This window comes from Limnovirga soli, from assembly GCF_013106755.1.
Lineage (GTDB): Bacteria > Bacteroidota > Bacteroidia > Chitinophagales > Chitinophagaceae > Limnovirga > Limnovirga soli.
In genome coordinates, this window is the sequence record NZ_WHPF01000009.1 from 57,672 (window position 1) to 115,342 (window position 57,671).

The 57,671-nt window shown below is 38.9% G+C and carries 47 protein-coding genes (2 of these 47 cut by a window edge); 24 read left to right on the forward strand and 23 right to left on the reverse strand.

Annotation, left to right across the window (positions count from 1 at the left end):
• Positions 1-397: the 3' portion of a UMP kinase gene (pyrH, locus tag GD597_RS13500; RefSeq protein WP_216368586.1), read on the forward strand. Its footprint begins 320 nt before the window's first position; 397 of the gene's 717 nt are visible here — the last part of the coding sequence; the start codon falls outside the window, past its left edge; it ends in the stop codon at positions 395-397.
• 422 nt (positions 398-819) lie between these two features.
• Positions 820-1,461 carry a pyridoxamine 5'-phosphate oxidase gene (pdxH, locus tag GD597_RS13505; RefSeq protein WP_171608404.1) on the forward strand — a complete coding sequence of 214 codons (642 nt, stop codon included), beginning with the start codon at positions 820-822 and terminating at the stop codon, positions 1,459-1,461.
• A gap of 69 nt (positions 1,462-1,530) precedes the next feature.
• Here pdxH and GD597_RS22205 read toward each other — a convergent pair whose 3' ends face one another.
• From GD597_RS22205 to GD597_RS13525, 4 genes are all read right to left on the reverse strand, one after another.
• Positions 1,531-1,644: a 30S ribosomal protein THX gene (locus GD597_RS22205; protein WP_171608405.1), complete on the reverse strand. Its 114-nt coding sequence runs from the start codon at positions 1,642-1,644 to the stop codon at positions 1,531-1,533.
• Positions 1,645-1,767: 123 nt separating this feature from the next.
• Entirely contained in the window at positions 1,768-2,037 is a 270-nt protein-coding gene (locus GD597_RS13515) for an HU family DNA-binding protein (protein ID WP_171608406.1), read from the reverse strand.
• A 294-nt stretch (positions 2,038-2,331) separates the two neighbouring features.
• Positions 2,332-2,637 (reverse strand): DUF4286 family protein, encoded by a 306-nt coding sequence (locus GD597_RS13520; RefSeq protein WP_171608407.1) that lies wholly within the window; start codon positions 2,635-2,637, stop codon positions 2,332-2,334.
• A gap of 40 nt (positions 2,638-2,677) precedes the next feature.
• A complete protein-coding gene (locus GD597_RS13525) occupies positions 2,678-3,448 on the reverse strand; it encodes an exodeoxyribonuclease III (RefSeq protein WP_171608408.1) in 771 nt (256 codons plus the stop codon).
• Between the two features lie 79 nt (positions 3,449-3,527).
• On the opposite strand from GD597_RS13525, the gene GD597_RS13530 reads away from it, so the two are divergent.
• Positions 3,528-4,262, forward strand: coding sequence for an LOG family protein (locus GD597_RS13530; protein ID WP_171608409.1), 735 nt, complete (start codon positions 3,528-3,530; stop codon positions 4,260-4,262).
• Positions 4,263-4,553: 291 nt separating this feature from the next.
• Here the strand turns inward: GD597_RS13530 and GD597_RS13535 are convergent, their stop codons facing one another.
• The gene (locus GD597_RS13535; protein WP_171608410.1) at positions 4,554-5,012 is read right to left on the reverse strand and encodes a hypothetical protein; all 459 of its coding nucleotides are present in this window, start codon (positions 5,010-5,012) and stop codon (positions 4,554-4,556) included.
• A gap of 284 nt (positions 5,013-5,296) precedes the next feature.
• Here GD597_RS13535 and GD597_RS13540 point away from each other — a divergent pair, with 284 nt between their 5' ends.
• The 4 genes from GD597_RS13540 to GD597_RS13555 all read left to right on the forward strand — a co-directional run bounded on the left by GD597_RS13540 (position 5,297) and on the right by GD597_RS13555 (position 8,445).
• On the forward strand, positions 5,297-5,950 hold the full coding sequence (locus GD597_RS13540) for a LysE family translocator (protein ID WP_171608411.1): 654 nt from the start codon (positions 5,297-5,299) through the stop codon (positions 5,948-5,950).
• 66 nt (positions 5,951-6,016) lie between these two features.
• Positions 6,017-6,718, forward strand: a complete 702-nt coding sequence (gene mtgA / locus GD597_RS13545; RefSeq protein ID WP_171608412.1) for a monofunctional biosynthetic peptidoglycan transglycosylase — start codon at positions 6,017-6,019, stop codon at positions 6,716-6,718.
• A gap of 284 nt (positions 6,719-7,002) precedes the next feature.
• On the forward strand, positions 7,003-7,581 hold the full coding sequence (gene gmk / locus GD597_RS13550; RefSeq protein ID WP_171608413.1) for a guanylate kinase: 579 nt from the start codon (positions 7,003-7,005) through the stop codon (positions 7,579-7,581).
• Between the two features lie 45 nt (positions 7,582-7,626).
• Positions 7,627-8,445, forward strand: coding sequence for an SDR family oxidoreductase (locus GD597_RS13555; protein WP_171608414.1), 819 nt, complete (start codon positions 7,627-7,629; stop codon positions 8,443-8,445).
• A gap of 209 nt (positions 8,446-8,654) precedes the next feature.
• Here the strand turns inward: GD597_RS13555 and GD597_RS13560 are convergent, their stop codons facing one another.
• On the reverse strand, positions 8,655-11,000 hold the full coding sequence (locus tag GD597_RS13560; protein WP_171608415.1) for an ATP-dependent helicase: 2,346 nt from the start codon (positions 10,998-11,000) through the stop codon (positions 8,655-8,657).
• Positions 11,001-11,274: 274 nt separating this feature from the next.
• Complete coding sequence (locus GD597_RS13565) at positions 11,275-12,828, reverse strand: C1 domain-containing protein (RefSeq protein WP_235954297.1); 1,554 nt, start codon at positions 12,826-12,828, stop codon at positions 11,275-11,277.
• Between the two features lie 635 nt (positions 12,829-13,463).
• Between GD597_RS13565 and GD597_RS13570 the strand changes: the two genes are divergently transcribed.
• The 3 genes from GD597_RS13570 to GD597_RS13580 all read left to right on the forward strand — a co-directional run bounded on the left by GD597_RS13570 (position 13,464) and on the right by GD597_RS13580 (position 17,042).
• Complete coding sequence (locus tag GD597_RS13570) at positions 13,464-14,603, forward strand: FIST signal transduction protein (RefSeq protein ID WP_171608416.1); 1,140 nt, start codon at positions 13,464-13,466, stop codon at positions 14,601-14,603.
• A 2-nt stretch (positions 14,604-14,605) separates the two neighbouring features.
• A complete protein-coding gene (locus GD597_RS13575) occupies positions 14,606-16,111 on the forward strand; it encodes a response regulator (RefSeq protein ID WP_171608417.1) in 1,506 nt (501 codons plus the stop codon).
• Between the two features lie 169 nt (positions 16,112-16,280).
• On the forward strand, positions 16,281-17,042 hold the full coding sequence (locus tag GD597_RS13580; RefSeq protein WP_171608418.1) for a Bax inhibitor-1/YccA family protein: 762 nt from the start codon (positions 16,281-16,283) through the stop codon (positions 17,040-17,042).
• 198 nt (positions 17,043-17,240) lie between these two features.
• Here GD597_RS13580 and GD597_RS13585 read toward each other — a convergent pair whose 3' ends face one another.
• From GD597_RS13585 to GD597_RS13600, 4 genes are all read right to left on the reverse strand, one after another.
• Entirely contained in the window at positions 17,241-17,651 is a 411-nt protein-coding gene (locus GD597_RS13585) for an arsenate reductase ArsC (protein WP_171608419.1), read from the reverse strand.
• Between the two features lie 170 nt (positions 17,652-17,821).
• Positions 17,822-18,667, reverse strand: coding sequence for an arsenite methyltransferase (locus GD597_RS13590; protein WP_171608420.1), 846 nt, complete (start codon positions 18,665-18,667; stop codon positions 17,822-17,824).
• Between the two features lie 38 nt (positions 18,668-18,705).
• Positions 18,706-19,041 (reverse strand): ArsR/SmtB family transcription factor, encoded by a 336-nt coding sequence (locus GD597_RS13595; protein WP_171608421.1) that lies wholly within the window; start codon positions 19,039-19,041, stop codon positions 18,706-18,708.
• 107 nt (positions 19,042-19,148) lie between these two features.
• On the reverse strand, positions 19,149-21,539 hold the full coding sequence (locus tag GD597_RS13600; protein WP_171608422.1) for a family 78 glycoside hydrolase catalytic domain: 2,391 nt from the start codon (positions 21,537-21,539) through the stop codon (positions 19,149-19,151).
• A gap of 547 nt (positions 21,540-22,086) precedes the next feature.
• Between GD597_RS13600 and GD597_RS13605 the strand changes: the two genes are divergently transcribed.
• Together GD597_RS13605 and GD597_RS13610 are read left to right on the forward strand one after the other, a co-directional pair.
• Positions 22,087-23,097: a glutamine synthetase beta-grasp domain-containing protein gene (locus GD597_RS13605; RefSeq protein WP_171608423.1), complete on the forward strand. Its 1,011-nt coding sequence runs from the start codon at positions 22,087-22,089 to the stop codon at positions 23,095-23,097.
• A gap of 439 nt (positions 23,098-23,536) precedes the next feature.
• Positions 23,537-25,732, forward strand: a complete 2,196-nt coding sequence (locus GD597_RS13610; protein ID WP_171608424.1) for a glutamine synthetase III family protein — start codon at positions 23,537-23,539, stop codon at positions 25,730-25,732.
• Positions 25,733-26,011: 279 nt separating this feature from the next.
• Here the strand turns inward: GD597_RS13610 and GD597_RS13615 are convergent, their stop codons facing one another.
• From GD597_RS13615 to GD597_RS13625, 3 genes are all read right to left on the reverse strand, one after another.
• The gene (locus tag GD597_RS13615) at positions 26,012-26,689 is read right to left on the reverse strand and encodes an OmpA family protein (RefSeq protein WP_171608425.1); all 678 of its coding nucleotides are present in this window, start codon (positions 26,687-26,689) and stop codon (positions 26,012-26,014) included.
• A 75-nt stretch (positions 26,690-26,764) separates the two neighbouring features.
• Positions 26,765-27,469 (reverse strand): peptidoglycan DD-metalloendopeptidase family protein, encoded by a 705-nt coding sequence (locus GD597_RS13620; RefSeq protein ID WP_171608426.1) that lies wholly within the window; start codon positions 27,467-27,469, stop codon positions 26,765-26,767.
• Positions 27,470-27,573: 104 nt separating this feature from the next.
• Complete coding sequence (locus GD597_RS13625) at positions 27,574-28,038, reverse strand: TspO/MBR family protein (protein WP_171608427.1); 465 nt, start codon at positions 28,036-28,038, stop codon at positions 27,574-27,576.
• Between the two features lie 123 nt (positions 28,039-28,161).
• On the opposite strand from GD597_RS13625, the gene GD597_RS13630 reads away from it, so the two are divergent.
• Both GD597_RS13630 and GD597_RS13635 read left to right on the forward strand, forming a co-directional pair.
• Positions 28,162-28,599 (forward strand): acyl-CoA thioesterase, encoded by a 438-nt coding sequence (locus tag GD597_RS13630; protein ID WP_171608428.1) that lies wholly within the window; start codon positions 28,162-28,164, stop codon positions 28,597-28,599.
• Positions 28,600-28,630: 31 nt separating this feature from the next.
• Positions 28,631-29,890, forward strand: a complete 1,260-nt coding sequence (locus GD597_RS13635; protein WP_171608429.1) for an Nramp family divalent metal transporter — start codon at positions 28,631-28,633, stop codon at positions 29,888-29,890.
• A 239-nt stretch (positions 29,891-30,129) separates the two neighbouring features.
• Here GD597_RS13635 and GD597_RS13640 read toward each other — a convergent pair whose 3' ends face one another.
• Positions 30,130-32,553, reverse strand: a complete 2,424-nt coding sequence (locus GD597_RS13640; RefSeq protein WP_171608430.1) for a TonB-dependent receptor plug domain-containing protein — start codon at positions 32,551-32,553, stop codon at positions 30,130-30,132.
• Positions 32,554-32,830: 277 nt separating this feature from the next.
• Positions 32,831-34,030, reverse strand: coding sequence for a DUF4407 domain-containing protein (locus tag GD597_RS13645; protein ID WP_171608431.1), 1,200 nt, complete (start codon positions 34,028-34,030; stop codon positions 32,831-32,833).
• A 337-nt stretch (positions 34,031-34,367) separates the two neighbouring features.
• Here GD597_RS13645 and yidC point away from each other — a divergent pair, with 337 nt between their 5' ends.
• The gene (gene yidC / locus GD597_RS13650; RefSeq protein WP_171608432.1) at positions 34,368-36,227 is read left to right on the forward strand and encodes a membrane protein insertase YidC; all 1,860 of its coding nucleotides are present in this window, start codon (positions 34,368-34,370) and stop codon (positions 36,225-36,227) included.
• 172 nt (positions 36,228-36,399) lie between these two features.
• Here the strand turns inward: yidC and GD597_RS13655 are convergent, their stop codons facing one another.
• From GD597_RS13655 to GD597_RS13680, 6 genes are all read right to left on the reverse strand, one after another.
• Entirely contained in the window at positions 36,400-37,446 is a 1,047-nt protein-coding gene (locus GD597_RS13655) for a glycosyltransferase family protein (protein ID WP_171608433.1), read from the reverse strand.
• Between the two features lie 6 nt (positions 37,447-37,452).
• Positions 37,453-38,313, reverse strand: coding sequence for a UDP-2,3-diacylglucosamine diphosphatase (locus tag GD597_RS13660; protein ID WP_171608434.1), 861 nt, complete (start codon positions 38,311-38,313; stop codon positions 37,453-37,455).
• Between the two features lie 200 nt (positions 38,314-38,513).
• Positions 38,514-39,713 carry an AGE family epimerase/isomerase gene (locus GD597_RS13665; protein WP_171608435.1) on the reverse strand — a complete coding sequence of 400 codons (1,200 nt, stop codon included), beginning with the start codon at positions 39,711-39,713 and terminating at the stop codon, positions 38,514-38,516.
• A gap of 14 nt (positions 39,714-39,727) precedes the next feature.
• Positions 39,728-40,915, reverse strand: coding sequence for a glycoside hydrolase family 130 protein (locus GD597_RS13670; RefSeq protein ID WP_171608436.1), 1,188 nt, complete (start codon positions 40,913-40,915; stop codon positions 39,728-39,730).
• A gap of 135 nt (positions 40,916-41,050) precedes the next feature.
• Positions 41,051-42,877 (reverse strand): sodium:solute symporter family protein, encoded by a 1,827-nt coding sequence (locus tag GD597_RS13675; RefSeq protein WP_171608437.1) that lies wholly within the window; start codon positions 42,875-42,877, stop codon positions 41,051-41,053.
• 192 nt (positions 42,878-43,069) lie between these two features.
• Positions 43,070-44,164, reverse strand: a complete 1,095-nt coding sequence (locus tag GD597_RS13680) for a glycoside hydrolase family 26 protein (RefSeq protein ID WP_235954298.1) — start codon at positions 44,162-44,164, stop codon at positions 43,070-43,072.
• A 271-nt stretch (positions 44,165-44,435) separates the two neighbouring features.
• Here GD597_RS13680 and GD597_RS13685 point away from each other — a divergent pair, with 271 nt between their 5' ends.
• The 9 genes from GD597_RS13685 (at position 44,436) to GD597_RS13725 (ending at position 57,403) form a co-directional block, all read left to right on the forward strand.
• On the forward strand, positions 44,436-45,320 hold the full coding sequence (locus GD597_RS13685; RefSeq protein ID WP_171608439.1) for a helix-turn-helix transcriptional regulator: 885 nt from the start codon (positions 44,436-44,438) through the stop codon (positions 45,318-45,320).
• Between the two features lie 63 nt (positions 45,321-45,383).
• Positions 45,384-46,796: a sialate O-acetylesterase gene (locus GD597_RS13690; RefSeq protein ID WP_171608440.1), complete on the forward strand. Its 1,413-nt coding sequence runs from the start codon at positions 45,384-45,386 to the stop codon at positions 46,794-46,796.
• Between the two features lie 247 nt (positions 46,797-47,043).
• The gene (locus tag GD597_RS13695; protein ID WP_171608441.1) at positions 47,044-48,483 is read left to right on the forward strand and encodes a RapZ C-terminal domain-containing protein; all 1,440 of its coding nucleotides are present in this window, start codon (positions 47,044-47,046) and stop codon (positions 48,481-48,483) included.
• Positions 48,484-48,596: 113 nt separating this feature from the next.
• Positions 48,597-49,313 carry a nucleotidyltransferase family protein gene (locus GD597_RS13700; RefSeq protein WP_171608442.1) on the forward strand — a complete coding sequence of 239 codons (717 nt, stop codon included), beginning with the start codon at positions 48,597-48,599 and terminating at the stop codon, positions 49,311-49,313.
• A gap of 76 nt (positions 49,314-49,389) precedes the next feature.
• Positions 49,390-49,905 carry an LSm family protein gene (locus tag GD597_RS13705; protein ID WP_235954299.1) on the forward strand — a complete coding sequence of 172 codons (516 nt, stop codon included), beginning with the start codon at positions 49,390-49,392 and terminating at the stop codon, positions 49,903-49,905.
• Between the two features lie 38 nt (positions 49,906-49,943).
• Positions 49,944-51,191, forward strand: coding sequence for a transcription termination factor NusA (gene nusA / locus GD597_RS13710; RefSeq protein WP_171608443.1), 1,248 nt, complete (start codon positions 49,944-49,946; stop codon positions 51,189-51,191).
• Between the two features lie 197 nt (positions 51,192-51,388).
• The gene (infB, locus tag GD597_RS13715; RefSeq protein WP_171608444.1) at positions 51,389-54,412 is read left to right on the forward strand and encodes a translation initiation factor IF-2; all 3,024 of its coding nucleotides are present in this window, start codon (positions 51,389-51,391) and stop codon (positions 54,410-54,412) included.
• A 197-nt stretch (positions 54,413-54,609) separates the two neighbouring features.
• The gene (locus tag GD597_RS13720; RefSeq protein ID WP_171608445.1) at positions 54,610-55,986 is read left to right on the forward strand and encodes a peptidylprolyl isomerase; all 1,377 of its coding nucleotides are present in this window, start codon (positions 54,610-54,612) and stop codon (positions 55,984-55,986) included.
• Between the two features lie 277 nt (positions 55,987-56,263).
• The gene (locus GD597_RS13725; RefSeq protein WP_171608446.1) at positions 56,264-57,403 is read left to right on the forward strand and encodes a tetratricopeptide repeat protein; all 1,140 of its coding nucleotides are present in this window, start codon (positions 56,264-56,266) and stop codon (positions 57,401-57,403) included.
• 71 nt (positions 57,404-57,474) lie between these two features.
• Here GD597_RS13725 and GD597_RS13730 read toward each other — a convergent pair whose 3' ends face one another.
• Positions 57,475-57,671 carry the final stretch of an NADP-dependent isocitrate dehydrogenase gene (locus GD597_RS13730; RefSeq protein WP_171608447.1) on the reverse strand. 1,258 nt of this gene lie beyond the right edge of the window, so the window shows 197 of its 1,455 coding nt (coding positions 1,259-1,455); its start codon lies off the right edge, out of view; it ends in the stop codon at positions 57,475-57,477.

Here is a 57,671-nt window from a genome sequence, read left to right on the forward strand (position 1 = left end):
AATGGAAGCCGTTGCCGAACCTTATATTCGCCGTAAAGCCATGCGGCACCTGGAAAAGGGCCGGGTAGTAATTTTTGGAGCAGGAACCGGTAACCCTTATTTTACCACAGATACAGCGGGCTCACTCCGTGCCATTGAAATTAAGGCCGATGTAATTTTAAAAGGAACCAGGGTAGATGGTATTTATACTGCCGACCCCGAAAAAGATCCCACTGCTACCAAATATGATAAGGTTAGTTACCAGGAATGTTTAACCAATAACCTTAAAATTATGGACATGACTGCTTTTACCCTTTGTATGGAAAATAAAATGCCCATAATTGTGTTTGATATGAATAAAGTGGGCAATTTAATAAGTGTGGTAGAAGGTAAAAATGTGGGCACACTGGTGTCTTAAGTTAAAGCAATATGTTAATACCGGCTACAGGTAAAATGGCATCGTTCCTTGCGTCGCAATCACTTCATCGGTATCACATTGAGCAGCAATAAAAATAGTATCACACGTGAAACAGTTATAGTATTTACAAAGCGGATGGCTTAAAAAGTCATCCGCTTTGTATTTTAATCCATAGCAGCAATCATATGCAGTATTGGCAACATTATGCCTAAAGTTGGTGTTGCATTTTTGTGTATACAATACAACAGTTTTGTAAATTATATGCAACATCATATTTTTTCATGGCAGGCTGTAGTAATTTTAGGTTTTAAAAGCCTTGCTGCAATATTTGATACAGTACAAGAGTGCGACGCAAGCGGTGTTGAGGATGGCAATATTTGCGGGGCTTATAATTTCTTTTAGTTTAAATTAAATGGTGTACAATGAAAAAGGAAATAGCAGATATAAGAAAAGATTATCAACTGGAATCTTTAACCGAGCAAGACGTTGCAACCAATGCTATTGCACAGTTTACTCGTTGGTGGGATGAAGCAGTGAAAAGTGAAATTGACGAAGTAAATGCGATGACGTTAGCAACGGTTTCTGATAAGGGTATACCAGCTGCCAGGATTGTACTACTGAAGGATTACGATGAAAATGGGTTTGTGTTTTTTACCAATTATAATAGCGACAAAGGCATGCAATTGGCAGCAAATCCACATGCAACCTTACTGTTTTTTTGGAAGGAGCTGGAAAGACAAATAAGAATTGAAGGCGTAGCCGAAAAAGTGAGTGCGGCAGAAAGCGATGATTATTTTTACTCAAGACCGGTGGGCAGCCGTATTGGTGCATGGTCATCGCCACAAAGCAGGGTTATTGCCAATAGAGAAATATTGGAACAAAATGTAGCTACTTATGCCAACGAATTTGGAGAAAATGTGCCCAGACCTGAACATTGGGGCGGATACCGCATAAAACCTGCTGTAATTGAGTTTTGGCAGGGCCGTAGCAGTCGCTTGCACGATAGGATAAGATATACACTAACAGCAGAAAATAATTGGGTTATAGAGCGCCTGGCACCCTGATGGTTGAAAAGTTGATAAGTGGCAATAATGTATTAACCATTGTACCTATCAACTTAACAACAAAAGGGATTAAGCTTCTTTTTTTGCAGCTACAGCAGCTTTTGCAGGGCGTGCAGGACGGCTTTTGCCGAAAGAACCTTTGAAAATTTTACCTTTTTTGCTTTTTTTATCACCTCTACCCATTGTTGAACGTTTTTATTTTTTTGATAATAAGGATGCAAAAATGCAAAAAACATTTGAAAGTGCCGATAATAAAAAAGCAGAAGGTTAAAACTTCTGCTTTTTTTAATACGGCAAGCTATGAATTTAGATTTTTGCGCTAAGTTCTTTACCTGCTTTAAAGCGTGCAACTTTTTTAGCTTTAATTTTAATTGCAGCACCGGTTTGTGGGTTACGGCCTGTACGTGCAGCACGTTTTGATACTGAGAAAGTACCAAATCCTACCAACGTAACTTTTCCACCACCTTTTAAAGTTTTGGTAACAGCTTCTACAAAAGAATCAAGTGTGGCATTTGCCTGTGTTTTGGTGATGCCTGCATCTTCAGCAAGTTTGGCAACCAATTCAGCTTTGTTCATAATGGTTATTTTTTATTGTTTGATAACGATAACAAATTTATTCGCTTTTGTTATTCAACAAAATTATTTTTCGTTTTTAATAAATTTTGTGATTCCATACAATCCGCATGGGTAAAGGATTTCAGCAGATTGCAGTTATTGTTGTTGAAGCAAAATAAATATGCCATTCCGCTGTAACCCTTACTGGCAAAGCGTTTCAGTATTGAATGGCTGAAATCCTTTGCTGTAGCGGCTTTTAAACCAATATAACAATCTTTTTAACAATACAGTGCAGGTTTTAAAACATTTCCACACTTAATGCACAACCTGCATTAGTGTACGGAATGCCACACATTGCTCACCCCATTTTTGCTGGGTAATTGCCCTTAAACCAGGTGCATGAATTTCTATGTACTTGTTATAATCTGCCTTACTGTTAGCATAAAATTGTACCGCATAAGTGGGGCCATCAGTTTCATCTATTTCCAGTATGCGCAGCAGCTGGTTTTTATAAAAACAACCGGTGCCCATTATTTGTGGAATATGTTCCTCTAATTGCCATTGCAACCATTTTTCGTGAATATCCCAGTTTGCCATTACCGTAATATTATATAAAAACATATGTGTGTGTTGTTTGTGTTAAAAATAATTGCACGGTAACTTACAATGCCATTGATACATAAATAGGGCAGTGGTCGCTATGTTTTACATCCGGGTAAATGGCAGCAGCTTCAATGCTATCTTTTAGATTGTCTGTAATGCAGATATAATCTATGCGCCAACCCTTATTTTGAAGGCGTACACTGGGAAAGCGTTGGCTCCACCAGGTATATTGATGTGGTTCTTCAGGATGCTTATGTCTGAAAGTATCTATAAAATTATCAGCCAGGAAACTATCCATCCAGGCTCTTTCTTCGGGTAAAAATCCTGATGAGTTTTTATTGCCTTTAGGATCGTGTATATCAATTGCCGTATGGGCAATATTATAATCGCCGCAAATCACCAGTTTATTTCTGGTGGCCCGCAGGGTTTTTAGGTAGGCATGAAATTCTGCCAGCCATTGGTATTTATAGGTTTGGCGTTCATCGCCACTGGTGCCCGATGGATAATAAGCACTGATAATACTAATATCTCCAATATCTGCACGTATTACACGGCCCTCAAAATCGCTTTGTTCTATGCCTGTGCCATATTCAATATGATCAATTGGTATTTTGGATAAAATGGCCACACCACTATATCCTTTTTTTTGTGCTGAATAATGATAAATGCTATAACCCAATTCTTCCATGGCGGCAACTGGTATATTATCCCCATCGGCTTTTATTTCCTGCAAACAAATAATATCTGCCGGGTTAGTAGAAAGCCATTCTGCAAAACCTTTTTTCATTGCGGCCCTGATGCCATTTACATTGTATGAGATAATACGCATTAGCAAAAATTTATTGCAATATAATTACATTACTCAACCCCCATTCACGATCTTTATAAATAGTCTTAAATATACTTGAATGGAACAAAGAATTATACCGGCAAAAAAACTGGTTTACCTGGATGGGCCAAGAAGCAGATCCTATGAATTGAAATTTTTATTAAAGGTTTTTTTTCAATTTTTCAGGGGCATCCGAAAAATGCATTTTGCAGGCCCTTGTATAACCGTGTTTGGCTCTGCACGTTTTAAAGAAGATCATCCTTATTATGTAGCGGCCAGAGAATTTGGAAAACAAATTGCGCAACTGGGTTTTTGTACTGTAACCGGCGGCGGGCCCGGCATTATGGAAGCAGCTAATCGGGGTGCTTTTGAAAATGGGGGTAAATCCATTGGTTGCAATATTGTGCTGCCGCACGAGCAACACGAAAATCCATACGTTCAAACCTCGGTAACCTTCGATTATTTTTTTGTTCGCAAAACCATACTTACCAAATATTCCTACTCTTTTATTATACTACCAGGCGGCTTTGGAACAATGGATGAATTTTATGAAGTACTAACGCTAATCCAAACCAAAACAGTAGAAAGATTTCCTATTGTGTTGTATGGTAAAAGCTATTTTAAATTGCTGATGGATCAAATAAATTTTATGGCCGAGCAGGGAACCATTTCCCGTGAAGATATGGATCTTGTAATGCTTACAGATGATATACCGCAGGCCATGGATCATGTGCGAAAATATATTACAGCCAATTACAAGGCAAGGCCCACTTTTAAAATTCCTGTATGGTGGTTGTTCGAAAAAAGATATTAATAAATATGGTGTTTTTGTTTACCAGCTGCAGATTTATATAGCAGCTTTACTTGCGTCGCATTACGTTCATCGGTTGGTTATTAATGAGGCAATGTTATGTGTTATGCTACAAATTAATAATGGCTGTAAGGCTTATCAGGCAATACTTACAGCTTTTTGCTGAATAGTATTACCATTAGTACAAGTGTGCGTCGCAAGTAAGGCTGATGCTTGTGCAATTGCCCGGCTCAACAAAAAAAGAACCGTGTTTTAACATGGTTCAATATTAAAGATGATATATAGAAAAAGCATTTAATTAAAAATGCCAGAAGTACTTTTCTTTTTAAAAGTATGTTGCAATAATTCTGCACTTTTTTTATAGAAGTACAGGTAAGGTTTTAATAAAGTAGTTATAAAACTTTGATCGGGTTTTACCTGCGTGCTGTTTACAAAATAGGCTGCGTTTTTTATATTAAATTGCACTTTTCCTTCGGCCATATTTTCAAATAGGGCAATGCCATGTAATTGTAAACTTTCTGACATACCTTTTTTGTAAAAATGCAATTCTGCAGCAAAAACATTCCACGACTTTTCTGTTACCGGAAAATAATTGGTGCTTAACTGAATGGTATTGTCATCAATAAAATTAAAGGCTTCAATTCTGCCAACAGGTATACGTTCGCTGGCATCGTTAAAACAATAAAACATGGCTTGTTGCAGGGCATTGGCCATAGCAATATAAGGCGGTGGTGTGTGTTGGTGTTGTTCCATAGCAGAAACATTTATTGTTTTGTAGACAAGCAAATACATAATCGCGTTGCTTGGCTGTAAACTAATTGACAAATTATGCTTTATAAAGTTTATTCCACATTAATCTTATGCACATAAACAAGTACGTTTTTTTAATTAATTAGGTTTTTGTTAAGAAATCTATCTGTCGGGGAAAGCAGATAAATGGTAACAAAATGATGGTTTATAAATACCTTACACCTATCTTATTCAGATAAAGCACTTATTTTCGTATTTATTAATTTTCTTACTTCAATTACAGCTACATGATTGCTGCACTGGCAAAGGGATTTGCGCTGGGTTTATTACTAAGTATTTCTGTGGGCCCAGTAATCTTTTCTGTTATCAAGCAAAGCCTTAATAACGGGCATAAAGGTGGTTTTTCCTTTATTGCAGGTGTTTCTGCCAGTGATATTACCGTGGTATTAATTTGTAACCTGTTCACTTCTCTATTTCAATCCGCCATGTCGCATGAACTGGTAATTGGCAGCATAGGCAGCGCTTTTTTAATTTTAATGGGTTTGTACACCATATTTTTAAAAAAGGTAGCTACTACCGATGATGGGCGCCTTCCCTCGGCCACCATGCGCAAGAGAGATATGCTGGGTATTTTTCTCGCGGGTTATTTTATGAATTTATTAAACCCCGGGGTATTATTATTTTGGATAGGTGCTTCCACCGCAGTTATTTCTGGTTCTGAAAAGAATATACACCCCGACGAATATATTTTTATTGCATTTGCTGTATGCCTGCTTATTAATTTGATTGCCGATATCAGCAAAGTGATGCTTGCCGGTAAAATCAGGGAAAAGTTAAACCCACATAATATTCATATTATTAACAGGGTGGCGGGGCTTATTTATCTTGTATTTGGGGTTGTGCTTATTTATGGCATTTATACCAATAAATTGCCTCACTAAAAAATTGCCTTTCAATTTCTTTTTCTAACTGCATCTTCGTAGTATCTTCCGCAGGCAATTATTTTTATGGTTAAAAAAATATGGCATTATACCAAACGCATTTTACTGTACGCTTTTATAAGCTCGTTTATTTATTTATTGATTTGCAAATGGGTAATGCCACCCATTACTTTTACCCAAATAGGCAGTTTAATGGATGGCTATGGGTTAAAACGCGATTATGTTAGCTGGGACGAAATTTCGCCCAATGTAAAGCTGGCAGCCATGGCCAGCGAAGACCAACTGTTCCCAGATCATAGCGGGTTTGATTGGGCTTCAATCCAAAAAAGTCTGCAAACCAATCCAAAAAAGAAAAATAAGGTGGCTGGCGCCGGTGCCAGTACCATTAGCCAGCAAACCAGTAAAAATGTTTTTTTATGGCAGGGCGAAAGCACCACCATGCGGTATATACGTAAAGTGCCCGAAGCATATTTTACCCAGCTTACCGAGTGGATTTGGGGCAAAAAGCGCATACTGGAAGTGTACTTAAATGTAATTGAAATGGGTAAGGGCATTTATGGTATTGAAGCAGCTTCGCAGGCCTATTTTCATAAACCGGCAAAAAATTTATCGCGGATGGAAGCGGCGCAAATTATTGCTTGCTTACCCAATCCTAAAATATATACTGTAAAACCTCAAAGCCGTTTTGTAGCACGTAAAACCGGCTGGATTTTACGACAAATGAATAATATAGCCAGCGACCCCGATGTGCAGGCATTAATAAAATAGTAATTGCTCTTAATGGCTGGTAGTAAGGTTTATTGGATTATCTGCTGCAGTGATGATACTTTATAAGGTTAACTTGTTTTTGTATTTACTGCTGCCACGCATATCAACAGCACAAGAGTGCGACGCAACGGCTGCCGCTATCTTTTACTTATGCCTGGTCCATAAACCGAAAATAATTTAAGCGTTTAAATTGTGTACAATAGCACTGAATTGTTTTGCACAATAGCCAACATAAAACCTGGTTCTAAGTAGCATCATTAACCAATAATACAGTTATTTGCACCATGGAACATGCAATACCTAAAATTATTATTATTACGGCGCCCAGTGGTGCCGGTAAAACTTCTATTACCCGCTATCTGTTGCAGAAATACCCGCAATTATCTTTTTCTATTTCGGCCACCACACGTGCCCCACGTGGTGAGGAACAGGATGGGGTAGATTACTATTTTATTAGTGCCGATGCCTTTAAACAAAAAATACAGGAAGAAGCTTTTATAGAATGGGAAATGGTGTACGAAGGCAAATATTATGGTACCCTTAAAACAGAAATTAACCGTATTTGGCAGGCTGGTAAAGTACCCATGCTGGATATTGATGTGAAAGGTGCCTTGCATGTGCAAAGCCAAAACCCGGGCAATACCTTATCAGTTTTTATCGAGCCTCCATCGGTGGAGGAGCTGCACACCCGGTTATTGGCCCGTGGTACCGAAACACCCGAAAGCCTGGAAACCCGGTTAAGCAAAGCGGCTTACGAAATTTCGTTTAGTCACCAGTTTAACCACATAATTGTAAATAAAGAACTGCCGCTGGCCTGCGAACAAACCGAAGCCGCCATAAAAGCTTTTTTGGGTTGGCAATAAGGCCATTAAAATAAGTAACTTACAAAACACTATAAAACCTGCCATATGCCATTTACCAATAAAACAGTATTTATAACCGGTGCCAGCAGGGGAATTGGCAAAGCTATTGCCCTTAAATTAGCCACAGCCGGAGCCAATATTGTTATTGCAGCGAAAAGCACCGAAGAAAACCCCAAACTGGGCGGTACCATTTTTTCTGCCGCGGCCGAGGTAGAAGCTGCCGGCGGCAAGGCATTGGCGGTACAGGTAGATATACGCCAGGAGGACCAAATAATAGCTGCCGTTGAAAAAACAGTTCAAACTTTTGGCGGTATAGATATCCTTATCAACAATGCATCGGCCATACAACTTACGGGTACCGAGCAAACCGAAACCAAACGGTTCGATCTGATGCATAGCGTTAACGTACGGGGAACTTTTTTGGTAACCAAACACTGTATACCGCTGCTTAAAAAAAGCAGCAATGCGCATATACTTACCTTATCGCCACCCATAAATATAGAACCCCGCTGGCTGGGCCCGCATGTGGCATATACCATTAGCAAATACAATATGAGCATGATGGCCATTGGCTGGGCGCAGGAGTTACAGCCCTTTCGCATAGCATCTAATGCGCTATGGCCCAAAACTACTATCGATACGGCAGCCGTACGTAATATACTGGGTGGAGAAATGCTGGCAAAAATGAGCCGCACCCCGCAAATACTGGCCGATGCGGCTTTTTATATACTAAGTAAATCCGCCGCTACCTGCACTGGTAATACGTTTATTGACGAAGCGGTTTTTGCCGCCGAAGGCATTACCGATCTTTCGGCCTATTCCGTAGTACCCGGCGCCAATCTTTACCCCGATTTGTTTATTTAAATTATTGTGTACCCGGCTACAAAACAAGCAGCAGCATTACTTGCGTCGCACTCTTGTACGGTTGGATACGTTACGCAGCTTTTATGAAAACAAAAAAACTATTAGGTATTAGCTGTTGGCTATTAGCTGCTAGCTTATTGTAATTGATAATTGGCTGTTTGGCTAATGGCTAACAGCTAGTGGCTAATGGCCAAATGCAAGGCCTTTATCTACTCAACAATTCGCAGCCGGGCATAGTTGAGCATTATTTTTTTCTCGCCATTTAATTCAAATTGTACGGTGGCAATGGGGTTGTGTTTGGCGCCTTCCATTTTTATTACCAGTCCAAAGCCAAATTTTTGGTGTTCAACTTTTTGGCCGGCCTGCAGGTTGCTGGTATCGCTGGGTACAAAATCGGCGCTGGGTTTGTGTTCTACCACTTTGTTAGATGGTGGCACCACCGGCATATACGATGGCCTGGCATCGGGCTTTTTGGTGGGTGGTGCGCCGTATTTTTTTTCTATGTTTTGCGCATCGTTTGCATTGCCACGGTTCATTCTTTCGAAAGCCGTACCCATATTGTTAAAGCCCTGGTTACGGGCACCGCCGCCGGCATAGGTTTTATCAATAAAAGCTTCGGGCATTTCTTCTAAAAAGCGGCTGGGCTCGTTTTGTACCAGTTGCCCAAAGCGGTAACGAGAGTTGGCATAGGTTAACCACAGCCTTTGTTTGGCACGGGTTACGGCAACATAAAACAGGCGGCGTTCTTCTTCCAGCTCTTCACGGGTATTAATACTCATGGCATTGGGGAAAAGTGTTTCCTCAATACCCCCTACAAATACACATTCAAATTCAAGGCCTTTGGCGGCATGTATGGTCATCATTTTAACCGTGTCGCTATCGGCTTTATCATCATCGGCATCGGTAAGCAGGGTTATTTGCTGCAGGTAACTGCCCAGGCTTTTATCACCTACTTCTCCATCATCGTTCGATGGGCTTTCTGTCCATTCTTTTATGGAATTCAACAGTTCCTGTATATTCTCGTACCGGGCCAGGCCTTCGGTGGTTTTATCGTTAAATAATTCTTTAACCAGATTGGTATGTTTGCCTACATGAACGGCTACATCGTAGGCATTTTTATCGGTAAGCAAACTTTGAAAATAGCGTATCATGGTTACAAAATTCTGCAAGGCTTCCAGTGTGCCTGCTTTAAAACCAAACTCGCCTGCACGGCTAATTACATCGTACATGCTAATGTTTTGCTCGTTGGCATAAATTACGCATTTTTCAATAGTGGTTTTGCCAATACCGCGTACCGGATAATTAATGATGCGTTTTAATGCTTCCTCGTCTCTGGTATTAACCACAATGCGCAGGTAGGCCAGCAGGTCTTTTACTTCTTTGCGCTGGTAAAAGCTAAGTCCGCCATAAATGCGGTAGGCAATACCCATGCGGCGCAGGCTTTCTTCAAAAGCACGGCTTTGGGCATTGGTGCGGTATAGTATGGCAAAATCTTTATTAAAAAAATGGTTGCGCAGTTTTTGTTCCTGTACCGTGTCGGCAACAAATTTGCCTTCATCATTATCTGTCATGGTGCGCACCAGCGTTATCTTTTCGCCCTCTTTGTTTTCGGTCCAAAGGTTTTTGGGTATTTGGCCTTTATTGTTTTTAATTACTTCGTTGGCTACGTTAATAATGCTTTGGCTGCTGCGGTAGTTTTGTTCCAGCTTTACTACTTTAACATCATCGTAATCTTTTTGAAACTGTAAAATATTTTCGATGGTAGCGCCACGAAAGCTATAGATACTTTGGGCATCATCGCCCACTACACAAATATTCTCGTGTGCTGCAGCCAGCAGCTTGGTAATTTGATACTGTACGGCATTGGTATCCTGGTACTCATCAATCAATATAAACTTAAACTTATGCTGGTATTTGTGCAGGCTTTCGGGGTTGTTGTGTAACAGCTCGTACATTTTGAAAAGCAAGTCATCAAAATCCATGGCGCCGTTTTTAAAACAGCGGGCGGCATAGGCGGCATAAATTTGGGCAATCATGGGGCGGTTGGCACGCATATCTTCCTGCTGAATATAATAGTCAGTAGCATATTCTGCCGGACCAACCAATGCATTTTTAGCCGAAGAAATGCGGTTATGTACCACATTGGGTTTATAATGTTTATCGTCTAAATTTAATTCGTTTATAACGGTTTTTAAAACGCTGCGGCTATCATCGGTATCGTAAATGGTAAAATTGCTGGGGTAGCCAATGCGGTGGGCTTCTGCACGTAAAATGCGGGCAAATACACTGTGAAAAGTACCAATATATAAATTGCGGGCTTCGCTGTTGCCCAGAATTCTTTCAATACGTTCTTTCATTTCGGCGGCGGCCTTATTGGTAAAAGTAAGTGCCAGTATATTAAAGGCATCAACGCCATTGGCCATTAGGTGGGCAATACGGGTGGTAAGTACTTTTGTTTTACCGCTACCGGCGCCGGCCACAATCATTAACGGGCCTTTTATATGTGTAACCGCTTCGAATTGCGGTTCATTCAATCCTTTTAAATAATCCTGCATGGGTGCAAGTTAAGTTGATTGCCCGAGAGGTTGAAAGCCTGATTAACAACAACTGTGGAAATATTTATGGTGCCGGCTATGGAAATACTATTTGGCTTTACTTGTGTCACTCACTTGTACGGCAACAAAAAGGGCAGCAGGTAATACAGGGTTACCATATTGATTGTTGTAAATAAGATGAATACCATGTATTATTTGCTGAAAAGCAATTGGAACGTACAAGTGAGTGACACAACGGATGCTGCATGCTTATTCTGTCGCCTGCTTAATAATGCTATAACCTGCGTTTACTGGCTTTTACTTTTGCCTGGATGATGATGCTTACCGGTTTATCGTACACCTTACTTTCTACCCATGATATGATATCCAGATAAGCAAAGGAGCGGGTTTCGAAACGGCTTTTTTCGTATTGGCTGATAATGGCAAGGAATTTTTCAAATTCGGGTTTTATTTTACGCGGGGAGATTTCGAATGATTTGCGTAAAAATTTAAACATGGCTTCTTCAATTACCGTTAAGTTTTGCATTTTAGCCATAAAGCGGTATACCGATTTTATAAGGTATTCCAAGATATCCATATTTCCGAGCTCGTAGTGCGCAATTAAATGGACCAGGCGTGCATAACATTGCAGGTCTATGCGCAAATCAACCGGGCCGTTAATAATTTTTTGCAGATAGTCGATAGATGTTTCATAATCGCCGCTCCCAAAATAAAGGGTAGCAATTTTATAATTAAAAACCAACACCCGATGTTTATCAATATATAGTTCGTATTCTTTTAGTTTTTCTTCAATTTCTGGTACATGTAAAAGGCCTTCTTTAAAAGTACCCATCATCAGGTGCTGGTTAATACGGGCACTGTTAATGTATACAAAAGTGTGTATCCTGAAATTGTCGTGTTGGGTAGCTGCCGGGGTATGTGAAAAAGCCTCAAACTTACGCAGTGTATTGGCAAATCGGGTGTAATTACGTAAATCGAAATGGGCGTTTAAGAGATTGTGCATGCCTTTTACATAGTGGCCAGTTTCTACGCTGATCATTAAAGGTTCAGCATCAAACAATTCAATCCACTTATGGCTGTACCTGTAATACATTAAAAAATCCTGTCTGATAAAAGCATACCAGCAATAGCTTTGATAGAGGTATAGTTTCTCGTAAAAATTAGTAATCGCTTCGGGTTGATCAGGCAAATTGGCTTTAAAGAATTTTCTGATATCGGCTTCGTCATCAAGGTTGCGTGCATGGCCGTTTTTTACATACCAGCGGTAAAGCAATAATGCCAGATTGGATAACCGGGTAACACGTTCTATATGCCCGCTTATTTCTGTTGCTTCGCTGGATAGATTGGCTGTTTTTTCCAGGGAACTACGGGTAATGTGAAGGGTTTCAATTTTCTTTTCCAGTGAAATAACCTGCGCCAGAAAATTGTATTTATGATTGGCTTTGGCTAATTCTTTTGCTTTTTCTAAAATTTTAAGACTTTGTAGCTTGAGGCCTTTATTATACAACAGGCGGGCATAATCTAAATGCTCACTTAATTGCAGGTCTACATTCTCGGTACTTTTTAATAAGCGTAAGCTGGCGAGTAATTGTTTGTTGAGATGCGATTTTAAATTGGCTAACTGGGGTTTGGTGATATTAGGCAGTTTTTTAAGCAAGGTTTTCTCATCATATTCTACCATTTTATCCAGAGCGTCAAATAAATGGATGATTTTGAGGTCATCATTACCAGAACTTCTTTTGATATATAATTTAAAATGCCTTTTTTCAGCCTTCTCAAGTGATCGGATTAACTGAAATAAAGCATCTGTCAACGTGTTGGGCATCATAACTAAAATCTCCTGTAGTTCAATGATAGTAAAGGTTTTGCAATTTCAAATCCTTTTAGCCATCATGAAATAACGAACAATATGATTCTGAACTAAAAAAAAGTCATCTTACTTTCGTTTTAGAAAGGAAGATGATCATACAGCAAGCAATCGTTAGGAAGCAATAGTTAAAGGCACAAATAAAGTTTATCTGGCATGATAAACTGAAAATAAAAAGATAATTAGAACTCTTTCATATGGCAAGCAATCGTTAGAGGCCAGTCCGTTTCTACGGAAGGGCTTTTTTTATTTTCGGATGCCAAGATAATGCTAAATATTATATTACCAACAATTTTCTGCTAAGATTTTGCACAATTGGTTTTTTTTCTAATAAAAATTCCCTTCATTTTTAATTACTGTTAAATAGTTGCAAACAGTATATCCGCCCAATAAAATATTGCGTACATTTTTACATTGATTAACAATAAGTTGCATACTTTATTAGTTTTTTGTTTACATAATTCAGACATTTTTTCCATTAAATTCAACATTCTGAAGCTTTTTGGGCCTACTTTAAATTTTACTTAAAATTTAATTGTTAGTATAAATTCTTGTATTAACTTTAATTTTAATCAGTATTCTAAAAACCAATATACATGCAGACCCAAATTTCCCAATTAAAAAATGGCGAGTGGATTCAATTTGACACTCAGGAATTATCCCCAAATCTGGTACAACTGGTACTGGTATTTGGTGAAAGGTTTTTACTGGAAGACTCCTTAGTTTATGCCGGGATAAAAGAAAAGTATCCAAATGCTACTGTTGTAACCGGTTCCACCTCCGGCGAAATATGTAATACCGGAGTTTTTGATGATACAGTAGTTACAGTAGCCATGTATTTTGAAAAAACATCGCTATCATTTTCGAAAGCAAATATCAACAGTTTTAGCAGTACCTATGATTTGGGCAAATTTGTGGCAAATGCTCTTCCCAAAGAAAATCTGAAATATGTATTGGTTATTTCTGACGGAGGTAAAGTAAATGGCACCGAACTAACGGCGGCAATTAATGAAGTTGTTGGCGACCAGGTTTTGGTAACCGGTGGTTTGGCTGGTGATAAGGCCAGGTTTGAAAAAACAATCGTAGGTTTAAATGAAGATATTGCCGAGGGAAACGTAGTTTTAGTTGGCATGTATGGCGAGCATATAAAAGTAGGATGTGGTTTACGAGGTGGTTGGGATATGTTTGGTCCGGAGAGAGTAATTACTAAAGCCAGTCAGAATGTTTTATTTGAAATAGATCATGTTAATGCGCTGGAATTATATAAAAAATATTTAGGTAAATATGCAGCTGATTTACCTGGATCGGCATTGCTTTTCCCCCTGGCAATTAAATCCAATAATGAAGAAAATCAGTTGGTGAGAACAATTTTATCTATAGATGAAGAAAAGCAATCCATGACTTTTGCCGGGAACATGCCTGAAGGTGCACGTGTTCGTTTAATGAAAGCTAATTTTGATAAATTGATTTTTAGTGCCGGTGAAGCAGCCACAGATGCAGAAAATGTGCTTGGTACTGCACATGCAGATTTTGTATTATTAATTAGTTGCGTAGGCAGAAAATTGGTACTAGGCAGCAGAACCGAAGAGGAAGTGGAAGCAGCTGCCGAGGTATTTGGTGCTGCTACCAAAATAGCTGGATTTTATTCATATGGGGAAATATCCCCCCAGCAATTTGGTACCTGTAGCGACTTACATAATCAAACAATGACAATCACCACTTTTACTGAGTTATAATCATGCAACATCCCTTATTAAAACGGCAAATTCAAAAGTATATAGATTCAGGAAAAGTAATTGGTTCTGCCGAACTTGATAGGTTTTTTGAAGCTGTAAGCGATTCTTATAATAATTATGAGAGAGATAAAGAATTAAGTGAACATGCTTTTGCATTAAATGAAAGTGAGTATACGATTATTAATGACAGATTAAGCTCAGAAATTGAAATTAGAAAAAGGTCGGTACAAAAATTAATAGAAGCTATTAATGCTTTGGATACGGATTCTGCCATTAAACTTACTCATACCGATGATCTGGAGGAGATTGTAGATTATTTAAAAGAACAGGTTATTAAACGCAATTTGGCCGAAGTGGAAATGCGTAAAGCCAAAGAAGCAGCTGAAAAGGCCGCATATGCAAAGTCGGAGTTTTTGTCAATGATGAGTCACGAAATAAGGACACCGCTTAATGCCATTGTAGGTACCACCTATTTATTACAACAAAACAATCCGCAAAAGCATCAGGAGAAGTTTTTGGGTATGCTAAAATTCTCAGCTGAGAATTTGATGCTACTGATAAATGATATTCTTGATTTTAATAAAATTGAAGCAGGAAAAATTGAATTTGAAAAACAGCCTTTCAAACTTTCAAAGCTAATTACCCAAATAAAAAATACTAACCAGAAAAGGGCTGATGAGAATTTCTCAAAAATTAAAATGCTGGTGGATGATGAAATTCCAGAATTTGTGATTGGAGATTCATTAAGAATAGGGCAGATACTTACCAATCTGGTTTCTAATGCTGCAAAATTTACAAAGAATGGCCATATAATTATTGAAGCAGTAATGGACAACATTACACCCGAAGCCGTTACTATTGATTTTTGTGTACGGGATAATGGTATTGGTATTGCCAAAGAAAATCATGCAAAGGTGTTTGAAAAATTCACCCAGGCTTCAGAATCTACTACCCGCGAATTTGGCGGCACTGGTTTGGGGCTGGCGATTACCGGAAGACTGCTGGAATTGATGAACAGCAAAATTGAATTGGAAAGCGACTTAGGCAAAGGAGCTGCTTTTAGCTTTAAGCTTACATTCCCTTATCAGGAGAATATAGAAGAAGAAGAGGAAGAAATTATACCGGATAGTAATCACCTTACAGGGGTAAAAGTATTGCTGGTAGAGGATAATGAATTTAACGCCATCATTGCAAAAACATTTCTGGAAGGATGGAAAGTGCAAATTGACCACGTAATGAATGGTAAAGATGCAGTAAATTTTGCACTGGAAAACAACTACGATTTAGTATTGATGGACCTGCATATGCCAATTTTGAATGGCTATGATGCGTCTAAAGAAATTCTTAAAGAAAAACCTGCACTTCCTATTTTGGCTTTAACTGCTTCGGCTATGCTGGATATCAGAGAAAAGGCTTTTTCCAGCGGTATGGTAGATTATATTACCAAGCCATTTAACCCAAATGAGTTATTTGAAAAGGTAAGGAAATACAGCGGTAAACATATCTGATATATTTTAAAATAATAAATAAAGGCAACCTTTAAACGGTTGCCTTTTTATTTTGTCGTATGTTATTGATATTATTGTTAAAATATGCTTAGATAGCAACTTGCAATAAAATAAATAACAAGTTTTCAATCCACTTTATACTATTTTTGACATTCTAAAAAACGTAAATATGGCACTTTTTGAATCTGGAAATCCTACATTATCACAAAAAATCTTTAGCAAATCTGCCTCAGAAATATCCAGCGAAACCATGACGGTTCGTGGTACCATGAACAAATTTGGCTTTTTGTTATTTATGGTTATTGGCGGTGCTGCTTATACTTGGCGCCTGCTTGAACAGGGTGCCCCCGAGACCATGCGCACCTTTATGTTCATCGGTGTTTTTGGTGGTATGATATGCGCTATTGCAATGGTGTTTAAACCAACCTGGTCTCCTTACCTGGCACCTGCTTATGGTTTGATGGAAGGGTTTTTTCTGGGTGGTATTTCTGCAATCATGAACGAAGCATTTGCTGAAAAATATCCCGGTTTAATTATGCAGGCAGTAGGCTTAACCTTTGGGGTAGCATTTGCGATGTTTTTGCTATATAATTTTAAGGTAATAAAAGCTACTGAAAAGTTTAAAAGCGTAATTATATCTGCCACTATGGGTATTGCCATATTCTATTTACTTTCTATGGTATTAAGAATGTTTGGTGTAAATATGCCATTTATGTACGATTCCAGCATGCTAGGTATAGGCATTTCTCTTTTTGTAGTTGCCATAGCCGCTTTAAACCTAATTCTTGATTTTGATATGATTGAGAAAGGTGCCGAATATGGCGCTCCAAAGCATATGGAATGGTATAGCGCATTTGGCTTATTGGTAACCATTGTTTGGTTATATATCGAAATTTTAAAATTGTTAAGCCGCTTTGCCAACAGAAAATAATCATCTAATTTATACGTGTAAAAAAGTCGGGGCCCAATAAGCTCCGACTTTTTTTATTTGGTAGCTAGCTTTGCATTTATAATGAGGCTTTACTTGCCACGCTCGGTTCATCGTTCGGGGCATTGGGCATCAGTTTTTTGCAAATAATTATTTAATTGTACTTGCCTATATTCTATTGCAATTACTTTGCTTTATGGGTTATTCTGCAACAACAACTTCCAGCTCCTGCAATAATCCTTTTACTTTTTCGGCAATAAAATCCCGTACCTGATTAAATGCTTCGGGCTCCATATGTTTTGGATCTGGTATTTGCCAATCAATAAATTGTTTAGCAGGCATCCAGGGACAGGCATCGCCGCAACCCATGGTTACTACTACATCAAACGGGGCAAATGCTTTTACTTCTTCCAGCGATTTTGAGTCGTGAGTACTCAGGTTATAACCAAGCTCCTGCATGGCAGCAATGGCTTTTGGGTTTACAATACCCGATGGCCGTGAACCAGCACTATAAGCCTCAACTTGAGCACCACCATACATGCCGGCAAATGCCTGACTCATTTGGCTGCGGTTGCTGTTTTCAATACATACGAATAACAATTTCTTCTTCATTAGCTGTGCATTTGTGCCGCCATTTTATGTGTAAGTTTTATGGCGTGCTTTTATTAGTTTTTATGTAATTTTTTTCTATTTTTTGCTGCGTAAACAACAAAGCGTTGAAGAGTGCGACGCAACCGGGCCACATAGTAGCTATGCAGCCCGGTACATTACCTGTATTTTTATTAATTACAACACCCTGGTGCACAGCCACATTCCTGTATGGCAGGTTTTTCTGCAAAAACAGTGATACTGTAAATGCCCATTTTACTGTTTCTAAATGCACTTATTTCTTCTGGGGTAATATAATTGCTTAAAATATCGTCTGGGATAATAATTTCTTTTTCTTTTTGAATGGTAATATTGGTAAAGCCATTTAAGCTAATAAGCTCCATATATGCTTGTTTTTGAATGGCGCCAGATACGCAGCCTGCATACATTTCGGCAGCCTGTTTTAGCTGTTGTGGCAAAACCCCATCCAACACTATATCAGAAATGCTAAAGTGAGCACCCGGCTTTAATACCCGGAAAATTTCTTTAAAAACATTGAATTTATTTGGCACCAGATTAAGCACGCAGTTGCTTACAATTACATCTGCAATATTGGCTGTAACGGGCATATGTTCTATATCTCCAAATCTAAACTCTACATTATTGAAACCCAGTTTTTCTGCGTTGTTTCTGGCTTTTTCAATCATGGTTTCGGTAAAATCTATACCAATAATCTTTCCTTTTTCGCCAGCAATGGCCCGGGCTATAAAACAATCATTTCCTGCGCCGCTACCAAGATCAATGACAGTATCGCCAGCTTTAATTTTTGCAAAAGCTGTGGGTAATCCGCAGCCAAGACCAAGATCCGCATCGGGGTTATAGCCTTCCAGCAAAGTGTAATCATCAGACATGATATTGTAAATTTCATCGCTGCAGCCACCAGCACCACAGCAGGAACTCATGTTTTGAATTTTTGGTTGGTTGGCAATCTCGCCATATTTTTCTTTTACCAATTGTTTTAATGCTGTTTCGTTTTGCATGGTTATATATTTTAAAAATGAATAATTGTATATAAGGCTTAACAACAGGATTTGCTTTGTTGTATTTTAAGATTTGTAAAAAGTGCATTAAAAGAGGTGGAAAATTTTTCAAATGCCTTCCAGTTAATGCAATAGCAACTTCTGGGGCCGTCTACGGTACCCTGAATTAAATCTGCATTTTTTAATTCTTTCAGGTGTTGCGATACGGTGGATTGTGCCAGCGGTAATATTTCTACTATCTCTCCGCAAATGCATTCATTTTTTTGTGCCAGTACTTTAAGTATGGCTATGCGTGCCGGGTGACTTAACGCTTTGGCAAAGTTGGCAAGATCTTGTTCTGTTTGCGTAAAAGCTTCTTTTTTATGTATGGCCATTTATCGTATTTATGCGATGACTATGTACAAATAAAAAGGGAGCTATTCCCTTTCTATTAATATATATCGCAAATATACGATAAAGCATTTGATTGCAAATTTATTTTTTACAAAATAAATGTATTGGTTCCTGCATGTAAGCTAATTGATTTACCCTGCCATATAAAAACTCCGTTTATGGTTTCGGGTAATTGTATAAGGCAATTCCATTTGCCATTGGTGTTTTTAGAATAGCTAACAGCAATTTGGCCCTTTGGATGTGGCATATTGCCACTGGCATTGGTGAGATTTCCCAGATGTGGTTCTATTTTTACTTTAGCAAAACCTGGTGTAGCAGCATCTATACCCAGTACAATTCTTAGCAGCTCAATATTGGGGCTGCTGCCCCAGGCGTGGCAGTCAGACCTGGAACGGTTAACGTCATCCATTTCGGCCCATGTGGTTAAACCCATTGCAAGGTCTTCTTTCCATTTATCCAACATATTTAAATACTCGTTACCCAATCCTGCTTTGGCCATTGCCTGATGTAAATAATATCTAAAATAAATAGTTGCTTTACTAATCCCCGTATCTGTAATTATTTTTCTCGCCAGCAGGGTTGCTTTTGTACCTGTAATTGTATTGGTAAGTATAGCGAGAGAATTGCAATGCTGCGAATACAATTGTTTTTCTTTAGTATCGCTAAACATCATTTTTTCACTATTCCAATAGTTAATGGTAATACTGTTTTTTAATTGTTTTATTTTCCCACTATAGCGTTGTATAAAATCGGGTAATCCATTTTGGGTTTCAAGGTCTAATGCAGATTGGTAGGCCATTAACAGCTGAAGGTCAAGGGCAGCACTACTGCCATCTTTGCCTATCGGCGCTACACCTGCATTCCAGCCTTTATCATCCACCCAATCAGTAAAGTTCCAGTAAGGGCTTTTTTTAAGGCTGCCATCTGCTTGTTGGTATTGTTCAAAATAATGTAGAATCATTCTGGCAACCGGTAATTGCTTTTGAATAAATGCCGAATCACCCCTATATATCCAATAATCGTGGAGCATACTTATCCATATCAAAGAAAATGTAGGTATTTCCTGGGCATGAGCAGTAGGAAAACGGCTGAGTGTAATACCTTCCGGCATTAGGGAATTACGCAATTGTTCAATCGCATTTCGCATCAGCCGATCATCACCGCTGTTATATAAAGATACCAGTGCCTGTATACGGGTGTCACCTCCGTATTGCAGTTGCTCATAATAAGGGCAATCCATATAGGTTTCATGCGCATCCAGGCGGGCAGTATGCCATCCAGTAGTAAAAATATCAGTAAGTACAGGGTTGTTACTGGTAAAACTTGCATTTAAACTAAATGGATATCCTTCAAATATGCCATATAAAGCATTCAGCGTAAGTGGTTCATCCTGAGTAGTTATGGTTACTTTAACATAACGGTATGTGCGCCACATTAAAGATTCAAATCTTTGTTGGTTATTTCCATTAGAAATGAGTTCATCTGTTACACCTACCAATCTTTTGCCTTCAACTTCATTACGGTTGCCCTTTTGTGTTTCGGCTCTCCAGTCCTTGCTATTTTCTATCAGGTATAAAGCTTCTGCATAGGCAAGTTGTATATCTGCATTTTTTCCTTTGCTAAATTCTAACACAGGGTATGCAGTAGTTAACTTGCCCCGATCAAGCAATACAGTAATGTTACTATTGGCTGGTATAGTAATACTGGTGTTGCCTGCCAGAAAATCCAATGTAAAATAATTACCTGGATTTGTTTTAACCGCTGCAAAATTTTCCTTTTTTAATTCCATTTGTGGAATGGGCCTTGGCACCAGCATCCATCCCAGGGTAAAATCAAACACACCCTTTGGTAAACCTGTTGAAATATGGGTTGATTTTGGCCAATCAGTATCGTTAAATGAAATGCCGGTCCAATCAGTTGGATAAAGATTATAATCAATTCTTTCTGTGGGCCCTGCTGCATAATAAGAGTATACCAGTAAAGGCTGTAATGGGCTATAGGCCTTATTAATAAAGCATTTCCAGGTATTATTGGTGTTTACAATTTTTTCTGCCTCGGTGTTACCTTGTAAAATAAAACCTGTTTGCCACGAAATCTGGGCTTCCTGTCTTTCTTCGCCAAAATTCCAAACAACAGCAGCAAGTACATTATTTCCTTCATTTAAAAAAGGAGCAATATCTATGGTTTCAAAATTCCAATGATATATATCGCCCCTTGCCGGACCAAAACTTGCCATTTTCCCATTTACATATAGCTTGTATCTGTTATCTCCACTCACATGTACAATAAAGCTGGATGGCTTAGCAGCAAGTGTAATTGTTTTTCTAAAATGGTATACACCATACTCGTGCAAAGAAGCATTTGGCGCCGTAATCCAATAGGCATTCCATTTTTTTTGTAAAATGTCGGCATTTATTTGCTGTGAGTGGGCTGGTAATAAACCCAAAATACAAAACCCCAGTAATATTAGTTTTCTCATGGCATTGTTTTAAGAACTTGGCTAATGTACTCATTAACCCGCAGATTAAGCATCTTCCAACACAGGCCAGCCATGTTTTTGTTTTATGAACCCGGCTTTGTATGTGTTATGTAACATCCTTGCGTCGCACTCTTGTACTGTTGTAATACTATGCAGCTAAAAACTGCATATTTTAATAGGGATTATTAGTATCCGGGTATGTTTTTTGGGTAATTTCTTAGATATTGGTTGTTTACATTATCTCCGGCAGTGTGCTGCTTCAGGTTTGAATTTTGATATTTTTTAAAAAAGAAACAGTTGGTAGTTTTTCTGCTCCGGCGCTGTCCGCTAATCCTAATTGTTTAAATTTCCGTTTGTTTTTATTTGAAAAGCATAATGGAAGTTAAAGAAATTTAAATATTAAAAATATTTAGATATTTGAATAATATTAAAATTTGAGTAAAAAATGCCTCAGTTGTCCAATTTTTTTCACTTTTAAACAATTAGTATCTAAATTTGCAGCGAATTCTTACATTTTTTTATTAATTCTTCAATAATCAGCTTAATTATGTCATTAGTAAAACTAGAGTACATTTGGCTTGATGGTTATAAGCCAACACAAAGTCTTCGTAGCAAAACTAAAATTGAAAAAGACTTCAGTGGTAAATTAGAAGATCTTCCAATGTGGTCTTTTGATGGTTCTTCTACTGAACAGGCACCAGGTGGTTCTTCAGACTGTTTGTTAAAACCTGTTTTTGTGGTAAACGATCCTCAGCGTAAAAATGCATACCTGGTTATGTGCGAGGTATTAAATGCAGATGGTACACCGCACGTTAGTAATGGCCGTGCTACTATTGAAGACGATGATAACGATTTTTGGTTTGGTTTCGAGCAGGAATATTTCCTGTGGGATCCAGCAACCAATAAACCACTTGGCTTCCCTGCAGGTGGTTATCCTGGTCCGCAAGGCCCTTATTACTGTTCAGTTGGTGCTAACAACGCTTATGGCCGCGAAATAGTAGAAGAGCATCTGGATGTAATCATCGAAGCAGGTTTAAATGTGGAAGGTATCAATGCCGAAGTTGCTGCCGGACAGTGGGAGTTTCAAATTTTCTCTAAAGGTGCCAAACAAGCCGGAGACCAAATCTGGATTGCTCGTTACCTGTTAGAAAGAATTGGCGAGAAATACGGAGTAGCCGTTAACTGGCATTGTAAACCATTGGGTGCTTTAGACTGGAATGGTTCTGGTATGCACGCCAACTTCTCTAACTCATTATTAAGAACAGCTGGCAGCAAAGAAATATTCGACAAAGTGTGCGAAGCTTTCCGCCCTGTTGTTAAAGAACATATTGATGTATATGGTGCCGATAACCACCTGCGTTTAACAGGTAAACACGAAACTGCCAGCATTATGGATTTCAGTTATGGTGTTTCTGACCGCGGTGCTTCTATCCGTATCCCTGTAATGGTTCCTCAAAAAGGCTGGAGTGGTTATTTGGAAGATCGTCGTCCAAACTCTGCTGCAGATCCTTACAAAGTAGCTGCACGCATTATCAAAACAGTTAAATCTGTAGGATAATTTCATATATCATTGCTAATAAAAAAATCTCTTCCCAAAAGAAGAGATTTTTTTATTGCAGTTAACTCAGCATCCCCATAATAGCTAATTCTAATTATTGATACCAGCAAATGGCCAATAGCATCGTTCCTTGCGTCGCAATCACTTTATCTGCAACAAATATGGCAGCTGTATAGATGCGCTATTTACATTGCCAAAACCAATGGAGGGTAATAAAATCAGCAACATATATTTTTTTGAGTGATATCTTAAAATTTACCACAATATTTAAAATGGAAGCTGATTTGCCGCCACTTTGCCGGAAGTACAAGAGTGCGACGCAAGTATGCTGAAAAAAGTTTGGCCGATGGGCCAATATTTATAGCTTAGGCCAAAGGAATTATGTATTACATGTATTAATTATCGATAATTTTAAGGTTCTATTTAAATTCTATAAAGCATGGAAACATTAAGGTCTAAAGCCATACAAAATCTATCAATAAATCCCTTTGAGATTAAAGTTGAAGCGGTAGGAAAAATTACTTCTTTTTTTGGTGAAAACGTATTTACACTGCAAACTGCCCGTGAGTTTTTAAGTGATGAAGCCTATAAAAGTCTTAAGGGTAGCATTAAAGGCAATAAAAAAATTGACCGCACCGTAGCTAACCAAATAGCTACAGGTATGCGTGCCTGGGCAGAAAGTAAGGGGGTAACACACTATACACACTGGTTTCAACCTTTAACCGGTACTACAGCGGAAAAGCACGATTCGTTTTTTACCCTGAAAACAGATGGTAGTGCCTTGGAAGAATTTGATGGTGCTGCATTAATACAGCAGGAGCCTGATGCATCTTCCTTCCCTAGCGGTGGCTTAAGGGCAACTTTTGAAGCCCGTGGTTATACCGGTTGGGATCCTTCTTCTCCGGCATTTATTATGGAAATTGGCCAGGGCAAAACCTTATGCATACCTACCATATTTGTTTCCTATACAGGTGAATCGCTGGATTATAAGGCACCGTTGATAAAAGCTTTGGAATCACTCAATAAATCAGCGGTGGATGTATGTAACTATTTTGATAAGAACGTTACCAAAGTTACCCCTACTTTGGGCTGGGAGCAGGAGTATTTTGTTATAGACGAAGCATTGGCCAATGCCCGTCCGGATCTTATACAATGCGGCAGAACGGTGTATGGCGCATCGCCTGCAAAAGGGCAACAATTAGAAGACCACTATTTTGGATCTATACCCGAACGCACTTATGCTTTTATGCGTGATTTTGAAAATGAATCGTATAAACTGGGTATACCATTACGCACACGCCATAATGAAGTAGCACCTTCACAATTTGAATGCGCCCCTATTTATGAAGATGTTAACCTGGCAGTAGATCATAATATTTTATTAATGGATATTATGGATCGTGTGGCACGCAGGCACAGGCTAAAAGTTTTGTTGCACGAAAAACCTTTTGCGGGCATTAATGGCAGCGGCAAACATAATAACTGGAGCCTTGCTACTGATACTGGCGTAAACCTGCTGGCACCGGGTAAAACACCCAAAACCAATTTAATGTTTCTTACATTTTTTGTAAACAGTATTAAAGCAGTAAACGATTATGCAGAAGTATTAAGGGCCTCCATAGCATCTGCGGGTAACGATCATCGCTTAGGAGCCAACGAAGCACCACCGGCTATTATTTCTGTATTTATAGGCGAGTACCTTGCCAAGGTATTAAACGATATTGAAACACGTGTAGGCGAAAAATTTGATGAGCAGGATGAAGCTATTTTAAAACTGGATTTACACCGCAGTATACCTGAATTATTGTTAGACAATACAGACCGTAACCGTACATCGCCTTTTGCCTTTACTGGTAATAAATTTGAGTTTAGGGCAGTGGGCTCTGCAGCCAATTGTGCCAATGCCATGATTGCCTTAAATACCATAATGGCTGAAACATTGAAAACCTTTAAAAAGGATGTTGATGCCCTTATTGAAAAAGGTGATAAAAAGGAAATTGCCATTATGCACATTATACAGAAGTATATTGTAGAAAGTAAAAAAGTATTATTTGAAGGCGACGGCTATAGTGAAGAATGGCATCAGGAGGCAGAACGACGTGGATTGCCGAATATGCGTACCACCCCATTGGCACTGGATGCCATGGTTACCGAGAAAACAAAACAACTTTTCGAAAGCAATGATGTGTACACCCATGCAGAACTGGAAGCCAGACATGAAATTGAATTAGAAAAATATATAAAAAAAGTACAGATAGAAGCAAGGGTAATGGGCGATTTGGCCATTAATCATATCATTCCTGCATCTATTGGCTACCAGAATAAATTAATAGAAAATATCAAAGGCCTTAAAGAAACCGGTTTACCCGAAAGTACTTATGCCAGTCAAAAACAGATATTAAAAGAAATATCCGAACACATTCAGGTGGTATATAGTAAAGTGCACGATATGGTAGAAGCCAGAAAAGTGGCTAATAATATTGCCGATACAAGAGCCAGGGCTTTTGCTTATTGCAGCGATGTAAAAGAACCTTTTTTTGATGGCATTCGTTACCATGTAGATAAACTGGAGCAACTGGTTAGCGATGCTTATTGGACCCTGCCAAAATACCGGGAAATGTTATTATTGAAATAATTTTTACCAACTATCGCAATGCCCCATTAGTAAATTTGATGGGGCATTTTTTTTGTCCGGGCATTTGTAAAAGTTGCAGCTTTTCTTGCGTCGCACACTTGTGCTTTCTGATTAATAGGCAGCTATAAAAAAGCAGGCATTTTGTTTACATTTTAAGCTGCATAGTATTACCAACCGTACAAGAGTGCGACGCAAGTAAAGCCTGAACATATGAAATACAGTTGGGTACAAAAATAAACCCCGCACAATGGCGGGGCGCTAAAAATGTATATAGGAAGTTTATTTTTCTCTTACTGCCAGTGCCATTCTTCTATCTGCTTTACGGGCTTCATCGGGCGCATCTGCGGCTGCTTTTGCATATTGGCTACCATAGCCTTCGGCACCTAATAGCTGGTCAGGATTGGCACTCATTAGTTTTAAGGAATTTAACACTGCCTCTGCCCTTGCCTGAGATAATTTAATATTGCCAATACTATCGCCTACTTTATCGGTGTATCCACCAATTTTTATTTTTAAAGTGGGATAAGCTTTTAAAATGGCAACAATATTTTGCAACTGGCTGCTGCTTTCAGTTGTTAATTCGGTACTATTGGTGTTGAAATTAATATTGTTAAAATCGAACCAGGCATCTTTGCCGCCTTTGGTGTTGGGATTATTTAAAAAGGCTACCAATTTATCTTCAATACCACCTTTTAAAGCATCAATAGCAATGCCGCCGGGTAGGCTTACTTTGGTGGCATCCGGGTTTTCTACCGGGGTGGCGGCAACAGGTTCGGGTATTGCAGCACCATCCTCGATGGTTACCACAGCTTTTTCTGCTATTTCTTCTCCGCTAATGGTATAGTCGCCATGGCATTGCATCATCAGCATTAAAAAGCAAAACAGTATTACAAAAGAAAGTATGGCAGTTAGCGTATATTTTTTTACGCTGCCTTCATCAAATTGTTGATGGCTCATATAGATTGTTTTAAGTTATGCAAAGTAAATACTTGCCCATTGTCCGCAAAATGAAATTAAGTTTACCTGCTAAACCTAAACGGCATACTGCATCATTTGCAAAATTAAATCGGGGTTTGGGCAGTTTTGCAGGTATTTATCTCTTTCACTTAGCTTACATACACCGGGGTAATCGCCTTTTTTCCATTCCAGCATTTCAATAATCTGGAAATGCAGATGGGGTGGCCATTGGCCATTTTCTTCGGGCGGGCCAAAATGGGCAAATTCCTGACCAATGGTAATATAGTTGCCTTCGCTTATTACACTAATATCTTTTAAACTTAAATGGCCATATAAAGTATAAAATGCCAGGCCCTCTAACTGGTGCATTAAAATAATGGTTGCGCCGTAATCGCCATATTCATTATTATAAGCAAAGCTGTGTACCATGCCACCCATGGGCGCATATACAGGTGTACCTGCAGGTCCCCAAATATCTATGCCAAGGTGCAGCCGCCTGGGTTCACCGGTTTCGGTTGTATTAAAATGGGTGCTTCTGTTGTAGATTTCCCTGTGCTCATTATAACCGCCAATGCCATAGCTAGCGTAGCTATCCTGCAAAGTTTGATTAATATAATTGGAAAAGGCATTGGTGTTATTGATAATGGCAGGTGTTAGTGCTGTATTAGCCTGTGTAAAATCAAAAGCATGTAACTTGTTTTTACCTGCTTCAAAAGGAACTACCTTATGAAATACATGTTGATTTTTTTGTATGACCGCCGCCAATGGTGTAAGTGACATTAGTAAATAATGCTTTAATGAACAGTAAAGCTACGATGCATTTCTACAATCTATAAGCGAATAGATTGGTAAAACAGTAAAGTTGGTAATTGGTCTGTAAATGGTTACAAATTTAACCGCCAGATAGCATAATTTAATATGCTGGCAAAACTTACCCAGGAAACATAGGGTACCAATAGCCATGAGGCAGTTTTAGATAGGGGGGCAAACGAAAAAATGGTTATGATAATGAAAACCCACATGGCAATAATTTCTACAAAGGCCCAACCTAGTTCATGATAATTAAAAAACAAAATACTCCACCAAAAATTAAGGAAAAGCTGTATGGCAAAGAATAGCAATGCTATATTTCTTTCTTTAGAAGCCGGTTGTTTCCAAATTAAGTAAAGAGCAATTCCCATCATTATATATAGCAATGTCCAAACAGGGGCAAAGATGCCATTGGGTGGGTTAAAGGATGGCTTTATCAAGGTGGCATACCAGCCACCAATGGCGTTTGCTGTAGCAAAGCCGGCAATGCCGCCCACGGATAATGTAATTACTAATGCAAGAATTAATTTATATGGCATACACTCGATTTATACGGTTAAACAGTATTTGGCCCTGCTTGTTTGATTTGTTTTACAAAAGTTATCTTTCCTTGTGTTTATTCGGCTGGGCATTAAATATTGTACCTTAGAAAAAATTGTTAGATGATAGCATACACCAAACAGGTTGAGGTAAGATGGAGCGACCTGGATCCTAATTTTCATTTACGCCATTCTGTATATTACGATTGGGGAGCTTTTGTGCGCATGTGTTTTTTAACTGAGCATGGATTAACCACTACATTATTACAACAATTGCATTTTGGACCAATTTTGTTTAGAGAAGAATGTGTATTTAAACGAGAGGTGTTATTTGGGGATACCATTACTATTCGTCTGGCTATTACCAAAAGCCGAAGGGATTATAGCCGCTGGACAATGGTGCATGAGATTTGGAAAAATGGTACCACACTTTGTGCCATTATCACCATAGATGGCGCCTGGCTGGATACAAAATTGCGCAAGCTGGCAATGCCTCCTCCGCAAATTGCAGGTTGTTTTGAAGCAATGCCCAAAAATGAACACTTTGAATGGACTGATTAAATGAATTAGCGCAGGTGCGCCAATTTAAACTATGGAAACAACACCAACTGAGAAGAAATCAATAAAGAATTTTTTTGCAAAACTAGGACCTGGCCTTGTAACCGGTGCCAGCGATGATGACCCATCAGGAATTGCTACCTATTCACAGGCGGGTGCACAATTTGGGGTAAAATTGTTGTGGACAGCATTGCTTACCTACCCACTTATGGTATCCATACAGGAAATGTGTGCCCGTATTGGTTTGGTAACCAATCATGGGTTAACCGGTATTATAAAACGTAATTATTCCAAACCCGTTTTATATATCATTGTGCTGGTAAGTTATCCTTCCATTACATTAAATATAGGCGCAGATATTGCGGGTATGGGTGCGGTAGGTAACCTTCTTTTACCCGGCATACCATCCTTTATTTTTTCGCTGGGTTTTACTGCATTACTTATGTTTGGTATTATATTTTTTAACTACAATAAAATTGCAGCCATTTTAAAATGGTTATGTATTTGTTTGTTTAGTTATATCATTATTCCTTTTTTAAGTAAAACCAACTGGGGGGCTGTTTTACAGGCAACCATTATACCTTCTTTCGAAATTAGTAAAGCGTATTTTATGGCGCTGGTGGGTATTTTGGGCACCACTATTTCTCCCTATCTTTTTTTCTGGCAAACCTCAATGGAAGTAGAAGAAGTACGGCAGAAAAAACTCATTGTAGATAAAGCCGTAATACATGGTATGCAAACCGATGTAAAAGGTGGAATGTTGTTAACCAATATTGTTTTCTTTTTTATAATTCTAACCTCAGGCACAGTGTTGTTTAATGCCGGCATACATAATATAGATACGGTAGAAGAAGCTGCCAAAGCCCTGCAGCCATTAGCCGGAAATATGGCTTATGCCTTGTTTTCTATTGGTGTAATTGGTACGGGCTTACTGGCCATACCGGTGCTTGCTGGTGCCAGCAGTTATATGATGGCCGAAGTGTTTGATTGGGAAGAAGGTCTTGATAAAAAGTTTCATGAAGCAAAGGGTTTTTATATTACCATTATCATCTCTCTTATTATTGGTTTGCTGATTCAGTTTTTAGGCATAAGCCCTGTGCAGGCTTTATTGTGGAGTGCAGTGTTATATGGTATTACAGCCCCGGTAATGATTGCCATTATATTGCATATTTGCAATAACAAAAAAATAATGGGTACTTATACCAATAACCGTATTTCTAACGTACTTGGGTTTGCAACCTTGCTGTTAATGCTGGCCGCAGCTATTGCGCTTATTTGGTTTTTGCTTAAATAGTTTTTCTGCCTTTGTGTTTTTGAAGCAATGCCATTTATTTTTTAGCCCGGCAAAGCCTAAGCATGAAGCTTTTCTTGCGTCGCACACTTGTACGGTTAGATAGTAAATGCAGCTTTTAAAAAAAGTATTTTGCCGATAATTGATCTGCAGATAAAGTGCTTGCGACGCAAGGAACGATGCCATAAAAACCCCCAGCTGGTATCACACTATTTATCCTAGCCGGCAGCCGTTTTGCAGCGCTATTTGCTTTGAAAAATAATGGTTTTATAAATAATATCTCCATGTATCGTAACGCCTCTAACAGTTGCTTTGTAGGTGGCTGGCACATCGCTGGTATAGAAAGTGATAGTGGCATTATGGGCATTATCGCTTACATAATTTCCGTTCCAGAAAAGGGTAGAACGTGTATCGGGAATGGCAATTGTTTTCTTGTCTTTAGGCGCATAATCTACCACAGGAAATAATACAGGGTTCGAAATGCCCTTGCCATAAAATTTTGTTAGGTTGGCATCGGCACTGCCAAAATTAACTTCTCTTTTTTTACTTAACGTATTTACAATAATTACACCATTGCCTCCCCTTACACCATAGTTAGCCGCTTCGGCCCCACGAAGTATTTCTATAAAATCAACATCAATTGGACTTATGCCATTTAAATACTCCACAATACCGCTATAACTACCTACTGACGATGTGGCTGGCGGAGGTGAAACAGATGCACCATCAACAACAAGCAATGGCTCTGCAAACCCATTGGTGGATGTAGGGCCATCCATTACCAGCAAGCCTCCCATCATATGAATACCGGCTACCCTTAACAGTGCTAACCCAAGGCTGGTTCTGCCATCCAGCTCGTCAGCACTTAGTATGGTGGAATAACTACTTACTCTTTTGGTTATATCGTAATTAATCTTTTTTGTGTATTTCACTTTTACCGGTGTAAGCGGCTCTTCTGTATTCCAGTTTATCTGCTCCTCATTATAGTAAGTAGTAATAAATTTCTTAATTGCCTTGGTTTGCAGTGGCAGGTAATGCTTTAAAACAAGTGGGGTTTGTAGTATTGGGTAACTTGGTTTATCTATAATTATCAGGGCGTTATCAGGCCTGCCATTTAAGTTTTGTGTTTGTACTGCAAACTGTGTACTATCTGCATAATTTATCACCGGAAATAAAAAGTGGCCATTCTCATTGGTAGTATCTGTATATAAAACCGGGTTATTTAAATTAGACAGCAGCGTTAATACTTTATTGGCTAAAGGAGCTTTACTTTTTGTGTTAAATGCAGTGCCGGTTATATATAAAAGACTATCCGCCTCTGCATAATTTTTTTTATTAAGTGTTGCATGTAGTATTGCATAGGTATCGGTTTTTAAATACATCAGCAAATCGGTTTCTTCCTCAGTAAGGCATTCATTTTCTGCCAGCAGCATATTGTTGATATCCTGAGCGCTATAGGGCAACCCTTTAAATGTGCATTGCTCATTTAAAGAAACAGTTAATGTATCTGTTACCGCTATAGAAAACAGCGAAGGAATTAAATGTTTGGTCGCATCAGTAATAGCAATATTAAATGTAACCTTATCTCTTTTGGTATACTGTGCTTTATCCGTTGATACGGTAATATGCAGGTTATTGTTTTTTATGTATACACTTCTTTCACTGAGTATGTTAAAATCTTTATCAAACAAATAAAAGGTAGATATGCCATCGGGTATTTTATCCTTGCTTACATATACTTCGTAAAGGCCCTTGCCAATGCTGGCAAATACCAGGCTGTCTTTGGTAATACCAACAATATAGGTTACTGCATTTTTTTTATATATAGAATCTTCCAGCAATACCCTTAATTTAAGACCAGCAGGTTGTTGGGTTACAGCAATTTGGCCTGCAAAAAAATTAAATTCGGGAAGTGCATAACTGATTGGTGCGCCATTCCAATTAATTATGGCTTTATATTTTCTATACCCTGATGGCTCAAAACTAAATTTTGCCAATCCGTATGCGTTGCTGGTACAATTAGCTACAGTAGTATCAAAGTTGTCTTTTACCGTAATATTTATAGCAAGTGGTATTCCATTTTTATCCGTTGCCTTTAGTGCAACTGTTGAGTTTACATTCGTCATAATAGCACCACCTTCCGGGTAAAAGCTAATAATGGGTGCATCCTGCGTGTTTATATTTTTTGGGAGTACACTGGGCAGCTTCGGATTATTTTTTTTGTCAGCAACATAAATAGGTATTACTGATATTCCGCTGTTATCCACCTCGGCCATTTGCCTGGTATATGCCCTAAGCCAATAATAACCTGCAGCAAGGGAGTCGGGCAATACTATGTTGCAATTTAGTTGTTGATTAGCTGCATCAAGTACCAGCACTTTAATAACACTGTCTTCCTGATTCACCAAATCCACAAATAAAAAATTGGATTTTGTATTAATTCGCTGCGAAATATTGTTTACCAAAAAAGTATTAAACCAAATTGTTTCCCCGGGGGCAAATACTGATTTGTCTGTTACCAGATAAGCCCGCTGGCTTTCGTGTGTTCTTATGGCTGTTACAAATTTCCCCGAAAATGAGTCAAGTATATTTTGATTACTTTGCTGCGCCTTCACAGAACAAAAGCCTATCAATAACAGCAAAACTAACAGAGTTTTATATTTCATGGCAGCAATTTTTTAACTGCAATAAATATAATACAGTTTGCCATATGGTTGCCAATATTATTACAAAGCAGCTTTAGGTTTTTCACTGGCATTACCAACAAGGTAAAAATGCTATTTGAAAAGAAGCGGTGATTAAAAGATAATTCATGATTGGCCCGGCTATTAAATATATCACTCATCGTTCGTTGCGTCGCACACTTGTACAGCAGTAATAGGTAGTAGCTTTTAACAGCCGAAACCCAACTTGCCGCAGCAGGATTGAAGTTGAGGTAATTGCCTAATTTTCTTGTTTAGTTAGGAAATTCTTTTTTAAATCGGTCCACATACTATCAAAACTTTCATCGCTGTTTTGTTTCCATTTGGCCAGTGTGTCCATCATTTTTTGTTTGCGCTCTTCTTTAGCCTGTGTAAAGAAATGGTCTATAAAAGCGCTATCCTGCTCAAAGGCTTTTTGATTATATAATTCCTTTAGCTGTTGTTCTTTTTGAATATTACTGTTAACGGTGGTTCTTTCCATTTCTTCCTGTAAACGTACTTTTTCATCGTAAGTGCCATTGGGTAATAGTGTTTTGGCTACCACCGGCATTAACTCTATTAACACTAAAATTATAATTAGCAGATAATACCTAAACTGGGCGGCATTGTTATTTTCTATAAGGTTATGCAGTGCTTCGATTCTGGTAAGAAATCCATCGTTTAACAGGGAATTAAACAATTGCTGTTCTTTAGCTTTGCTGGCTTCTATATCGGCGAGGCTGCTGTCAAGCACCGCCAGTTTGGGTTGATTGGCCGAAAGTAATTGCCTGTAATTTTCATCCAGTTTTAGGTAAGCATCCTGTTTTGCTTTGGCAATATCCTTTAAACCAATCTTGCCACTGCCGCCAGTACCATCAGTTTCTGCAATAAAATTATTGCGGGCTGCTGCTACTTCGGTGTATTGGTTGTTTTGGGTGGTTTCAATCAGGTTTTTTTGTTGCAGCAATTCAGTTTTGCGGGTGGCATATAAACTATCCAGTTGTAGTTTTTTTGCTTTTTTCTTTTGTTCATTGTCCAGTGAAATTTGCACATGTATTTCTTTGTCAAAAAGGTAAAGCAAGGCAGGTTGCGCCATAAAGGTGCCAATGGTTAAGGCCAGTAAGGCCCTTATTAAAAATGGACCTGCTTTTCTTTTATTTTGGCTATTTATGCCTTTAATTAATGCGCGGTCTATACTTAAAATAATGCCACCCATAAAAATGCCCAGTAATACAGCAGCTATTACACTGTTAACTACGGTACTAAAAAAATAACTCCAGGCTAAGGTGGCAAATAGCCAGGTACCTAATACTGACATGCCGGTAATGGCATAACGGTTACGGTCTATAGCGCAACTGGCTATAATTTCTTTTTCGGCTGTGGCCAGCCACCATAAAAATTGGGTAAATAACGAAGGTTGGTACGTTTCCCTTTGGGAAAGCGGTAGTGCTTGCTGTTGCATACAGTGGTATTACACTTGAATAAAGTTGTTGCGAATTGGTGGTTAAAGTGGGAGACTGTAAAGAAACGACAGAAATAACTGCTTAGTGTTTAAACAAGAGGTATTTCTGTGAAAATATCATTAAAATATTTGATTTTGGGGTGGTTTGTATACCCGGGCCGGCGTTTTTTATTGCCCAATTGATGAGAGAACGATGAACGGATTGCGACGCAAGTACTGCTGCCATTGGCTTTGCTGCCGGTATTACCTGCTTTTTTCCGCTTAAAAAGTAACCAAAAACTAAGGATGGCTATGTCGCTGCAATCCCTACCTTTGCCGCTCAATTTTACGTTTTACTATGAACATGGATAGAACTACGGTGATAGGTATGGTTTTGCTGGCTATACTTTTTTTTATGTTTTTCTGGTACACCAATAAACAGCAACAAGGTATTGCGGAATATCAAAAGCATATTGCCGACTCTACCAAAAAGGCCAACGACGCTAAAATAAAGCCAGCCGATAAGATAGCTGCTTTTAAAGATTCTTTACAGCGCGATACAGCCGCTAAAATATCAGCAGCCGGTAATTTTACAGATGCGGCCATTGGTACCGAAACATTAACAGTAATTGAAACTGACCTGATTAAAGCTACTTTTTCTAATAAAGGTGGTAGCCTTAAAAGTGTTCAACTTAAACAATATAAAGGGCCGGATAGCCTGCCTGTATTGTTAAGTGGCGGGGATAACGATAAGCTGGGATATACCATTAATACGGCTCCAAACCAAAGCGCAGAAACCTCAACGTTGTTTTTTGGTAATGCAGTGGTTACCAAAAATGGAGATAGTGCCCAAACCATTAGCTATACCATAAACGGGCAAGATGGCCAAAGTATTACGCACCAATATACCATCAGAAATGCCAATTATATGATTGATTGGAATATTCTGTTGAATGGTGCTGATAAATTACTTACTTCCAATGCCATGAATTTGCATTGGGATGTGCAAATGCATTTACAACAGGTTTCTCACGCATATGAAGTGCAGCAAAGCCGTTTTGTATATTATGAATCGCAGGATGGATTTGACTATTCGAGTGCAGCTTCAGGAACTTCTGTGGCTTTGGAACAACCTACCAATTGGTTTGGATTTAAGCAGCAGTTCTTTAATACTTCTATTTTATCGAAGGATAAATTTGTAAGTGGTAATGCGCAAATGACTTTACTGCCCGATACATTACCACAGCTGTTTAATGCTACAGCCACCATGAAGGTACAGTTACCTGCATCGGCTACTGCTAATGTTCCTTTGCAATTGTATTATGGCCCTAATGAATATGAAACCTTACTGGCCTATAATAACGGTATGGAAAATGTGGTTGATTTGGGTAGTGGTATTTTTTCGTTTGTAAAGTATATTAACCGTTGGGCGGTTATGCCGGTATTTAATTTCTTTGCCAGTTTTATCAACAGCTTTGGATGGGTAATTGCATTGCTTACTTTATTAATTCGTGGTGTTACTTCGCCATTAACGTATAAGAGCTATTTAAGCGGTGCTAAAATGCGTGTGTTAAAACCAGAACTGGATGCGCTGAAATTAAAATTTGGCAGCGACCAGCAAGGTTTTGCTATGGAGCAAATGAAATTATTCCGTGAAGCAGGTGTTAACCCATTGGGTGGTTGTATGCCGGCATTGTTACAAATACCTATTTTCTTTGCCTTATATAGTTTCTTTAGTTCTAATATTGGTATTCGCGGACAAAGTTTCTTATGGGTAAAAGACCTTTCTTCTTATGATGTACTGGTACATTTGCCTTTTACAGTGCCATTTAATTTTGGGGATCATATCAGCTTGTTTACGCTTACCGCTGTAGCTACCAGTTTTCTAATTTCTATTTATAATATGAGCATGACGCCTACGCAGGATAACCCTGCCATGAAGTATATGCCTTATATTTTCCCTTTTATTCTGTTGTTTGTATTTAACAGGTTGCCATCGGCATTAACCTGGTATTATACGGTATCGAATATTATTACATTGGGTATACAGTTTACTATTCAAACCTATATTATTGATCATGATAAAATATTGGCGCAAATTGAGGCTAAACGTAAAGCACCCAAAAAAGTAAGTAAGTTTCAGGAGCGGTATGGACAAATGATGGAAAGTCAGAAGAAACTGCAAGACCTTAAAGAAAAAACAAAAGGTAAGAAGTAGTATATAAAACAATAATAAAAAGGAAAGCCTGCAAACATGCAGGCTTTCCTTTTTTATGCCAATGGTCAATTATTTTAGTGAGTGGCAGTAACACTTTGTTTATGCTCTGATATTTTTTGGCTGCTTTAGCTGCGCTACTTGTTGCAGTACAAGAGTGCGACGCAAGTGTAGCCTAATAAGTATTGGCTTGCCCGGCTACAAAAAAACTATTTTCTGGTTGGGGTGTATATAAGTTTCTGGCCGTTTCTATTACCATTTGCACCAATTGATAAGTTGAATATTGCAATTCCAGTTTTTGAGGTGCCGGTGCCTGTAACCACTGTAAAATATGGTGGGTAAAATTTTTATCGATTGAAGTAACAACGGGCACATTAAATTTTTGAAGGGCCGCTGCATTGCACCATTGTTCGTACTGGCCTTTAATAGGCATACACAGCAGTTTTTTGCCCATATATAAAGCTTCGGCAGGTGTTTCAAAACCGGCACCCGTAATTACACCATGGCAATGAATTAGGCTTTGGTTAAATGCCTGGCTGCCCACCGGTATAAAGCTGATATTATCCTGCACGGTTACCTGCTTTACCGTTTTTGAAAATACCTGGAATTTGTAATTAGGTAATGCCGCTAATTGCCGTGCAATAACTTCATCAGAATAGTGCGACAGGTAAACAGTTATATATCCCTCATCAGTTGGTTTGGCTGATAGAATATCCTGTTTAATAATGGGGTTATAAATATGGGTATCGTATGCGTCAAAATGTAAACCTATATAGGCATTTGCAGTGGCATAATGGGTAAGCACCAGTTCTCCAGCAATATCTTTTTTTTGTGGCCTTGGTGTTTTTTTTGATTGGAAGCTGGCCTGATGCCCAAAACTTACTGAAGGCACCTGCTTAAGTTTACATGCCAGAGAGGTAATACTTTCAAAATCGTTTATTACAATATCGTATTGCTCAACGGGTAAGGCACGGGCTTCTTTCCAAATGCGAATTGGGTTAAATGCTTTTAGCATTTTCCAGTAATCAAGTCCACCTTTATTGCCATAGAATAAGCTAACGCCCTTACTACGGTATTTTACAGGTAAATCAAATGCCAGGTTGCTATTGCTGCCACTTAAAAAAACATCCACTTGCCCATATTGTTGAAAATAGGGCATTAGCTCCATGGCACGTGCAATATGGCCGTTACCTGTTGCTTGTATGGCGTAAAATATTTTCATAAGTGCTTATTGTGCCTTAACTGCGAGTGAAGAAATAAACATGGCCACTTCATCTGTTACCACATTTAACTGGGGTAGTTTCTTTTCTAAATTCACCACCCCATTATTTTGTGTAACAAAATTCTTTTCATCAAAATGATATATTGTCCAGGCTTTGTTATTGTATTCCAGGCTGGTTAGGTTTTCAATCCAATCGCCACTGTTTAGGTAGGTTACACTGCCATTTTCGGTGCTAATAGTTCTTTGTTGTGGTTGGTGAATATGGCCACAAATAACATAATCATATTTTTTTTCTATGGCCAGTTCTGCGGCGGTTTGCTCAAAATCGCCAATCCACGATACTGCTTTTTTAACGCTGTTCTTTACGCGTTTGCTAAAGCTCATTTTTTCACGGCCAATTAGTTTTAAACCCCAGTTAATAAAGCTGTTAAGCAGTATTAGAAAATCGTAACCGTGGCCACCCAGTTTGGCTAAAAGTTTAGCGCTGCCTTTTGTGGTGGCATCAAATACATCTCCATGAAAAATCCAGGTCATTTTGCCATTAATTTCCATCACCATTTTATCGGTAAGCAACAGATTACCCATTTGTAAATCGCTGTAGCGGCGTAGCATTTCATCGTGGTTGCCGGTAATATAAATTACCCGTGTACCTTTCGATAACAGGTTAAATACTTCCTTAATTACCTGCATATGCGATACGGGAAAATAGCGTTTGCTAAATTGCCAGCCATCAATAAAATCGCCATTTAATACCAATATTTCGGGGGATATGCTTTTAAGGTATGTTACCAGTTCGTTGGCATGGCAACCATAAGTGCCTAAATGTACATCGCTAATAACTACTACTTCAACGTTTCTACGTTCCATAGCTTTGAGGTTTTACAAAGGTCAATATGTTATATTAACTGTGTATTACCGCAATGTGATGCAATTGTAAATTTTTACAAATAAACGTTACGAAGTATAAAGGGTAAATATATGGGTCCGGCAGTTGGTAATATGGCATCTTTACTTGCGTCGCACACTTCAGGGTTCAGTCTTTATAGCAGCTTAAAACAGCCCTTATGTTAAGCTAGTAGTTTTATTCTTTGTAACAATTCAATGCAGGCCCGGCTGTTATGGTAAGGGCATTTCCAAAAACCTGCTTTATCCTGGTTAGGCATAATACTGTTGTCTGCCAAAACACCCCAATACCATTCGCCGTTAACCTTATCTATTATATGTGCCTGTATAAATTGCCAGTTTTTTAAGCAGACATGTAAATATTGTTCATTCTTTGATATCTGATAGGCATTAAAAAGACCAACCATTGCTTCGGCCTGCGGCCACCAATGTTTTTGCTGTATCAGTTCATTGGTCACTGGATGGTATTCGTACCACATGCCACCATCGGTATCTATACCTTCCATTGCAGCATTGGTAATGTGAATAGCATATTTTTTTAACCGGGTTATAAGATGGGTATCACCAATTATTTCGGCGCACTGTTGTAATAGCCATGCGGCTTCTATATCGTGGCCATAAGAAATAACATCAGGTTTTTCCTGCCACTGTTCATCAAAAAATAATTTTAAATGAAAAGTTTGGGTATTAATAAAATGGGTTACAAATAATTGCAGCAGTTCGGCTATTTTTTCTTTTAAACCAGCATCGGGCCATATTTTATAGAGGTTTGCATATGCTTCTACTACATGCAAATGGGTATTCATGGTTTTCTTTTCATTGGCATCTTTGCTGCTAAGTCTAAAATCTTCCAATGCGCCCCATTCCCTTGAAAATGCTTCAAAATATCCTTTATAGGCTGGGTCGTAACTGTATTGTTCAATACATTGGTATAGCCGGATGGCTTCATCTAAAGCAGTCTGTTTTTTTGTGGCGGCAAAATATTCACTCATGCCATAGATACAAAAGGCAAGCGCATATATTTGCTTGCGGCCATCAGCAATATTGCCTTTGGCATCAAGGCTCCAATAAACGCCTCCAAACTCCCTGTCAATAAAATATTTTTCTATGTAGTCAAATGCCCGTTCGGCAACAGGTAAATAAGCAGTTTGCCCGGTATAATTGCAGGCTGCAGAAAAGCTCCATAATATCCGGGCATGTAAAACCACACCTTTTATAGCATTCAAATCTGGCAGGTTGTTGTTATCAACACTGCCATAAAAGCCTGCATGCATGGTATCAACAGTAAAATTTTGCCAGTAATACATAATGGCACTCAGTTCATTTTCTACTGAAGCAGCAAAATCATCCAATGAGTTTTTCATTTTCTACAATTACTTTAAACGATGCCAGCTGTATACGCTTTGTTTTTTTGAATGATGCCGATAAGGGTATCAACAGATGTGGCCGAGCGTAAACCATCTTCAGGATTATTAATGGTATAATCTAATAACTGATCAATGGTAGTTAGGGCAACATGCATCCTGGTATCTGATGAAGCATAATAAATATATACTGTTCCATCATCATTGGCAATCCAGCCATTGCAGAATGCCACGTTTGAAACATCGCCTATACGTTCTTCACCTTCGGGTGCCATAAAATATCCACCGGGTTTATGAATTACTTTGGTAAGATCATTCAGATCCGTAAGAAACATATACAATACATACCGTAAACCAGCTGCTGTATTTCTTACACCATGTGCCAGGTGTAACCAGCCTTTTGTTGTTTTAATGGGGGCCGGTCCCTGCCCGTTTTTTAGCTCATATACGGTGTGGTATACTTTTTTATCCAGAATAACTTCTTCATCCACAACGGCATTTTCTATGCTTTCAGATAAACCAAAACCTATACCGCCCCCTTTGCCGGCTTCAATAAAACTGTCTTGTGGGCGGGTATAAAATGCATATTTGCCATCCACAAATTCAGGATGTAAAACTACATTACGTTGCTGTGGCGAATTGGTTTTTAAATCAGCTAAACGTTCCCATTGTTTTAAATCTTTTGTGCGTGCAATACCACATTGTGCAATGGCCGCACTTTGATCGCCGGGGTGTGCGGATGGATCTCTTCTTTCGGTACAGAACAGGCCATATATCCAGCCATCCTCATGTGCTATCAGCCGGATATCATAAATATTGGTATCAGGAATGGCTGTTTCCGGCATGATCACCGGCTCGTCCCAAAATGTAAAATTGTCAATACCATTTGGACTTTCTGCTATGGCAAAAAAGGATTTTCTGTCTAACCCTTCTACCCTTGGCATGAGGATATATTTTCCGTTGAATTTTATGGCACCTGCATTTAGTACTGCGTTTATGCCAAACCGTTCAATAAGCAATGGATTGGAAGCCGGATTAAGATCGTAGCGCCAGAATACTGGTGCATGCTGTGCAGTTAATACCGGATATTTATAGCGTTGGTATACACCGTTTGTTGCCGCTGTTGGTTCGTTTTTTTGGGTAATTAATGCATTGTACCGCTGTTGCATTTGTGCAAGTCTGGCTGTAAAATCCTGGCTCATATTTATTTGATTTGTAGGTTGGTTGCTTTTAGTTTTTTGTTGTAATTATTGCTGCGATGAAACCAGTACCCTGAAGTGTGCGACGCAAGTGCAGCTGCTTTTTGTACAGGTGCTGGTTACATAATGGCTGTTATATTAATCTTCCAGTTTGTTCCACCATGTTTGTTTAAGTATAAGCACTATAATGATGATGAGTATAATGGTAATGTATAATTCGGTTTGCATTTGCAGCACCAGGTACATGGGCAATATGGTTAAACACAGCTGTGCAATAATGCCAATTACTACATTAAACATATCTAACCAAAACCGGGTATTGGCTTTAAAACCGGGATCGCTGGCAATAACCATATCGTGTATAGGTTTCCAAAACCCCCATGGGCGCACCGTTTTATAAAATGATTGTAATACTGCAGCATCAGTAGGTGGTGCTGTGTATGTACCGATAATAGAACCTGCCAGAGAAAGGATGAAAAGCAATGGCCACCAGTACAATGGCAAGCCCGTTGTTACATAGGGCATTGCCAACGCCGCTACAATGCCTACTGCCATTCCCCAAAAAAAGCCATTGGCATTAAACCGCCACCAATACCATTTAAGACAGTTGGCTGCAACATAGCCGCCATAGAGGCCGCCCACAATCCATTGCAGAATGTCGTTTACATTGCTGGCAAAAAAACCGAAGAAAACACCCACGGCAACCACTACAATACCCGTGATATAATTCATGGATATTACTTTTTTATTGGATGCTGTAGGGTTGATATACTTTAAATAAATGTCGTTAACAATATAGGCCTGTGCTGCATTTAGTGTGCCACTGAATGTGCCCATAAATGCTCCGAGCAAGCCGGTAAGCACAATACCCAACACCCCAACAGGTAAAAAGGTATTGATGGTAGAGGGCAATATTCTTTCAAAATCGGTAACGCCATCGGGGCCTTTTAAATACAATTGGTTATAGTGTAACAGCGCTAACACTGTAAGTCCGATGATCATAGAATACCTGATGGGTAATAGGATGATAGATACGAACCCCGTCATTTTTGATGCTTCTTTTGGAGAACGGGTAGAGAGTATTTTTTGCATATCATAATTGGGTGCTGGCCCCGCCAGCGAAGCAAATACGCCCTTTAGTAACATCATAGAAAAGAAAAGGCCAAATAAACTAAAACCATCATCAGCAATTTTTTTGTTGGCTTCGGCGGCAATATTGCTCCAGTCTAAATTAAGTTGCCGGCCAAAGAAGGGGTTGCTCCAGCCATCGGGTACATTCAGCGTATTGCCGGCAAGATGTTGCATGGCAATTACGGCAATGGATATGCAGGCTACCGTCATAACTATATACTTAATTACATCGCCCAATACAATACTATGCATACCGCCAATAATAGAGTAAAACATGGCAAACAGCGTAAATACTATACCGTAAAAATGTGGTACATATTGTGGTGATACAGTAAATGGAATATAATCTTTAACAGCATCCCATGGAATAAAAATTTCCATGAACTTACCCAGGCCAACAAAGCCATACGCCAAAAATCCCAGGCAGCTAATTAGTGCAAATGCTATTACAATAATTTGTGAAGCTTTTACGCCTTTGCCAGTGTTGCCAAATCTGGTTTGTAACCATTCGGCACCAGTATTGGCATTACTTCGGCGCAACCATTTACTTAAAAACATCATTAGAAATACCTGATTAAATACGGGCCATAACCAGGGTATCCAAATGCTTTTTAAGCCATATACAAAACAAAGTGCCACCATCCACATAGTGCCGCTGATGTCGAACATATCTGATGCATCGCTTAATCCCAGCATATACCAGGGCAGGGCTTTGCCGCCCATTAGATAGCTCTCTTTATTTTGTTTTGCCCGTTTACGCATCCAAAACCCGATAAAAATCATCGTGGCCAGATAAATAAGCAAAATGGCAATGTCAACTGTTTGTAATTTCATACTAATTATTTATTATAGCATCGTTTACAGAATGATACCAGCTTAAGGACAAATGGCATCTTCCGTTGCGTCGCAATCACTTTATCTGTATATCTTTTTTCAACAATTTTAGTAGTTAAAAATACGCCCATAGTAGACACTACGGGCCCTGCTTGTTAGAGAATTAACTACACATAAGAAATCGTTGAATGGTTATTTATATAAGTTTAATTTTTTCACCTCTTTTTCCAGCAAAATCAGTTTTGTATCACAGAATTTTTTAAAATCTGCTGCTGATTGCTGGCCTGTATATGGTACATAAAATTCAATATCATCTTTTGATTTAATGCCTGCATTACGCCAGGCCAATGCATATACTAAATTGTGTGGTGCAATAGCTTTATAAAATACATCTGTCCACCAGGTGCTGTCTGGCAATTGATTATACCCAAATTCGGTTAAGGCTGGTATTTTATTGTTTTCGGCAGCTATGGCATCCAATAAGCCCAGTGTGGTATCTAGTTCTTGAGCAAAAGCCGCAGTTGGGCCCCGCTGGTAAATATCAAACCCCATAATATCTACCCATTCATTCCCCGGATATTTTTCCAGGTAAGCTGCTTTGCTGTTAAATCGGTCTGTATTATAGGCATATAAAAGATGATGCAGCCCCTTAATGTCTCTTAGGTAATGCACTGTAAACTGGTATAGTTGTTTTAGCTCCTCTGGGGTACAATTATTGCCTCCCCACCAAAACCAGTTTCCATTCAATTCATGAAATGGGCGGAAAATAACGGGTATATAATTTCCTTTAGCGGTGGTAAGAGACTGCATAAAGATTGCAACTTTATCCAGCCAGGATTTGTATAAATCATTTTTTGATCCACCTGGTAATGCAGCCGCAACACTTCCCTTTGGTGCCGGGTCCCAGGCAGATTTTCCGGTTAAGGGATTGTTTAAGTGCCAGCTAATGGTAATAACAGCGCCTCTTCCATAGGCATCTTTAATAAACTGTTGCATTTTATCAAAAGGCACACCATCTAAATTTGCTGAAGCGTTATTTTCCAACCCGCCAAGTTCCCAACCATATATGGCAGGGTAATCACCGGCAACATCTTTAATATCGCTTCTGCCGGTTTCGTATTTCCAGTTTACACCATAGGCCAGATCATCCTGATGACCAATCATAATTCCTTTATGCTGAAGTTGAAAAAGGTTATTATACAGATGTATGGTTTCTTTTGTGGCTAATTTATCACTAGGTAAAACTTTTTGTGCTTTAGCAGCATAAAGGCCAATAACTACTAGCAAAAAAGTGCAGATTGAAAATGCTTTGTTATGGCGGTGTAGCATTGGTAAAAGAAATTAATAATGGTAAAAAGCAATCAGTATTTATATTTTCAAATGTAGAGGAGTATTTGTAGATATAACAATACTATTTTATCTTTTTATTGACAATTTAAATTCAATTTAATTCACTGTCACCAATTCAAATGCTAATTTTACAGTGCAATTTTCGTGTTAGTGAATTTTTTGATAAGTAGTATTATTTTATCTTTTTGTTGAATATTATTTAACGAGTATGGCTACAGAAATTATGAGGGAAATAATTCCCCTAACCAAAAATGATTGTTTTACCATTTTTTCCCGTACAAAAACCGGCTTCGATTTTCCATTACATCAGCATGATGAATTTGAGCTTAACTTGATTTTAAATGCTCCAAACGCACAACGTATAATTGGCGATCATATTAGTGAAATTGGTGACGCCGAATTGGTTTTAATTGGGCCCAATCTGCAACATGGCTGGTTTACCCATAAGTGTACCAGTACTCATATAAAAGAAGTAACGATACAGTTTCACCGGGATATGTTTGATGAGAGGCTATTGCAGCGTAATCAACTGAGTTTTATTAAAACCATGTTCGAAAAATCCCTGCGGGGTATTCTTTTTTCCTCTGAAACCACACAACATATCCAGGAGCGGATTATGGAACTGCCCCGAAAGCATGGTTTTGATTCGGTGCTGGAGCTCATGAGTATTTTGCACGATCTGTCCGTTTCGCGCAATATGACTACACTTTCTGATGCTTCTTTTAGCAGCATAGAAAATGCCTCTTATAATAGCCGCAGGGTAGAAAAGGTAATGGAACACCTCAATAAGAATTTTGATAAGGATATCACCCTTTCTGATGTAGCTAAAATAGCTTTGATGACCGATGTGGCATTCAGCAGGTTTTTTAAAGCCAGAACCGGTAAAACATTTGTAGATACCCTAAACGAAATAAGGCTGGGTCATGCATCCCGCTTTTTAATAGAAACCACTGAGAGTATTACAGAAGTAGCCTATAAATGCGGGTTTAATAACATGAGTAATTTTAACCGAATTTTCCGGAAGAAGAAAAACTGCACCCCAAAAGAATTTAGGGAAACCTATAATGCCATGGGTGTAAGGGCATTTATTTAAGAATGTAACCACTAACTTTATCCGTTCTTAGCATTTCTATTTATCACTTATTTATTATCCTTTATGAAAAAAAATTTGCTTGCTTTTTTGCCATTTCTACTGCTGTGTATAACAGCGCATGCGGCTATAAGGTTGCCCAATATTCTAAGTAATAATATGGTGCTGCAGCAGCAATCAACTGTAAAGCTCTGGGGCTGGGCTGCACCGGCAGAGAAAATTCTTGTAACCACTTCCTGGAATAATAAAACAGATACGGTAATTACCACCCGGGATGCCAACTGGATGCTTACTGTACAAACACCTGTTGCAGGCGGCCCGTATACAATTAGTTTTAAAGGAGAAAATACCGTAGAACTTACCGGCATATTAATTGGTGAAGTTTGGGTTTGCTCTGGCCAATCCAATATGGAAATGCATTATGGCTGGGGTTTGCCCGATATTGGTGCTGCATTACCCACTTGTAAAAATAATAATATCCGGTTCTTTTATATTCCTAAAACCACTGCTGGCGCACCACAGGAAAATTGCGATGGCGAATGGGTAACCTGCGATTCAAATACCTTAAAATCTTTTAGCGCCGTTGGTTATTTTTTTGGCAAAAAATTAAACGATTCTTTGCAAGTGCCCATTGGCTTAATTAACGCCAATTGGGGCGGTACATCTGCTGAAGTGTGGACTGAACCATCTGCAATTGCCAATGATGAGGCACTAAAAACTGCGGCTGCTAAAATTGAACCATGGGATTGGTGGCCTTATAAACCCGGCACCACCTTTAATGGTATGATTAACCCAATTACCAATTTTAATATTGCCGGAAGCATTTGGTACCAGGGCGAAGGCAATACTGCAGCACCCAATACCTATGCTAAATTATTATCTACCATGATTGGCACCTGGCGCAAAGCTTGGGGAAAGGATTTCCCATTTTATTATGTGCAAATTGCACCATTTAATTATGGCGAAAAATATGCATCTGCTATTGTTAGGGAGCAGCAAACTTTGGCATTAAGTTATCCCAAAACCGGTATGGCAGTAATTACAGATTTAGTTGATAACATCAAAGACATTCACCCAAAGAACAAACATGAGGTTGGTTATAGACTGGCCGCCTGGGCACTGGCCGAAACATATAACAAAACCGGTTTTGTATATAAAAGTCCCATGTATAAAAGCATAGATGTTCAAAAGGGGAAAGCTGTGATTAGTTTTAATTACATCAATGCAGGGTTGGTGATAAAAGGTCCTCAAATTACAGAATGCTTTATTGCAGGTGCCGACCAGGTTTTTTATCCGGCGGAAGCAACTGTAAGTAAGGGGCAGTTAATTGTATCAAGTAAACAGGTGACTGCACCCGTGGCGGTACGCTTTGGGTTTAGCAATAAAGCTATTGGTAACCTTTTTAGTATAGAAGGTTTGCCGGTAAATCCTTTTAGAACCGATGATTGGCCAATTGATATTAAAGCTAAAGACCAGTAAAATGTATGAATAATAAAGAAGCATTCAAATGCCAAGGTGTTTGAATGCTTTTTTATTTATGTATCCCGCCTCAATGTAATAAGCTGCCATAAAAACAGAACGATGAAAGGATTGCGACGCAAGAGCCGATGCCCATTGATTTACAGCTGGTATCACCACTTGTATTTTTAGAAGCGAACAGGGATAAAATGATGCTGTTGTACGCTTGCTTGGCAGATAAGCTATAATTTTACCCAAAGTTTAATACATGGACAAAGCCTCTGGTGCAGTGGATGATTTGGTGAAACAATACCTTGGTAATAATAACAGCCGCATAGAAAAATTGCCGCAAAGTGGTAGCGATAGAATTTATTTCAGGGTGTTTGAAGGCAATAATACCCTGATTGCCACGTATAGCGATAACGTAAAAGAAAACGACACATTTATACAATTTTCTGCTCATTTTAAAGCCTTGCAATTGCCGGTGCCTGCAGTGCTGGCCGTTAATACAGCACAAACGGCTTACCTGCAGCAAGATCTTGGCCATGCCTCTTTATTAAATCAATTAGAACATTATGGCCAAAACGAAATAGTATTTACTCTGTTTAAAAAAAGCCTGCAACAGCTGGCATATATGCAAATAAAGGGGCATGCCGGTTTTAATTATAACTGGTGTATAACAGCCAAAGAATTTGGCAAACAGGCCATTATGAGCGATTTGCTGTATTGTAAATATTATTTTTTAGATACACTAAAACTGCCTTACGATAAACAGGCATTACTGGATGATTTTGAAAATCTGAGTACTTATCTTACCCAAACAGAGTATAAATATTTTATGTTCCGCGATTTTCAAAGCAGGAATATAATTGTGAATAATGACGAAGTGTTTTTTATAGATTTTCAGGGCGGCATGAAGGGTGCATTGCAATATGATGTGGCCAGTTTATTATGGCAGGCCAAAGCTGAATTAAGTGATGAATGGAAGCAAAACCTGCTACACTTTTACATAGACACTATTGATGGCTTATTGGATAAACCTGTAAACAGACCACTATTTGTACAACAATATGATGGCTATGTACTTATACGCTTATTGCAGGTACTGGGCGCCTATGGTTTTAGGGGATTGTTTGAACGTAAAGCCCATTTTCTTTCCAGCATACCACTGGCTTTAAAAAACCTGCAAAGCTTTTTAAGCCAAACACCCAATCGCCTGCCCTTGCCTGAGTTTGATAAAATCCTCGCCATTATAAGTTCCGATGAAATGATTAGCCGGTTTACTCCCGTGCAGGCCAATGCGCAAACCCCATTGGTGGTAACCATAAAAAGTTTTTCGTATAAAAAGGGGATACCAGCAGATGCCAGTAGCAATGGAGGAGGATTTGTTTTTGATTGCCGCGGCATTTTAAATCCAGGCCGTTTTGATGAGTATAAAAAATTGTCGGGAAAGGATAAACCGGTTATCGATTTTCTGGAACAGCAAACCCAAATGATTCCATTTTTAAACAGTGCATTTGATATGGCCGATATTTCGGTAGAAGACTATATTAAAAGGGGTTTCAGTAGTTTGTGTATCAATTTCGGGTGCACCGGCGGCCAGCACCGCAGTGTATATGGTGCCGAACAAATGGCCCGTCATTTAAAAAATAAATATAAGGTTAGCATTGTTTTAGAACATACTAATCAACAGAATTGGGTAAAGTAAACCAGTGTGTGGCCGGCTGTAGTACATAAATGAAGCAGCCGTTGCGTCGCACTACGTTCATCGTTCGGTACAATGGGCAACAAAAGCAAACAATCTAAAAAGCGTCGCTTATAATGAAAGCAATGATACTGGCAGCAGGTTTGGGTACCAGGCTACAACCCTTTACACTGCATCATCCCAAAGCACTGGCAATAGTAAATAATAAAACCTTGCTGCAAAGAAATATAGAGTACCTGCAGCAATATGGCATTAGAGATGTGGTAGTAAATGTGCATCACTTTGGTCAGCAAATCATCGATATCATCAATGCCAACAATGGTTGGGGCAGTGCCATTACCATTAGCGATGAAACTGATGTAGTATTGGAAACAGGTGGCGGATTGCTAAAAGCTGCGCCCTTATTAGCAGATGCTGATCCCTTTGTATTGATGAATGTAGATATTTTAACTGATTTGCCTTTAAGCGATATGATGGCATTTCATACTGCCAAACAGCCACTGGCTACATTGGCCACTACTGGCAGGCAAACGTCCCGTTATTTCCTGTTTAACGAAGCGGATGTTTTATGCGGGTGGAGAAATATAAAAACCGGGGAAGAAAAAATAAGTAAAAAAGCTACTATTTATCAGCAAAAGGCATTTAGCGGTATTCATATCATCAGTAACCGCATTTTTAACTTAATTAACCGGCAGGGGAAATTTTCAATAGTCGATGCATATCTGGAGCTGGCTAAGGCCAATCCTATCTGTGGTTTTGATCATTCCAATTCCCAATTTATTGATGTTGGCAAACCCGAAAGCCTGGAAAATGCCAGCCTTATATTTAAATAGCAGCGGTTTGAAATACTGGTAACAAAGGTAAATTTGGAAACTTAGCATAAATTATACTACATTTGCAAAGGAAAAAATGCAGCAGAAGGGAACGACAATCGTTCCCTTCTCTTTTTACCATATGGCAACAGATACACTTATACAACATATTGAAACGCTGGTAAACACCATGCTGGCAGACGAGCCTGAGTATTTTTTAGTTCAGGTAAAAATTAAGCCGGTTAACAATATCAAGGTGTTTTTGGATGGTGATAATGGTATCACTATTGAGAAATGCGTAAGGTTCAACAGAAAATTATACAAAACCATTGAAGAGCTGGCGCTGTTTAATGAGGGTGATTTTTCTTTGGAGCTGTCATCTCCAGGAGTAAGTGAACCACTTAAATTAATAAGACAATACACAAAAAATATAGGCCGGTTTGTGGAAGTACTTTTTATAGATGGTACTGCAAAAGAAGGTAAGTTAATGCAGGTACTGGAGGAAGATATTATGATTGAATCTACAGAAGGCAAGGGCAAGAAAGCAGTAACACAACAATTGGTAATTCCATTAATAAGTATCAAATCAATAACAGTTCAAATTAAATTCTAAGTTTTGCGGATGGGTATCCGTATTTAAAATTTCGAGATATGGCAAGTATTAACTTAATTGAGGCGTTTCAGGAGTTTAAAGATGCAGAAAATATAGATCGTCCTACTTTAATGAAAGTAGTAGAAGATGTATTTAAAACCTTACTCCGTAAAAAGTTTGTATCTGATGATAATTTTGATGTTATTGTAAATGCTGAAAAAGGTGACCTTGAAATTATTCGTCATAGAATGATTGTTGAAGATGGCGAAGTAATGGATCCTTTGGCGGAAGTGGCTTATAGCGAAGCAGTAAAAATTGAACCCGATTTTGAAGTTGGGGAAGAATTATATGAGGAAGTAGATATTCTTGATTTTGGTCGCCGCGCTATTTTGGCAGCCAAACAAACACTTGCCAGCCGTATTGGAGATTTGAAAAAGAATGTGTTATTAAAGAAATACAGCGATAGAATTGGTGAAATCATCACTGCAGAAGTATACCAGGTATGGAAAAAAGAGGTGTTATTATTGGATGAAGAAGGAAATGAATTGATTTTACCTAAGTCTGAACAAATACCACAGGATTATTTCAAGAAGGGAGAAAATGTACGTTCTGTAATCAGACGTGTGGATCTTAAAAACAATGCACCTGTTATTATTTTAAGCCGCACCAGTCCTGAGTTTTTAAATAAATTACTTGAAATTGAAGTGCCTGAAATCTTTGATGGTTTAATCACCATTCGAAAAATTGTAAGAGAACCAGGCGAAAGAGCAAAAGTAGCTGTAGAAAGCTTTGATGACAGGATTGATCCTGTTGGTGCCTGCGTAGGTATGAAAGGTAGCCGTATTCATGGTATTGTAAGAGAACTTAAGAATGAAAATATTGATGTAATTAATTGGACAAGTAATATCCAATTGTTGATTCAACGTTCATTAACTCCGGCCAAAATCAGTTATATGGAGTTGGATAATGAAACCAAACATGCTGATGTATATCTAAAGGCAGATCAGGTTTCTCTGGCTATTGGTCGTCGTGGTGTAAATATTAAACTTGCCTGTGAGTTAACTGGCCTGGATATTGATGTATTCCGCGAATCAGAAGGTGGAGAGGAAGAGTTTGATATTGACCTTGCTGAATTTACCGATGAAATTGAACCATGGGTAATTGAAGAATTAAAAAGAGTAGGATGTGATACTGCCCGCAGTATTTTGAATTTAAGTCCTGAAGAACTGGAAAGAAGAACAGATCTTGAGATAGAAACGATCCTTGATTTGAGAAGAATTTTACAGGAAGAATTTGACAGGGAATAAGCTAAGAAGGGAAGAAATTGATCTTTGTATTTTTAATGATGTTAGTTTGGTTTATACCCAATCAATTACACAGTAAGCATAATGTGAATAGTTGGGTGTAACTTTACACAACTATTCCGGTATGGGGAATAGTGTGGCAACCAAACAATCGAGCCGAAAAAAAGTACCGGAAGGGTACAAACAATAAAAAGAACTGAATGTCAGAATTGAAATTACCCAGATTATTGGCAGCGGCCAAAGAGTTTAATATTGGTCAGGATACTTTAATAAGTTACCTGATAAGTAAGGGCTTTAATAAAGATGAACTTTCTCCTACAGCAAAGTTGACGGAAGATATGTACCGTTCTTTGCAAAATCAATTTCAAAGTGATAAAGTTGCCAAAACCAAGGCAGATCAGATAGAAATACCTAAAAGTGCGGCTCAGACTGAGAAAAAGAGAAGAGATGAAGAAGAGGTTGTGTTTAAGAAGGAAGAGGCAAAAGTTATAAAGGCACCGGAACCGGTTATAGAACCAGTAGTAGAAGAGAAACCGGCACCTGTTGTTGAAATTATACCTGAAACACCTATTGTAATACCAGCTGAAATTATCCCAACTCCGGTAGCTGAGCCGACAATAGATTTGCCTTTATCAACCGAGCCTGAAATTACCAAGATAGAAGCTCCGGAATTAGAAGGACCAAAAACATTGGGAAAAATTGATCTTTCTGCAATCGATTCTTCTACACGACCTAAAAAAGTAGTAAAGAAAAAGACAGAAGAAATCGAAGAATTACCTGTTGCTGAAACGAGTGAGGCTGTTGAACATGCTGCGGTGGTAGAAATTGAACATACAGCAGAAGAAACCCATGTGCATGATGATGAGGATGAAGCCGATTATGAGGAGGAGGATACAGAAGAGTTGAGTAATGCGCCAATAATAGAAAATATTAAGGCCGAGAAATTGGAAGGCCCCAAAATTTTAGGCAAAATTGAATTGCCTGTTGATAATGATACACGCCCTAAAAATTCATCATCCGCATTAAGAGATGAGAAGCGGAAAAGAAAACGTATTCCTATTGATAAGAAGGGTGATAATAAACCTGGCACTGGAGATAACCGCGACAGAATTAAAAGAGATGGTCCTCCGGGTCAGCAAACAGGGCAACAGCTTCAAAATAAAAGACCAGAGCCACCCAAAGAGCCACGTGTTGGATTACAGATACAAAAAGTTGGTGATCGTCCTGCTCGTACGGATGACAGACGCGGCGGTGCAGGTAATAGAGACAGACGTGGTGGCGGAAGAGATACTACCAAGCGTGAAGAGAAGGAAATAGACCAGAAAGAAATTCAGGAAAAAATACGGGAAACCCAGGCCAAACTTGCTGGATCAGGTGGACGTGGTAAAAGCCTAAAAGCCAAATACCGCAGAGAGAAGCGACAGGAGAATGCTGATGCAATGGGCGAAATGGGCGAGGACAACAAATTACAGGTAACAGAGTTTGTAACTGTAAGCGAATTGGCTAACCTGATGGATGTAAGCTTTGCCGAAGTGATTGGCAAATGTATGGGCTTAGGTATCATGGTATCTATTAATCAACGTTTAGATGCGGAAGTAATTGAACTGGTATCAAGCGAATTTGGATATGAAGTGGAATTTATTGGTGTGGAAGATGCCGATGAAGAAGACTTTGATGACGATGATAGTGAGGAAAACCAGAAATCAAGAGCACCGATTGTTACCATTATGGGTCACGTAGACCATGGTAAAACATCATTGCTGGATTATATCAGGAGTTCTAAGGTAGTAGCTGGTGAAGCTGGAGGTATTACACAGCATATTGGTGCTTACGAAGTAGAAATTGCAAATGGTAAACATATTACCTTCCTGGATACCCCTGGTCACGAGGCATTTACGGCCATGCGTGCACGTGGTGCGAAAGTGACGGATATTGCGGTAATTGTGGTTGCTGCAGATGATGCTGTGATGCCTCAAACAAGGGAAGCTATTAGCCATGCACAGGCAGCTAATGTACCTATGATATTTGCAGTGAATAAAATTGATAAGGATGGCGCTAACCCCACAAAAATTTATGAGCAACTTTCGCAAATGAATTTATTGGTAGAAGAATGGGGTGGTAAATACCAAAACCAGGAAATTTCTGCCAAGAAAGGTTTGAATGTAGACCTGTTGCTGGAGAAAATATTATTAGAGGCCGAATTGCTTGATTTGAAAGCTAACCCGGATAAGGAAGCTGTAGGTACTATCATTGAAGCATCGTTAGATAAGGGTCGTGGTTATGTTGCTACTGTACTGGTACAAAATGGCACATTGAGAAACGGCGACCTGATTGTTAGCGGACAATATTTTGGTAGGGTAAAAGCCATGCTGAATGAACGTAACCAACGCATACAGGAAGCGCCACCAGCCACACCGGTACAGATACTTGGTTTAAACGGTGCCCCACAGGCAGGTGAGAAATTTAAAGTATATGTAGATGAGGCAGAAGCTAAAGAAGTAGCAGTAAAACGTGCTCAAATAGTACGTGAACAAGGCCTAAGGGCAAGAAAACATATTACCCTTGATGAAATTGGACGCCGATTGGCATTGGGTAACTTTAAACAACTGAACCTGATTATTAAAGGTGACGTGGATGGTTCCGTTGAAGCATTGAGCGATTCATTACAGAAATTATCTACTGATGAGATCATTGTTACTGTGGTTCATAAAGCTGTAGGTCAAATCTCTGAAAGTGATGTATTGCTGGCTACAGCATCTGATGCCGTAATTGTGGCATTTAACGTTCGACCATCCAGTCAGGCTGCAAGGTTGGCTGAGAATGAAGGTGTGGAAATTAAGATGTACTCTATTATCTATAACGCTATCGAGGAAGTGAAGAGCGCTATGGAAGGTATGTTGGAACCGAAGATACAGGAGAAGATTACCGCCAATGTTGAAATACGCGAAGTGTACAAGTTTGATAAAGCTACGGTGGCCGGTTGCCAGGTTATTGAAGGTAAAATTAGCCGTAATAGTAAAATCCGTATAATTCGTGATGGTATTGTAGTGTATCCGCTGGGCGAAGGCAATGCTGAGCTGGGATCGCTGAAGCGTTATAAGGATGATGTGAAGGATGTACCAACAGGTATGGAGTGCGGTTTAACTATTAAAAATTATAATGATATAAGGGTGGGCGATATTGTAGAAGCTTACGAAGAAGAAGAAGTAAAACGTACGCTTTAAAAGCTGCATAGCATTGATGCCGTACAAGTGTGCGACGCAAGTAAAGCCTCAGGCTACTTAATTGGCCGGGCAACCCAAAAAATAATACAGCAAATACCTAAAACAATTAGCCCATGTGGCTAATTGTTTTGTTAAAAGCATAACCCAGGCATATTTGCTTGGTGCTATTCTCTATTTTTGATACTTATATGTTTTTTATGAAGAAATTATTATCTGTTGTTTGTTTGGCATTGGTTGTTACACCGCTTTTTACAATTGCCCAAACACAGCGTGTGGTGGCTGATAAAATTATTGCACAGGTTGGTGACAGGATTATTCTTAAGTCCGACATTGACAATGCAATTATTGACACCAAACGCCAGGATCCCGAAGCAGCTTTGCCTGCAAATGCCAATTGTTTGTTTTTACAGGGCCAGTTAATTCAAAAAACACTGGTGTTACAGGCAGAAAAGGATTCCTTGTTGCTGGAAGAAGATGAGCTGGAAGCTTTACTGGATAATAAAATCAGGTTTTTTATCAGCCAATACGGCTCTCAGGATATGTTGGAGCAAATTGCAGGACGTACTGTTTACCAGATTAAAGAAGACCTGCGCCAACCATTTAAAGAAAGAACCCTGGCCGAGAAAATGCAGAACAAGATTCTGGATGGCGTAAAAATTTCGCCTAATGAAGTAAAAGAGTTTTTTAATAAAATACCCAAAGACAGTTTACGGTATTACGAAAGTGATGTAGAGGTAAGCCAGATAATTTTGCTTCCCAAAGCCAATAAAGACCTGGAAGATTTTGTGGCTGCCCAGTTACTGGATATGAAACGCCAGGTAGAAAGCGGCGCCAAAAAATTTGACCAGCTGGCCAGATTATACACCGATGACCCCGGTAGCAAAGAAACTGGTGGACAATACAGCATTAACCGTGTAGATAAAGCCTGGGATCCAACATTTGTTTCGGCAGCTTTTAAATTAAAAGAAGGGCAGATATCACCGGTTATTAAATCAAAATTTGGTTTACATATTATTCAAATGGTTAGCCGCGCAGGTGATGATGCTGTAGTTAGGCATATTCTTAAAATACCACCGGTAACAGATGTGGAAATTAAAGAAGGAGTTGCCAAATTGGATAGCATCCGCACCAGAATTATATCAAACGAGTTTTCTTTTGCAACTGCTGTTAACAAATACAGCGATGACGAAAACAGCAAGTTTACAGCAGGCTTTTTTACAGGCAGGGATGGATCTACCTTTGTAACTATCGATGAATTAGATAAGGATGCCGTAGTTGCTCTTAAAAACCTGAGCGTTGGAGATATTTCAAAACCCCAAAGCTATACCGATGAGCGTGGCCGTAAAGCTGTTAGAATATTGTTCTTAAAAACCAGAACGGAACCCCATATTGAAAATCTGAGAGACGATTACAATAAGCTGGCCCAACGTGCACTGGAAGCTAAAAAGCAGGTGGTATTGGAAAAATGGTTTAAAGAACATATTCCTAATTACTATATTATGGTAGACCCCGAATTTAATACCTGCAGTAGTATCGATGAATGGCTGCATGCCGCGAGCACTACCAACAGATAATGAAACAATAAATACATTACACCCTGCCTCAAAAGCAGGGTTTTTTATGCAATAAATGTGTATCTAATCAGCTAAAGTGGTCACCTCATCGCCGCTTGTGTCACTCACTTCAGGGTTCCTCATTTATGGCAGCAAAAAAGGTGGCAATGCAATAGTCTAACAAGTTAAAACCCGCAATAAAGCTGGATTAAATTGTTAGGTTTAATTTTGCATAATACCCTTCAAAGGGTATTGCCAGCAAATCAATATCCCCTAACTTTCAGTAAAATTCACAGATATGTATAAGAATATTTTAAGCCTGTTTGCCCTTGTTATGATAGCAATGGTATCATTTGGTCAACCCACAAAAACGGCTACCGATTTGTATAATGATGGTATAAAATTAATGGACGATGAAAAGTATAAAGAAGCCCTTATACTATTTAAAGCAGCCATTGCAAAAAAGGCAGATTATGCCGATGCCTACTACGAGGCTGGCTGGTGTTCAAACGAACTGGAAGCCTATACTGATGCAGTAACTTTTTTGGATAAAGCCATTAAATTAAAACCCACCGAAGCAAAGTATTACTTTGAATTTGGCTATGCCCAGGAAAATAGCGACAAGGTAGAGCAGGCTATTAAAAGCTATACAAAAGCCATTGAAATTTATCCTGAGTACTACAGCGCCTACCAGCGAATTGGAGACATTTATTACGATCAGGAAAAATATGATCTGGCTTTCGATAATTATACCCATTACCTTGAAAGCGAGAATGCCGATAATTATTATAATTACCGCGCCGGTTGGTGCCTGAACGAACAGGAGAAATATGAAGAAGCCCTGGAGTATTTAGATAAATACCTGCCCGAAGAAGATGATGAAATTGCCAAAAAATACGCCGAAATTGGCTATGCGAACTATAAACTCGACAAAAGCGATGACGCCATTGATGCCTATAAAAAGGCACTGGATGTAAAAGAAGATTATGGTACTGCTTTAAGAGGGCTGGGTAATGTATATTACGATACTGAAGACAATTACGATATGGCTGTAGATTATTACGAAAAGGCCATTGATAAAGATGAAAAAAATTCTAAGTATTGTTATTACAAACTGGGCTGGTTGTACAATGATGCGGAAAGATATGATGATGCAGTAAATGTACTGCTAAAAGCCATCGACTACGACGAAAAGGACGCCGGAAACAGAGAAGAAATTGGCTATGCATACTATATGCAGGATAAATACACTGATGCCATTACACAACTAAATAAAGCCATTGAGTTAGATCCAAAATCTAAACTGGGCTATTATTACAAAGGCTTATGTTATGTGGCACAGGATAATAAATCTATGGCCATGGACGTATACAAAAAACTAAAAGCCATTAACGAAGACCAGGCAGCCAAACTGCTAAAGAAAATTAATGGAGAATAATATTGACGGTTAATTACAACAAAAAGCCACAGCATTTACTGTGGCTTTTTGTTGTAAAACTATCTTATTAATTATTGGCCCTGCGCCAAACTATATGCTTTTTTATCGCCCCACATTAGTAGCAGTTCCGATGAGCAGATCTTAAAATTACCGCTCATACTTACATACAGGCCCAGTACATCCTGCTGGTTTAATGGAAAATCGTCAATACTTTCAAAACGAACATTGTATTGGTTTACCAGGTTGGTAAATACAGATCCTGTTGGCC

Coding starts and splice junctions, on each gene's coding strand:
- GD597_RS13705 (WP_235954299.1), top strand. CDS start 49,390: ATGCAGCAGAAGGGAACGACAATCGTTCCCTTCTCTTTTTACCATATG.
- GD597_RS13570 (WP_171608416.1), top strand. CDS start 13,464: ATGCAGACCCAAATTTCCCAATTAAAAAATGGCGAGTGGATTCAATTT.
- GD597_RS13665 (WP_171608435.1), bottom strand. CDS start 39,713: ATGAAAAACTCATTGGATGATTTTGCTGCTTCAGTAGAAAATGAACTG.
- GD597_RS13580 (WP_171608418.1), top strand. CDS start 16,281: ATGGCACTTTTTGAATCTGGAAATCCTACATTATCACAAAAAATCTTT.
- GD597_RS13695 (WP_171608441.1), top strand. CDS start 47,044: ATGGACAAAGCCTCTGGTGCAGTGGATGATTTGGTGAAACAATACCTT.
- pdxH (WP_171608404.1), top strand. CDS start 820: ATGAAAAAGGAAATAGCAGATATAAGAAAAGATTATCAACTGGAATCT.
- GD597_RS13660 (WP_171608434.1), bottom strand. CDS start 38,313: ATGGAACGTAGAAACGTTGAAGTAGTAGTTATTAGCGATGTACATTTA.
- GD597_RS13725 (WP_171608446.1), top strand. CDS start 56,264: ATGTATAAGAATATTTTAAGCCTGTTTGCCCTTGTTATGATAGCAATG.
- GD597_RS13515 (WP_171608406.1), bottom strand. CDS start 2,037: ATGAACAAAGCTGAATTGGTTGCCAAACTTGCTGAAGATGCAGGCATC.
- GD597_RS22205 (WP_171608405.1), bottom strand. CDS start 1,644: ATGGGTAGAGGTGATAAAAAAAGCAAAAAAGGTAAAATTTTCAAAGGT.
- GD597_RS13600 (WP_171608422.1), bottom strand. CDS start 21,539: ATGAGAAAACTAATATTACTGGGGTTTTGTATTTTGGGTTTATTACCA.
- GD597_RS13655 (WP_171608433.1), bottom strand. CDS start 37,446: ATGAAAATATTTTACGCCATACAAGCAACAGGTAACGGCCATATTGCA.
- GD597_RS13595 (WP_171608421.1), bottom strand. CDS start 19,041: ATGGCCATACATAAAAAAGAAGCTTTTACGCAAACAGAACAAGATCTT.
- yidC (WP_171608432.1), top strand. CDS start 34,368: ATGAACATGGATAGAACTACGGTGATAGGTATGGTTTTGCTGGCTATA.
- GD597_RS13520 (WP_171608407.1), bottom strand. CDS start 2,637: ATGTTTTTATATAATATTACGGTAATGGCAAACTGGGATATTCACGAA.
- GD597_RS13615 (WP_171608425.1), bottom strand. CDS start 26,689: ATGAGCCATCAACAATTTGATGAAGGCAGCGTAAAAAAATATACGCTA.
- GD597_RS13605 (WP_171608423.1), top strand. CDS start 22,087: ATGTCATTAGTAAAACTAGAGTACATTTGGCTTGATGGTTATAAGCCA.
- GD597_RS13630 (WP_171608428.1), top strand. CDS start 28,162: ATGATAGCATACACCAAACAGGTTGAGGTAAGATGGAGCGACCTGGAT.
- GD597_RS13590 (WP_171608420.1), bottom strand. CDS start 18,667: ATGCAAAACGAAACAGCATTAAAACAATTGGTAAAAGAAAAATATGGC.
- GD597_RS13565 (WP_235954297.1), bottom strand. CDS start 12,828: ATGATGCCCAACACGTTGACAGATGCTTTATTTCAGTTAATCCGATCA.
- GD597_RS13560 (WP_171608415.1), bottom strand. CDS start 11,000: ATGCAGGATTATTTAAAAGGATTGAATGAACCGCAATTCGAAGCGGTT.
- GD597_RS13585 (WP_171608419.1), bottom strand. CDS start 17,651: ATGAAGAAGAAATTGTTATTCGTATGTATTGAAAACAGCAACCGCAGC.
- GD597_RS13640 (WP_171608430.1), bottom strand. CDS start 32,553: ATGAAATATAAAACTCTGTTAGTTTTGCTGTTATTGATAGGCTTTTGT.
- GD597_RS13620 (WP_171608426.1), bottom strand. CDS start 27,469: ATGTCACTTACACCATTGGCGGCGGTCATACAAAAAAATCAACATGTA.
- GD597_RS13525 (WP_171608408.1), bottom strand. CDS start 3,448: ATGCGTATTATCTCATACAATGTAAATGGCATCAGGGCCGCAATGAAA.
- GD597_RS13645 (WP_171608431.1), bottom strand. CDS start 34,030: ATGCAACAGCAAGCACTACCGCTTTCCCAAAGGGAAACGTACCAACCT.
- GD597_RS13690 (WP_171608440.1), top strand. CDS start 45,384: ATGAAAAAAAATTTGCTTGCTTTTTTGCCATTTCTACTGCTGTGTATA.
- GD597_RS13575 (WP_171608417.1), top strand. CDS start 14,606: ATGCAACATCCCTTATTAAAACGGCAAATTCAAAAGTATATAGATTCA.
- mtgA (WP_171608412.1), top strand. CDS start 6,017: ATGGTTAAAAAAATATGGCATTATACCAAACGCATTTTACTGTACGCT.
- GD597_RS13530 (WP_171608409.1), top strand. CDS start 3,528: ATGGAACAAAGAATTATACCGGCAAAAAAACTGGTTTACCTGGATGGG.
- infB (WP_171608444.1), top strand. CDS start 51,389: ATGTCAGAATTGAAATTACCCAGATTATTGGCAGCGGCCAAAGAGTTT.
- GD597_RS13610 (WP_171608424.1), top strand. CDS start 23,537: ATGGAAACATTAAGGTCTAAAGCCATACAAAATCTATCAATAAATCCC.
- nusA (WP_171608443.1), top strand. CDS start 49,944: ATGGCAAGTATTAACTTAATTGAGGCGTTTCAGGAGTTTAAAGATGCA.
- GD597_RS13670 (WP_171608436.1), bottom strand. CDS start 40,915: ATGAGCCAGGATTTTACAGCCAGACTTGCACAAATGCAACAGCGGTAC.
- GD597_RS13700 (WP_171608442.1), top strand. CDS start 48,597: ATGAAAGCAATGATACTGGCAGCAGGTTTGGGTACCAGGCTACAACCC.
- GD597_RS13535 (WP_171608410.1), bottom strand. CDS start 5,012: ATGGAACAACACCAACACACACCACCGCCTTATATTGCTATGGCCAAT.
- gmk (WP_171608413.1), top strand. CDS start 7,003: ATGGAACATGCAATACCTAAAATTATTATTATTACGGCGCCCAGTGGT.
- GD597_RS13675 (WP_171608437.1), bottom strand. CDS start 42,877: ATGAAATTACAAACAGTTGACATTGCCATTTTGCTTATTTATCTGGCC.
- GD597_RS13540 (WP_171608411.1), top strand. CDS start 5,297: ATGATTGCTGCACTGGCAAAGGGATTTGCGCTGGGTTTATTACTAAGT.
- GD597_RS13720 (WP_171608445.1), top strand. CDS start 54,610: ATGAAGAAATTATTATCTGTTGTTTGTTTGGCATTGGTTGTTACACCG.
- GD597_RS13625 (WP_171608427.1), bottom strand. CDS start 28,038: ATGCCATATAAATTAATTCTTGCATTAGTAATTACATTATCCGTGGGC.
- GD597_RS13685 (WP_171608439.1), top strand. CDS start 44,436: ATGGCTACAGAAATTATGAGGGAAATAATTCCCCTAACCAAAAATGAT.
- GD597_RS13555 (WP_171608414.1), top strand. CDS start 7,627: ATGCCATTTACCAATAAAACAGTATTTATAACCGGTGCCAGCAGGGGA.
- GD597_RS13635 (WP_171608429.1), top strand. CDS start 28,631: ATGGAAACAACACCAACTGAGAAGAAATCAATAAAGAATTTTTTTGCA.